This is a genomic window from Streptomyces sp. 4F14, from assembly GCF_048159485.1.
Classification (GTDB): Bacteria; Actinomycetota; Actinomycetes; order Streptomycetales; family Streptomycetaceae; genus Streptomyces.
The window spans coordinates 56,969-112,201 of the sequence record NZ_JBLRVY010000006.1 but is presented as its reverse complement, the minus strand read 5'-3'; the positions used below and the strand labels follow the sequence as shown (position 1 = coordinate 112,201).

The window sequence follows — 55,233 nt, the reverse complement described above, 5'->3', positions numbered from 1 at the left end:
TGCCTACCCCGACCAGTTGTCCGGCGGTATGCAGCAACGCATGGGTCTCGCACGGGCGTTGGCGGGTGACCCCGAGGTGCTGTTCCTCGACGAACCGTTCTCCGCGCTCGACCCGCTGATCCGCCGTGACATGCAGAGCGAGGTGATCCGCCTGCACCGCGAGGTCGGCAAGACCATGGTGTTGGTCACCCACGACCTCTCCGAGGCCCTCAAACTCGGTGACCGCATCCTCATCATGCGCGACGGCAAGACGGTCCAGTGCGGGACCGGCGACGAACTCGTCGGCGCCCCGGCGGACGACTACGTCCGCGAGTTCGTGCGGGACGTACCGCGCGGCGACGTCCTCACCCTGCGCTGGATCATGCGCCCCGCGCAGGACGGCGACGCCCTCGACGGCCCCGAACTCGGGCCCGACGTCGTCGTCCGCGAGGCCACCCGGGCCGTGCTCGCCGCCGAGAAGCCCGTGAAGGTCGTCGAGAACGGGAAGCTGCTCGGGATCGTCGGGGACGAGGAGATCCTCGCGGTGGTGGCCGGTCGATGACGACGACTCTGGAGAAACCCGCAACACCCCCACAGGCGCCGGAGGTTGACGCCCCGTCACCCTTGAGGTTCACCCGGCCCCGGGCCGTCGCGGCCGTTCTCGTGGGGTGGCTGCTGCTGTTCGCCGTGTTCAAGGGCGAGCAGACGCTGTCCCTCGCGGCGGCCGAACTCACCGACCTGCACCGGTGGTTCAACGACGTCAACGACTCCGTCGGCGCGAACCGCGACTCCAACCCCCTGTTCCTCTACTTCTTCAACGACATCCGCTCGGCGATCTCCCATCTCGTGCTCTTCGTCCAGGAGTTGATCTCCCAGCCGGCGGACGGCCGTCCCGTCCCGCAGATCGGCTGGTTCGGGGTCGTCGGGATCGTCACCCTCGTCTCCTGGGCCGTCGGCAACTGGCGGGTCGCGCTGCTCGCGGCGGCCGGCTTCACCTTCCTCGGGCTCCAGGGCCTGTGGCAGGAGAGCATGGACACCTTCGCCCTCACCCTCTCCGCGGTGCTCCTCGCGCTGCTGGTCGGGATACCGCTCGGGGTGTGGGCCGGGCTGTCGGACCGGGTCGACCGGATCATGACGCCGTTCCTCGACTTCATGCAGACGATGCCGACCTTCGTCTACCTCGCCCCGCTGACCCTGTTCTTCCTGATCGGCCCGGCCTCCGCGACCATCGCCACCGTCATCTACGCCGCGCCCCCCGCGATCCGCATCACCGCGCACGCCATCCGCACCGTCCCGTCGGTGAGCGTCGAGGCCGCCGAGTCCCTGGGCGCGACCCGGGGCCAGGCGCTGCGCAAGGTGCTGCTGCCGATGTCGCGCCGGACCGTCGTGGTGGGCGTCAACCAGACCATCATGGCCGCGCTCGCCATGGTCACCATCGCCGCCTTCATCGATGCGCCCGGTCTCGGCAGGACCGTCGTCACGGCACTCCAGTCCCTCGACGTGGGGACGGCGTTCAACGCCGGGCTCGCCATCGTCGTCCTCGCGATCGTCCTGGACCGGGTCACCACGGCCGCCGCCGAGCGCGAGCGGACCGGGTTCCGGTGGCGCCGCCACCTGATCGCGGCCGGCGCGGCGGGTGTCGCCTTCATGGTCTACGTGTCCCACACCTACGTCTGGGCCGCGCGGTTCCCCGGCAGCGGGCAGACCGGCGGGCGGATCGCGAGCGCCGCCGACTCCGCGGCGACCTGGGCGCAGGACCACCTTTCCGGCCTGACCAACGGTTTCCGGGACGCCGTCACCACCGGCCTCCTCAACCCCTTCCAGGCGCTGCTCACCGACTCCCCGTGGTGGCTCGTCGGCGCGGCCCTCGTCGCCGCCGGCGCGGTCCTCGGCGGCCTGCGCGCCGGCATCACGACGGCGGTCTGCGTGGGGCTGCTGGTCGGCACGGGCCTGTGGTCGGACACGATGACGACGCTGGCGTCCACGGCCGTCGCGACCGTCATGGTGATGCTCCTCGGTGTCGTCCTCGGCGTCTGGATGGGCGGCAGCCGCACCGCCGACCGGGTGCTGCGCCCCTCCCTCGACGCGGCGCAGGTGATGCCCGCGTTCGTGTACCTGGTGCCGTTCCTCGCGCTGTTCGGCGCGACCCGGTTCACGGCGATCGTCGCCGCCGTGGTGTACGCGGCCCCCGTCGCCATCAAGATCATCGCGGACGGCGTGCGGAACGTCCCGGAGGCGACCGTCGAGGCGGCCACCTCGGCAGGCGCCGGGACCTGGCAGCTCGTCACCAAGGTCCAACTCCCCATGGCGCGCGGCGCGTTGACCCTCGCCGTCAACCAGGGCCTGATCTACGTCCTGTCGATGGTCGTCATCGGCGGGCTGGTCGGCGCGGGCGCCCTCGGCTACGACGTCGTCGCCGGGTTCTCACAGGGCCGGCTGTACGGCAAGGGGCTCGCCGCCGGGCTCGCGATCGTGCTGCTCGGCATCATGTTCGACCGGATCACGCAGGCCGCCGCGCGGAGGGCTACCCGATGACACGACTGAGGCGAGCTGTACTGGGCGCTGCCGCGCTGTCTCTGACCCTCACGGGGTGCGTGGGGGCGAAGGTCAGCGACATGGCCCCCGCCGCGGGCGCCCACGGAAAGTGCGGCACCTTCAACCTCGCGGTCGGCCCCTGGGTGGGCATCCAGGCGAACGCGGCGGTCGTCGCGTACGTCGCGCGCGAGGATCTCGGCTGCGAGGTCGTCGAGAAAGACCTCAAGGAGGAGATCGCCTGGCAGGGCTTCGGAACCGGCGAGGTGGACGCGGTGCTGGAGAACTGGGCGCACGACGACCTGAAGAAGAAGTACATCACCGACCAGAAGACCGCCGTCCGGGCGGGCTCCACCGGCAACAAGGGCGTCATCGGCTGGTACGTGCCCCCGTGGCTCGCCAAGGCCCACCCCGACATCACGAACTGGGAGAACCTCGACAAGTACGCCGCGAACTTCAGGACCTCGGAGTCCGGCGGCAAGGGCCAGCTCCTCGACGGGGACCCTTCCTACGTCACCAACGACGAAGCGCTCGTCAAGAACCTGAAGCTGGACTTCAAGGTGGTGTACGCGGGCAGCGAGACCGCGCTCATCCAGGCGTACCGCAAGGCCGAGAAGAACAAGGAATGGGTGATCGGCTACTTCTACGAGCCGCAGTGGTTCCTGACGGAAGTCCCCCTGGTGAAGGTCGACCTGCCCGCCCACAAGGCCGGTTGTGATGCGAACGCCGAGAACGTCGCCTGCGACTACCCCCTGTACGACCTCGACAAGATCGTCAGCACCCGGTTCGCGAAGTCCGGGTCTCCCGCCTACGACCTCGTGAAGAACTTCCACTGGACCAACGACGACCAGAACCTCGTCGCCAAGTACATCGCGGTGGACCGGATGACACCGGAGGCGGCGGCGGAGAAATGGGTCGGGGCGAACCGGCGGAAGGTGGCCGCCTGGCTCAAGTAGCCCTGCTGGAGGGCCCGGTGGGCGGAGCGCTCAAATGCGCTTCGCCCACCGGGCGTTGCTGTTTCCAGGAGGGCGTTCTCCGGCGTCACCGGCCCTCTTGACACCCCCTTGCCCGCCGGGCACATTGAGTTGCGCAACCTGAAGTGCGTTGCGTACGAAGCAACTCAATCGGAGGTGCGGCGATGACGGGACCCCGAGTGGTCATCATCGGAGCAGGCGTCGTCGGCGCCGCGCTCGCGGACGAGATCGCGCAGCGCGGCTGGACCGATGTGACGGTGGTCGACCAGGGTCCGTTGCCGGCCACCGGAGGCTCCAGCTCGCACGCCCCGGGACTGGTCTTCCAGACCAACTCCTCCAAGGCGATGACCGAGCTGGCGCGCTACACGGTGGAGAAGTTCTGCTCCCTGGACGTGGACGGCAAGCCCTGCTTCCTCCAGGTCGGCGGCCTCGAAGTCGCCACCACCCCCGAGCGCCTCACCGAACTGAAGCGCCGGCACGGCTGGATCACCGCCTGGGGCGTCGAGGCCGAGCTGATCGACGCGGACGCGTGTGTGGCCAAGCACCCCCTGCTGGACCGTGCAAGGGTCCTCGGCGGCCTCTACGTCCCCACCGACGGCCTCGCCAAGGCCGTCCTCGCCGTCGAGGCCCAGATCCGCCGCGCCACCGGGAACGGCGTCCGCTTCCTCGCCCGGCACGAGGTCCTCGACATCCTCCAGGACGCCGGCCGCGTCACCGGCGTCCGCACCGACCACGGCGACCTCGACGCCGACATCGTCGTGTGCTGCGCCGGCGTCTGGGGCCCGAAGATCGCCCGCATGGCCGGCATGAACCTGCCGCTGACCCCGCTCGCCCACCAGCTCGCCTGGACCGGCCCGGTCCCCGCCCTCGCCGGCCAGACCGAGGAGGCCGTCCGCCCGATCCTGCGCCACCAGGACGCCGACCTCTACTACCGCGACCGCTACGACGGCATCGGCATCGGCTCCTACGGCCACCGCCCCATGCCGGTCTCCGCCGACGACATCCTCACCTTCGGCGACGACCGACCCATGCCGTCCGTCCTGGAGTTCACCGAGGACGACTTCGCCGACGCCTGGACCGAGACGCAGTCCCTGCTGCCCGCCACGAAGGACGCCAAGGTCGACGAGGGCATCAACGGCCTGTTCTCCTTCACCACCGACAACTTCCCGTTGCTGGGCGAGTCGAGGGACGTCAAGGGGTTCTGGGTCGCCGAGGCGGTGTGGGTGACGCACTCGGCGGGCGTCGGCCGCGCGATGGCCGAGTGGCTCGTCGACGGCCACTGTTCGTCGTTCGACCTCCACGAGTGCGACGTCAACCGCTTCGAGCCGCACCAGCTCACCCCGGAGTACGTCCTCGCCCGCGACTGCCAGAACTTCGTCGAGGTCTACGACATCCTCCACCCGCTCCAGCCCTCCGGCGACCCCCGCCCGATCCGCACCAGCCCGTTCTACGAGCGGCAGCAGGCGCACGGCGCGTTCTTCCTGGAGGCCAACGGCTGGGAGCGCCCGCACTGGTACGAGGCCAACTCGGCGCTCCTGGACGGCCGTTCCATCCCCGTCCCCAACGACTGGGCCGCCCAGTACTGGTCCCCGATCGTCGGCGCCGAGGCCCAGGCGACCCGCGAGACCGTCGCCATGTACGACATGACGGCCCTCAAACGCCTGGAGGTCACCGGCCCCGGCGCGGGCGCCTTCCTGGAGACCCTGACCACCAGCAAGGTCGCCAAGTCGGTCGGCTCGGTGACGTACACGCTGCTGTTGGACCACGGCGGCGGCATCCGCAGCGACGTCACCGTCGCCCGCCTCGCCACCGACCGCTTCCAGATCGGCGCCAACGGCAACCTCGACCTCGACTGGCTCACCCGCCACCTCCCCGCCGACGGCACCGTCCAGGTCCGCGACATCACCGCCGGGACCTGCTGCATCGGCCTGTGGGGACCGCTCGCCCGCAAGGTCCTCCAGCCCCTCACCGACGACGACTTCAGCAACGACGGCCTCAAGTACTTCCGCGCTGAACAGGCCCACATCGGCAGCGTCCCGGTCACCGCGATGCGCCTGTCCTACGTCGGCGAACTCGGCTGGGAGATCTACACCACCGCCGACCTCGGCCCGAAACTCTGGGACACCCTCCGCACGGCCGCCGAACCCCTGGGCGGCGTCATCGCCGGCCGCGGCGCCTTCAACAGCCTCCGCCTGGAGAAGGGTTACCGCTCCTTCGGCACCGACATGACCTACGAGCACGACCCCTACGAGGCGGGCGTCGCCTTCGCCGTGAAGCTCGACAAGGGCGATTTCATCGGCAAGGCCGCCCTGGAACGCCGAAAGACCTCCGTCCAGCGGAAGTTGACCTGCCTGACGATCGACGACCCGTACGACGTCGTCCTCGGCAAGGAGCCCGTGTACGACGGGGAGCGCGCCGTCGGGTACGTCACCAGCGCCGCGTACGGCTACACGATCGGCAAGGGCATCGCGTACGCCTGGCTCCCCGCCGAACTCGCCGTGCCCGGAACGGCGTTGCGGATCGGCTACTTCGACCGGCGCGTCGAGGCCGTCGTCGCCGAGGAGCCCTTGTTCGACCCGACCATGTCCCGGCTGCGTGGGTGAGAGGGGGGACGTGATGACAGCGCGACTGCTCGACGGCAAGGCCACCGCCGCCGCACTGCGTACCGAACTCGCCGACCGGGTCGCCAAGTTGACCGCCACCGGCGCCCCGCCGCCCGGTCTCGGCACGGTCCTCGTCGGCGGCGACCCCGGCAGTCGCGCCTACGTCGCCGGCAAGCACCGGGACTGCGCCCAGGTCGGGATCGCCTCGATCCGCGTCGACCTCCCTGCGGACGCGACGCAGGCACAGGTCGAGGAGGCGGTGGACCGCCTCAACGCGGACCCCGCCTGTACCGGCTACATCGTCCAACTCCCGCTCCCCGCGCACCTGGACGCGAACGCCGTCCTCGAACGCATGGACCCGGCGAAGGACGCGGACGGGCTCCACCCCGTCAACCTCGGCCGCCTGGTCCTGGGCGTCGAAGCGCCCCTGCCGTGCACCCCGCGCGGTGTGGTCGAACTCCTCCGTCGCCACGAAGTGCCCCTCGCGGGCGCCCGGGTCTGCGTCATCGGCCGAGGCGTCACCGTGGGCCGCCCCATCGGCCTCCTCCTCACCCGCCGCTCCGAGAACGCCACCGTCACCCTCTGCCACACCGGCACCAAGGGCATGGCCTGGCACGTCCGCGAGGCCGACATCGTCGTGGCCGCCGCCGGCGTCCCCGGCCTCGTCACCCCCGACATGCTCCGCCCCGGCGCGGCCGTCCTCGACGTCGGCACCACCCGCACGGACTCGGGCCTCGTCGGCGACGTCGCCCCGGACTGCGCCCGCACGGCGGGGTGGCTCGCGCCGATGTCCGGGGGAGTGGGGCCGATGACACGGGCGATGCTGCTGGCGAACGTGGTGGAGGCAGCGGAACGCAACGCGGCGTGAGCCGTCAACTGCCGGGTTCCCGGGCCCCGTTCAGCGGAACCCGGCGGGCCGACACCCGACGGCGACTGATCCGCCGGCCGTCCGGGGTGCGGACCACGACGTCGTCATAGGTGACGGACCCGCAGGAGCCGTCGACCGTCACGCCCAGGCCCTTCGAACGGACCTGGGCGCTGTCGGCGTCCGAGGCGGTCACGACGACGTTGGTGACATGGTGCGCGACGGGATTCGCCGGCCCCAGCGCGAGCGCGGCGTCCCGGAAGGCGGCGATGCCGATCAGGGGAGAACGGCCGAAGTCGTCGAGGTCGTAGACGATGTCGGGGGTGAGCAGCTCGTCGAGGCGGTGGAGGTCGCCGTCGTCGACCAGGTGACCGTGCAGCGCGATCAACTCGTGGATGGCCAGGCGGTCTTCGAGGGGGAGAGGCACAGGACTCCGGGGCGGGTGCGGGGCGCTGTCAGGGCTAGGGCGCTTCTGATGGATCTCCGCGGCGTCGCGGCGTTCGGCACTCCCCCAAGCTCTCCGAGCAGGGGGGACCCCCACTCGCCGCACCGCGCGAAAGCCCCCGTAGCGCCTCCCCCACTCGCGACTTCGCTTGAGCGGGGGGACCCCCATCGAGGACTTCCCCGCGGCCCCCCGAGAGCACGCACCGAACGCCGCTCCTTCTCCCACGGAGATCCATCAGAAGCGCCCTAGACCCGGGACAGCACGGCGATGTCGTCGCCGAAGCCTACGAGGAGTCGGCCGGTCGGGGTGAGGGCCGCCGCGCCGACGGGGTGGGGGAAGGCGAGGTCGGCCAGGAGGGTTTTCCTCGTGGAGTCCCAGAGGCGGACCTGCCGTTGGGCGACGTCCACCGTGGACGGTTCGGGCGTGTGCGGGGGCGGGACAGCCGCTTCCTCGCCGGTCGTCAGGTCCCACGCGCGGTCGTACTCGGCATAACCGCTGTCGTGCCGGGTCACGGCGTGGGGGCGGCCCTCGACGAGGGTCGTCCGTACGTGTGTCATGCCGTCGTAGTCGTTCGTGTCGGCGGACAGGGGGGAGCCGACGGGGGTGCCGGTGGCGAGGTCCCACAGGCGGAGGGTCTCGTCGGAGCTGACGGTGACGGCCACGGGGCGGCCGTCCAGGGTCGTCGTCGCGACTCCGGTCACCGCGGCGGCGTGCCCCGGGCGCCGGTCGCCCACAGGGCCCGCAGGGTTGAGTTCCCACAACTCGGCGTCGTCCAGGACGAGATGGCAGCGGTCACCCAGGTCGGCCGTACCGATCGTCTCCGCGCCGACCGGCAGACGGTCGATCTGCCGGAGCGGGTCCAGGCTCCATACGGCGGTGGTGCGCAGCGGCGTCCCCACGTACGGATCGCAGCCGACGGCGAGGACGTACGGCCGCCCGCCGACCGTCGCCGAGGCCATCACCCGAAGCTCGGCGTCCTCGCCCCGAATCCCCTGCACCCGCCGGCGGTCGGCCAGATCCCACACCTCGACCTCGCCGAGGAAACTCCCGGTCACGACATGCGGCCGGCCGTCGATGCCGACGACGGCCCACGAGAGCAGATCGTCGTCCTCGGACTCCAGCTCGCCCACGAGTTCCCGGGTGCGGAGGTCCCACACGGCCACCCGCTTCTCGTCACCGCCGAGGACGTAGGGCCCATGGGAGTCGAGGTGGTAGAACGCGGGCCCGGCCTTGCCGGTGGCGGGAAGCACGCCGACCTGATCGCCGGGACCCAGAACCCGGGGCAGGGAGTCGGGGCTCGCACAACTCACCCTGACACCAAGCTCGTCGACGACGACCTCTTGGCCACGCACGGAGGAGACGAGAGACGCGGTGCCTTCGGGCGTCCCGAGGAACCCGGGATGCACCTGCGCCCCGGTGGCCCACTCCACCCGCCACCCCGCTCCCGGCACACCCGGAATCCCGACGGCGGCGATGCGCTCCGACAACCCCCGGTCCCCGTACCGGGCCGCGTCCACGGCCAGAACCTGCCGCCGCACCCCGGCCTCGGCGTCCCGGTGAACGCTCAGCGAAGCCCGGTACACAGCCGCCGCCAGCGACTCGGCGTCCCCCGAGGCGAGAGCCAGCAGCGCCATCACCCGCTCGGGTTCGGCGGTGACCAGGAACGCGGGGTCGGTGAGAGCGCCCTTCGGAAGATCGCCAGACATACCCGGAACGGTATCCACGCACACCGGCGTCACCCGTGCCCGGGGACGACATTGCGTAGGAAGGTCAGTAGTTCCACCTAGCGCTCCCTCGCATGATCGTCGCGACCCGGCAGCACCCCCGTCGAGGGGAAGTTTTTGCTTGTGGCCGGTTCTCGGTGGGTGGGGGCCTGGTGGAGACCGAGGGTGAAGGCATGGCGTCGGCAAAGTCGGGCCGAAAGGTGGTGGTTGCCCGAGGCTCCTTTGTTTCGGGCGGGTTGACCGGTGATGATCCGCGGCGCACGCTCGGAAGTGAGTGGTAGATGCAACTTGTTTCCTGGGCGGGTGTGCTTCCGGCGTGGAGACGCGCTGGTGAGACGGGGTGCCCGGCAGGGACGCGGAGTGGAGGACGTGTATGTGTGGCATCGCTGGCTGGGTCTCCTTCGACCGGGAACTGCGGGGCGAGGGCGCCGTATTGGATGCGATGACGGAGACGATGGAGTGCCGGGGACCGGACGACAGGGGCGTGTGGGCGGAAGGGCCCGCGGGGCTCGGCCACCGCAGGCTCGCCATCATCGATCTCCCCGGCGGACGGCAGCCGATGACCTTCCCGACGCCTCACGGGAACGTCGCGATGGTGTACTCCGGCGAGGCGTACAACTTCACCGAGCTGCGCCGTGAACTCACCGACAGGGGGCACCGGTTCACGACCACCTCCGACACCGAGGTCGTCCTGCACGGCTACCTGGAGTGGGGCGACGAGGTCGCCGAACGCCTCAACGGCATGTACGCGTTCGCCGTCTGGGACGCCCGCGAGAGCAAGCTCGTGATGATCAGGGACCGCATGGGCATCAAGCCCTTCTACTACTACCCCACCCCCGACGGCGTCCTGTTCGGCTCGGAACCCAAGGCGATCCTCGCCAACCCCCTGGCCCGCCCCCGCGTCACCCTCGACGGCATGCGCGAACTGCTGACGATGGTCAAGACGCCGGGCCACGCGGTGTGGGACGGCATGGCGGAGGTCGAGCCGGGCACCGTCGTCACCGTCGACCGCGAGGGCCTGCACCGGCGCGTGTACTGGGAGCTGGAGACGAGGGAGCACACCGACGACAAGGCCACGACGATCGCGACGGTGAGGGAACTCCTCGACGACATCGTCCGCCGCCAGCTCGTCGCCGACGTCCCCCGCTGCACCCTCCTGTCCGGCGGCCTCGACTCCTCCGCGATGACGGCGCTCGCGGCACGCCAACTCGGCGAGCACGGCGAGAAGGTACGCAGCTTCGCCGTCGACTTCGTGGGCCAGGCGGACCACTTCCTCGCCGACGACCTGCGCGGCACCCCCGACACCCCCTTCGTGCACGACGTCGCCCGCACCGCGCACACCGAGCACCAGGACATCGTCCTGGACTCACGGACCCTCGCCGACCCGGAGGTCCGCGCGAAGGTGATCAGGGCCCGCGACCTGCCCGCCGGCTTCGGCGACATGGACGCCTCGCTGTACCTGCTGTTCAAGGCGATCCGTGCCGAGTCGACGGTCGCCCTCTCCGGCGAGTCGGCGGACGAAGTCTTCGGCGGCTACCTCCAGTTCTTCGACGAGGAGGCCCGCAAGGGCACCACCTTCCCCTGGCTCGTCAGCTTCGGCCGCCACTTCGGCCAGGACACCGAGACCCTCGACCCGGCTCTGCGCACCGCCCTCGACCTCGACGGCTACGTCGCCGACAGCCACCGGGGCGCCGTGAAGAACATCCAACGCCTCGACGGCGAGAGCGACTTCGAGTACGGCATGCGCCGCATGTCCCACCTCCACCTCACCCGGTTCGTGCGCATCCTCCTCGACCGCAAGGACCGCGCGAGCATGGCCGTAGGACTGGAGGTCCGCGTCCCGTTCTGCGACCACCGCCTCGTCGAGTACGTCTACAACACCCCCTGGTCCCTCAAGTCCTTCGACGGCCGCGAGAAGAGCCTCCTGCGCGAGGCGACCGCCGACCTGCTGCCCAAGTCCGTGTACGACAGGGTCAAGAGCCCCTACCCCTCCACCCAGGACCCCGCGTACGCCACCGCCCTGCGCGCCCAGGCCAAGGACCTCCTCGCCACCCCCGCCCACCCGGTGTTCGACCTCGTCGACAGGTCCAGCCTGCGCGACCTCGCCCACCGCGACACGCCCGTCAGCGGCCAGGCCGAGCGGCGCGGCCTGGAACGCACCCTCGACCTGGCCCTGTGGCTGGAGATGTACCGCCCGGAGCTGAGCCTCGACTGACGGCCTGGGGCTCGGCCTCGACCAGCCGCCGGGAGCCGAGCCCCGGCCGATCCCCGACTCCCTGCGCGATCACCCCTGTTACCCCAACGCCCAGAACGAGATCGGCGAGTTCGCCCGGAACCCGATCCTCGGATACACCGGCGCCCCCGCCGCCGTCGCGTGCAGGGTGGCCCGGGTCAGCCCCGTGGCCCGGCCACCCTCGTACAAGGCTTTCCGCGTCACCGCCTCCCCGTACCCCCGCCGCTCCCACGCCGGATCCGTCGCGACGAGGACGACGAACAGCCGCCCGTCCGTCTCGACGGTCGCCGCGCACGTCACGGGGACCCCGTCGCGCAGCCCCAGGTACGCGTGCACGCCGCTCTTCCACAGCGCGGACCCGACCAGCCCGTCCCGGCCGTCGTCCGGATCGAAGCCGTACGCACGGGAGTTGAGGTCCGCGTACGCCGTCAGCTGCTCGTCGTCGGTGACGCGGGCGAACGTCAGCTCCGGGTGGGTCGGTTCGGGCAGCGGCAGCAGGTCGCCGGCCATCCCGGTGCCGGGGAACGCGTAGGTGAGGCCCGCCTGTCCGGCGGCCGGGGCGAGGGCGGCACGGGCGTCCTCACTCAACAACTCCTCGAAGACCCACAGGAACCCGCCCCGCTTCTTGGCCCGCATGACGTCCGCCGCCTCACCCAACCGGCGCTCCAGGAGCGCGGGTCGGACCCCGGTCTCGGTGAGCGTCAGGCAGTTCCAGAACAGGAACCGGCTCTCGGCCCACCGCACGGCGATCCCCGGCAGATCGCGGACGTCGGCGTCCGGATTCCGGTCGAGTGTCAACGTCCGCCAACCGGACGCGAGTTGCTCCATCGACTCGATCGACTCCGCAAGGTCGTGCACTCCAGCCCCTTTCACCTATTCGTAACCACCCCAGTCAAGCAACTACGGAGTCAACACCACGGTATTGAGAGAGAATTGACGTGATCTCAGGGGGTACTCCGCAGCGCGCATCTCAACGGGGGTATGGATGGCGCACCGTGCACTCCACGGATACGAGCAACTCGTCGACACGTTCGTCCCCGCGGCCGTGGGCCTGGGTCCGCGCGGCACGGGAACCGCCTCCGGGTACCCGCGCGGCGCCCCGGTGATCACCGTGCACGGCGGGCGCGGCACGGGCAGGACGGCTGTCTGCGAGCAGTTGCACGACGCCCATGTGGGCCGGCTGCACGTGGCGAAATGGCCGATGCCCGGCGCTCAGCCGGTCGGCATGGCCCCGCCCCCCGACCAGGCGAACCCGCTGACCTCCCGCCCGCTCGCGGCGCTCGGCTGGCTGGTGCACGAACTCAACGGGGACGTACCGAAGTTCGGCCGCGTCGAGTTCCCCCGCTTCACCTACGGCCTGATGGCCGCGACGACCCTGTACGAACCCCTCTCCGCCGAGCACGCGGACGGCCCCCCGCTGGCGGACCTCCAGCGTCTCGAACACCGGCTGCGGGACCTGGAGGTCGCGCTGTCGGACGGCGGACGCCCCCTGTGGGACACGCTCGCCGCCTGGGTGTCGGCGGCGATCCCGCTGGTGACGGCGTTCGCGCCGGGACTCGGCCCGGTCGAGGAACTCCTCCAGCGGATCATCCAGCAGGCCGGTGAGCGCGGCGGCGCGAAGCTGGACCAGCCGGCGCTGAAGTGGTGGGACGAGGAGCTGCACGGGATACAGGGCTCCGGCATCAGGAAACTTCTCGACTGGGTGTTCCTGAGCCTGCGTCTCCAGGTACCCGCCGAGGCCCGCCGCGTTCTGGAGGCCCGGCTCGCCGCCGCGTTCCTCGCCGACATCGACGCCCACTACCGCCGAAGACACTGGCGCGTCCGCCCCCTCCCGCTGATCCTCCTGGACAACACGCACACCCCCACCGGCAGTCGCCTCCTCGACGTCCTGCTCACCGCCTACGCGCGGGCGGCGGGCCCCGAGAACGCGAAGGGCGCCGAGGTCACCCGTCCCGTGATCGTCGCCACCCGGCTCGGCGCCGGCCCCCGGCCCGCCACCCCCAAGCACCCCCACCCGCTGGGCGTCCCCCAGTTCGGCACCCTCGTCTGGCACAGCCCCCGCAGCGACCGCCGGGAAGCCTGGCAGGTGTGGCTGCGGGCGCCCGCGCTCGGCGCGGACAACATCGCCACCGCCCTCGGCGCCCCCTGCCCGCGCGGACTGCCCAACCTCGTCGAGCAGATCAGCGCCGGCCGGGCGGGCTGCGCGCACCCGCTGATCGAGGCCGCCCGCGAGACCCTGCGCACCGGACGCCGTACGGTCCTGCTGACCGCCGAACCCCAGGAGCTGGGCCCCACCCTGCTGAGCCGGCCGCCGGCGGGCACCGACCAGGAGGGCACGGTCACCGCCGCGCTCCTGCGCTACCTCGTCCCCGACCGGGCCCTCATCGACGCCCTCTTGCCGTGGGCGGTGGCGCTGCGCGCGGAGGACGTGCCGCACCTGCCCGGGTACGACCCGGACCAGCACCACCGCATCCGCGAACTCCTCAAGGAGGACCACTGGTACCGCGCCTCCTGGCCGGACTCCGCGCACCCCGCGATCGGCGACCGCACCCTGCGTGAACTCCTCCTGCACCACCTGCGCACCGAGGCCGGCCCCGCGCGCTGGACGGCCCTGCACACCGCCGCCCGCGACCGCCACGCCCCCGGCAGCGCCGCGCACCTGCACCACACGCTCGCCCTCGGCCGCCGCGAGGAGGCGATCGCCGGCCTGCACACGGCGTTCAGGGACACCGGCCGGCTCGGCTGGCTGGCCACCGTCCAGACCGTGTGCGCGGCCCCGCACCCGCCGGCCGGCCACGACGGGCACCGCCCGCGGCCCGCCGCGCTGTGCGCCGCCTGCCAGGGCCCGCACCCCGACGACCGGCACCGCGCGATCGGCCGCCTCCTCGACCTGCTGTGGGGGGTGTCGACGCTCTCCTCCCTGTACACGGACGACCCGGAGAGCCCCGACAACCGGCTGCGGCAACTGCTCAACGGCTTCGACGTCGCCTACGACGACCAGGGCGGCCCGGGTGACCCGGGCGACCAGGAACTGGCCACCACCGACGCCGCCCGCCGCTGGCCCGTCCTGCTCGCCCGGGGCCGGCGGGTCCCCGAACTCCCCATCGCCAGAAGGGATCACTGACGTGGCACCCGAGTTCTGGCCGTCGCCGGTACTGATCGGCGGGCCGATCGTCCTGCTCCTCGCTCTCGGCGCCGGCGTCTGGCTGGTGCTGCGGACCCATTTCGTGGACATCGTCCGCAACGTCCTCCTCGGGCTGTGCGTGCTGCTGGGCGCGGGCGCGCTGACGGCTCTCGTCTGGGCCGCCGACCTGCCCGACTACTGCCAGAGCGGCAACGAACGGCTCGTGAAGGAGGGCGGGGAGTGCGTCGGCGTCAGCGACGGCGGCCACGTCTACATCTCCGAGCTGGACCAGGTGTCGAAGGCGATCAAGGACCTCAACGACGAGGTGACGGGCGGGAAGAAGCCGTACGCCACCGTCGCGCTGATGATCCCCATGACCCCGGCCGCCGACAGCAAGGCCGACCGGGACCAGATCCTGCGCGAGGTGCAGGGCGCCTACCTCGCGCAGTACCGGGCCAACAAGGTCGACGACCTGGACATCGGCGTCCGGCTCGTCCTCGCCAACCCGGGGCGCGCGATGGACCACGGGACGCGGGTCGCCGACTGGCTCGGCGAGATGACGGGGACGGAGGACCGGCTGCGGGTCGTCTTCGGCTTCAACCTGAGTGTCCGTCAGAACGCGGACACCATCGGCTACTTGACCAAGGACAAGGGCATCCCGGTGGTGGGCGGCCCGATCACCGCGACCAACCTCGCGAACGACGACAGCGGCACCTACCCCGGCCTCGTGAAGGTCGTCCCCTCCAACCGCGACCAGGCCCAGGCCCTCAGCCACTACCTCGGCGGCGACCGGTCCAAGACCTTTCTCATCCAGGACGAGAACAGCGACGACCTCTACTCCCGGTCCCTGCGCGACGCCTTCCAGGAGGTCACGAAGGGCGCGGCGGGCGGCCCCGAGACGTACGACGCGGAGAAGGTGCTCTACCGGGACTTCCGGCAGATGGTCGGCAACATCTGCGACTCGAAGGCCACCACCGTCTACTTCGCGGGCCGCCCGCCCGCCCTCGCCAACCTGATCAAGGCGCTCGGCGACCGGGGCTGCATGGACCGGCCGATCCGCGTCGTCACCGTCTCCGGCGCCTCGACGATCACCCTCGACCCGAAACTCGACTGGGGCGCCTTCACCCGGGGCGCCGGGCTGACCGTCGAGTACGCGACCATCACCCATCCGGACGCCTGGAAGGCCACCACCAAGAACCGCCCGGCGACCGGCGGCTCCCCCGACGACCTCGCGAAACTCACCGGCCTCATCGGCGGGCGGACCGGGATCGGCACCGTCGACCTCACCGACGGCCGCACGATCACCATGTTCGACGCGGCCACCACCGCGGTCACCGGCATCGCCGACCGGGTCGACGAGAAGGGCACGGTCCCGGCGCTCGCCGACATCAAGGAGACCTGGCGGCGGCTGCGCGGCCAGTCCAAGGTGGAGGGGGCGAGCGGCTGGATCTGCCTCAAGAGCGACGGCACGCCGTACGACAAGGCCGTCGCCGTCGTCCGGCTCGTCCCGCCGGCCGCGGGGAAGACCGGGAAGGGCACCCTCGCCTTCCAGACGATCGCCTGGCCGACCGGGCGTCCGCTGACCGAGGACATGTGCCGCAACGCGCGCGGTTGAGCAGCTCCATTGGTACATCGGTGGTGATTGCAACTAGTCTCTTCGGTACATCCCCCACGCCGAGGAGCACACCATGGCGAAGATCCTGTTCCTGATGACCGCGGCCGACCACTGGACCCTGGCCGACGGCAGCACCCACCCCACCGGCTTCTGGGCCGAGGAGGCGGTGGTCCCCTACGACGCGTTCAAGGCCGCCGGCCACGAGATCACCGTCGCCACCCCCGGCGGCGCCGTGTCCCCCGTCGACGCAGGCAGCCTCGACTCCGACGAGATCAAGGCGGCCCTGGACAAGGCGACCGGCCTGCGCGAGCCCATCGCCCTCACCGACGTGACGCTGGAGGACTACGACGCCGTGTACGTCCCCGGCGGGCACGGGCCGATGGAGGACCTCGCCGTCGACGCCGACTCCGGGGCGCTGCTCACCCGCGCGGTCGGCTCCGGCATGCCGGTCGCCGTCGTCTGCCACGGCCCGGCGGCGCTGCTCGCGGCCGTGAAGGACGACGGCACCAACGCCTTCGCCGGCTACCGGATCGCCGCCTTCACCAACGAGGAGGAGCGCATCGGGGGCTTCGCCGACAAGGCCAAGTGGCTGCTGGTTGACCGCCTCACCGAGGCGGGCCTGACCGTCGAGTCCGGGGCGCCCTGGGCGCCGTACACCGTGACCGACCGCAATGTCCTCACCGGGCAGAACCCGGCGTCGTCGGCGCCGCTGGCGGCGGAGCTGATCAAGGCGCTCGGCTGAGTCCGGGGATTCAGACGCCCAGCGCCGGGAGCAGCGCCGAGTCGACGTACTGGCGCAGGAACTCCACGTCGGCCGTCCTGCCCTCGATCAGCGGCCGGGTGACCAGAGCGCCCAGCATCAGGTGGGGGACGTAGGCGAGCGCGGGGGCGTCCGGGTGGACCTCCCCGCGCTCCACCGCCCGGGTCAACAGGGTCTGGAGGCCGCTGAGTTCGGGGGCGACGATGAGCCGGCGCAGGGCGTCGAGGAGGTCGGGGTGGGCGTGCGTCGCGTGCGCCAGGCCCCGGATCAGCGCGGTGTCCTCGGCCATCCGCCGGTCGTCGACCTGGTCGACGAAGGTCATGAAGTCGCCGCGCAGCGAGCCCGTGTCGATGTCCGCGAGGCTCACCGGCTTCTGGTGGCGCAGCGCCTTGGCGACCAGCTCCGGTTTACCCGCCCACTGGCGGTAGAGCGTCGCCTTGCTGCACCGGGTGCGGGTGGCGACCGCCTCCATCGTCAGCCCCTCGTACCCGACCTCGCGCAGCAGGGCGAGGACGGCGTCGTACAGTTCGGCCTCGCGCTCGGGGCCGAGCCGGCTGCGGCGTGCGCGTGGCGGTGCGGTCGTCGGGTGTCCGATCATGGCCACCGTCCCCTCACTTGGTGTCCCGGCCTCCACGCTATCGCGCACAACATTGAATACGAAACCGTTTCGGTCGAGAAATGTGTCACCTGCAAGACTGGAGCCGAGCACCGCCGGAAGGGGCACCCATGGCCACCACGTCACCGCCCGCCGCGAGACCGGGCCGCCCCCGTGACCCCGGCGCCGACGAACGCATCCTCCAGGCGGCCGTCGACGAACTCGCCGAAGCCGGTGTCGCGGGCTTCCGCACCAACTCCGTAGCCTCCCGCGCCAAGGTCGCCAAGCGCACCCTCTACTCCCGCTGGCCGGAACGCGACGCCCTGGTCCTCGCGGCGCTCAGCAGCCTCTCCGGCTGCGTCCACCCGCCCCGCACCGGCAGCCTCGAAGGGGACCTCGGGGTCCTCTACGACAAGATCGCCGAGACCCTGGAGAGCCCCCAGTGGCTCATCGTCCTGCGCTGCTCCTTCGAGTTCCCCGACTTCCCCGAGCTGTACGCCGACTTCCTGCGCGACTGCGTCGACCAGCCCCTCGCGGTCGTCGAGGACGTCCTGTACGACGCCGAGCGGCGCGGCGAGCTGCGGCCGGGGCTCGACCGCTCGGTCGCCGCCGAGTCCTTCGCCGCCGCGCTGGCCAACTTCAGCTCGCACATCTCGCTCAAGCGGGGCGTGAGCGCGGCGGGGACGCGGGACCGGTACCTGGACCTGTTCCTGAACGGCGTGCGGTCGACGGACGGCTGAAGCCCCGCACCCCGGGGTGGGGAGAAGTGTGCCTGGTGCATCGATACGGCGTACCGTACGATGACCCGTATGCCTCGGACCTCCCCCGCGCTGGACCGCGCGACCCCGGCCCGCATCGCCGAGACCGCCCTCCGGCTGGTCGACGAGGACGGCCCCGGGGCGCTCACCTTCCGGGCCCTCGCCGCCCGCCTCGACATCTCGCTCGCCTCCCTCCAGCGCCGCTGCACCGACCTCGCCGGGCTCCTCGACCTGTGCCTCGACCACCTCGCCGCCGGCCTCCCCGAAGCCGAAGCCGAACCCGACGGGGACTGGGCGAGCGCGACCGAGACCCGGTTCACCGCCCTCTACCGGCTCCTCGTCGCCCACCCCGGCCTCCTCGCCCTGCGCGGCACCCGCCCCTGGCTCGGCCCCAACCTCCTGGCCCGCCTCACCGAACCCCAGCTCGCCGACAGCCTCGCCGCCGGACTGACCCCCGCCGAGGCGATCACCGCCTACCGGGCGATGTACCTCCTCACCCTCGGCAGCGCCGGCTTCGTCGACCACCGCGACCCCGCCGCCGCCCGCGCCACCACCCGCCGCGCGCTCGCCGCCCTCGACCCCGCCGACTTCCCCGCCCTCACCGGCCACCTCGCCGAGATCCTCCCCGCCGTCACCGACCACGACGTCTACTACACCGCCCTGCGCCACCTCATCACCGCCCACACTGCCCAAGGAACCCCGTGATCTTCAGCAGCGACAACACCGCCCCCGCCTCCCCCGAGATAGCCGAGGCCGTCCTGCGCGCCTCCACAGGACCGGCCCTGCCCTACGGCGCCGACGACCACTCCGCCTCCGTACGGCGCCGGCTCGCCGACCTCTTCGAGCGCGACGTCGACGTCCTGTTCGTCTCCAGCGGCACCGCCGCCAACGCGCTGAGCCTCGCCACCCTCACCCCGCCCTGGGGCAGCGTCCTGTGCCACCGCGAGAGCCACATCAACAACGACGAGTGCGGGGCGCCCGAGTTCTACACGGCGGGCGCCAAACTCGTCCCCCTCGGCGGTGCCGACGCGAAGATCGACCCCGCCGAACTGCGCACCGCCGTCCGGCACAAGACGGGGGACGTGCACAGCGTCGAACCCTCCGTCGTCAGCGTCACCCAGGCCACCGAGACCGGCGCGGTCTACACCCCGGACGAACTCGCGGAGCTGGGGACGATCACCAAGGACGCCGGGCTGCGGCTGCACGTGGACGGCGCCCGGTTCGCCGGCGCCGTCGCCTCCCTCGGGCGCACCCCCGCCGAACTGACCTGGAAGGCCGGGGTCGACCTGCTGTCCTTCGGCGCGACCAAGAACGGCACCATGACCGCCGACGCGATCGTGGTCTTCGACCGCTCCCTCACCGCCGAACTCGCCTTCCGCGGCAAGCGCGCGGGCCAGCTCACCGCCAAGATGCGCTTCCAGGCCGCCCAGCTGGACGCCTACCTCGCCGACGGCCTCTGGCTGCGCAACGCGGCCCACGCCAACACGATGGCCGCCCGCCTCGAAGACGGCCTCAAGGCGATCCCCGGCGTCGAACTCCTCGGCGCGGCCGACGCGAACATCCTCTTCGTCCGCTTCCCCCAGGAGGTCATCGACGGACTCCTCGCGGAGGGCTTCGTCTTCTACCACGACCGCTGGGGCACGGGCGTGGTCCGCCTCGTCACGTCGTTCGCCACGACGGAGGGGGAGATCGACGCACTGCTGAAGGCGGCGGCGCGGCTCGCGGGGTAAACCTGGGGGCTGATTCGTGAAGGGCTGAGCCTCGGGGGGGCGCGGGCGTCGGGCCGGGGGCGACCCACCGGGGTGCAAGGGCCGACCCCGGCCCCTGCACCGTACGCAGCCGTACGACCCCGTCAGCCCGCCACCCGCAGCAGCAGCTTCCCCGTCGACGTCCGCCCGCCCATCAGCCGGTGCGCCTCCGCGGCCTCCTCCAGCGGGAACTCGGCGGTCACCGGCAGGCTCACCGTCCCGTCCGCCGCCTTCGCGAACGCCCGCCCGGTGAGCGCGCGCAGCTCGTCCGGCGCGGTTTGGGCGAGCCCGAGGATGGTGAACGCCGACACGGACCGCCCCCACGCGCCCAGCTCGGGCACCCCGGCCTGCCAGGGCGCGGCGCCGGACGCGTTGCCGAAGGAGACCAGGCGCCCGTACAGCGCGAGGGCGCCGAGCCCTTGGCGCAGGGTCTCGCCGCCGACCGGGTCGAGGATCAGGTCGACGCCCTTGCCGCCGGTGGCGCGGTGCACGCCGGCCGCGAAGTCGTCCGGCGTGAAGACCTCGTCGTACCCGTGCTTCAGCGCGTACCGCGCCTTCGCCGGGGTGGAGGCCACGCCGTACACGGTGCCCGCGCCCGCCGCGCGCGCGAGTTGTCCTGCGACCGTGCCGACGCCGCCCGCCGCGCCGTGGACGAGGACCGTCTCGCCGGTGCGCAGGCGGCCGACCTCGTGGAGGAGGGCGTGGGCGGTGGGCAGGACGGTCGGGAGCGCGGCGGCCGTGCGCAGGTCGAGGCCCCGGGGGAGGGGGACGGTGGCGGTGGCCTCGGCGCGGACGACCTCGGCGTAGCCGCCGCCGGGGAGGAACGCGGTGACCTCCTGGCCCGGGGTGAGGCCGGTGACGCCCTCGCCGAGGGCCCGGACGCGGCCGGAGACTTCGAGGCCGGGGCGGCAGGGGAGCGCCTCGACGCGGTAGCCGTCGGCGCGGGCCTTGAGGTCGGCGAAGTTCACGCCGGCGTAGGCGACGTCGACGGTGACCTGGCCGGGGCCCGGTTCGGGGGTTTCGACGTCGACGGCCTTGAGGACGTCGGGGGTGCCGTACTCGTGGAACTCGACTGCGCGCATGGCGGGACACGTCCTTCGGGGGTGCGGGCATGGCTCGGCCCGGCGGGCGGAGTGTTCAATCAGAAGCGAACACTCGGACTGTAAGATATCCATCGAACACTCGGCAACCCGCCGGGTCCCCGCCGACAGGAGGCGCATGCCCGACCAGACACCGGGCGCGAGCCACCGCGCCGCCCCCGTCCACACCCACCCCGACGACGTCTCCACCCTCACGGCCCTGTCCGCCGTGGCCGACCCCGTCCGCATCACCCTCCTCCGCGAACTCGCCGACTCCCCTGTCTGGACGCGCAGTTGCGGCAGCTTCGACGTCCCCGTCGGCAAGGCCGCCCTCAGCCACCACTTCGCCGTCCTGCGCGGCGCGGGCCTGGTCGAGCAGCGCGACGAGGGCCCCCGCCGGGTCAACCGGCTGCGCCGGGAGGAGTTCGAGGCACGCTTCCCGGGACTGCTGGATCTGGTACTGCGCGACGCGTGAACCCGTGGCCGCGCTCCACCTGTTCACCAGTTCCTCCACGCGCCTCGACGGGCGCTTCCGGACGACCGCCCGGGACGCGCCGCCGGGCCTCCGCCTCGATCTCGATCCTCATCCGCGGGTCGGCGAGACCGCAGACGAGCATCGTCGCGGCCGGGCGGACGTCACCGAAGCAGCGGCGCAGGACCGGCCAGCAGGGCTCGAAGTCCGCGCGGTCCGGCAGGAGATAGCGCACGCGGACCACGTCCGCGAAGGTGCACCCCGCCTCGGCCAGGGCGGCCCCGATGGTGCGCAGGCACTGCTCCGCCTGCTCCACCACGTCCTCGGAGATCGTCATCGTGGCGTAGTCGAAACCGGTCGTCCCGGACACATGCACCCGGTCGCCGTCGACGACGGCACGGGCGTAGCCGATCTGCTCCTCGAAGGCCGAACCGCCGAGGATCGCGTAGCGCTCTGTCATGCGCCGACGCTAGAAGACCAGCACCGATACGTCTAATACGGTCACCGGCACGACCTGATATCTCTAGGCGTATGGAGCGCCCCGAACTTCCCCTCCCGCAACTGCACGCCTTCGTCGTGCTCGCCGAGGAACTCCACTTCGGCCACGCGGCCGCCCGCCTGGGCATCGCCCAGCCGCCGCTGAGCCAGCAGATCCGCCGCCTGGAGGAGAAGGTCGGCCACGCGCTGTTCACCCGCACCCCGGGACGGATCACCCTGACCCCGGCCGGCGCCGAACTCCTGCCCACCGCACGGCGGGCCCTCACCGACCTCGCGGAGGGCCTCGCCGCAGCACGGGCCGTCGGCAGCGGTCAGGCGGGCCGGTTGCGGATCGGCTTCGCCGCCTCCGTCGCCCTGACGGTCCTGCCCGGTCTGCTGCGCACCTTCCGGGACCGCTACCCCGGCGTACACCTGGACATCCACGAGATGACCACCGCTCCCCAGCTGGCCGCCCTGCACGACCGGACCATCGACATCGGCCTCCTGCGCGAACCCCCGGCCGACGAGACGGGGCTCGGCTTCCGGACGGTCCTCACCGAACCCTTCGTGGCCGTACTCCCGTCCGCCCACCCCCTGGCCGCCCGACGGACCGTACAGCTCGCCCAGCTGGCGGACTCGCCCTTCGTCCTGCTGCCCCGCGCGGTCGGCCCGGCCCTGCACGACCAGATCATCGGCCTGTGCACCGAGGCAGGGTTCACCCCGCAGGTCGTCCAGCACGCGGTGGAGTGGCAGACCGTGTGCGCCCTCGTGGAAACCGGCCTCGGCGTCTCCCTGGCCCCGGCGAGCATCCGGCGCATCCGCCTCAAGGGCGTCGCCTTCCGCCGGATCTCACCCGGCACCGCCCGCACCCGCGTGGCCGTCGCCTGGCGCGAGAACGACCACAACCCCCTGGTCACCCACCTCCTGGCGACCGTCGGTTCAGACACGTGTTGAGACGAGCCGCCTGCCGGGTCAGGTGGTCGCGCTCCGCGAGGTCGGTCGCCCGGCGGGCGGCCTCCGCGTAGAGGCGGGCCGCTCTCGGCAGGTCGCCGTCGCGTTCGTGGAGGTAGGCCGCCACCGCCGTGTGGCGCGGCAGCGCGGTGTCCAGCTCCGCGAGGGCGGCCAGACCCGCACGGGGACCGTCGGCCTCGCCGACCGCCACCGCCCGGTTCAGCCGGACGACCGGACTGCCGGTGAGGCCCGCGAGTTCGTCGTACCACTCCACGATCTGCACCCAGTCCGTCTCCCCGGCGCTGCGGGCGTCGGCGTGCAGCGCCGCGATGGCCGCCTGCGCCTGGAACTCGCCCAACCGGTCCTCGGCCAGCGCTGCTTGCAGGATCCGCACCCCCTCCGCGATCAGGACGGTGTCCCAGCGGGAGCGGTCCTGCTCGGCCAGCGGCACCAGACCGCCGTCCGGGGCGGTACGGGCCGTACGCCGCGCGTGGTGCAGCAGCATCAGGGCGAGCAGGCCCGCCACCTCGGGGTGGTCGATCGACGCCGCGAGCTGCCGGGTCAGGCGTACGGCCTCGGCGGCCAGGTCGACGTCGCCGGAGTAGCCCTCGTTGAACACCAGGTACAGGACGCGCAGCACCGTCGCCACGTCCCCCGGCTGATCGAACCGGACGCCGGACACCGTCCGCTTGGCGCGGCTGATCCGCTGCGCCATGGTCGCCTCGGGCACCAGGTATGCCTGGGCGATCTGCCGGGTCGTGAGCCCGCCCACCGCGCGCAGCGTGAGGGCCACGGCGGAGGACGGGGTGAGCGAGGGGTGCGCGCACAGGAAGTACAGCTGGAGCGTGTCGTCCACGGCGGGCGCCGGGCCCGGCGCCGGTTCCTCCTCGACGCGGTCCTCACGGCGGCGGCGTGCCGTGTCCGCGCGGGTCTGGTCGAGGAACTTCCGCCACGCCACGGTGACCAGCCAGCCCTTCGGATCCCTCGGCGGCCCGGCCGGCCAGGCACGGACCGCCTCCACGAGGGCGTCCTGCACGGCGTCCTCGGCCGCCGCGAAATCCGCTCCGCGGCGGACCAGGACCGTCAGGACACCCGGCGTGAGGCTCCTCAGCAGCGCCTCATCCACCGGCGTGGCAGTCCGCGACCGTCGGGGCGGCGTGGAGGAAGGGACGCAGCTCCAGCCATTCGTGGATCGGCTTCCCGCCCGCGCCCGGGGCCGCCGACAGCTCACCGGCCAGCTCGACGGCCCGCTCGTGACTGTCCACGTCGATCACCATCCACCCGGCGATGAGGTCCTTCGTCTCCGCGAAGGGCCCGTCCGTCACCGGCGGGCGCCCCTCACCGTCGTACCGCACCCACGTCCCCTCCGGCGCGAGCGCCTGCCCCTCCACGTACTCCCCGCTCTCCACCAGCCGGTCCGCGAAGTCCCGCATGTATCCCACGTGCGCCGAGATCTCCTCCGGCGTCCACTGCTCCATCGGCACGTTGTTGACCGCGTCCGGGGCACCCCGGTAGTGCTTCAGCAACAGGTACTTGGCCATCGTCTTCTCCTTGCCTGGCACGGCCCGTCGTGGCCGCGTTCACTACGGGGACGGAGCGGGGTGACGGTTCTCGACATCGGCGCCGGAAGTATTTTGCGGGAGAGGGGACGGGGGCGGCCAGCCGGGGCGCGTGGGGACGTCTCGGTGCGCCTTAAGGTGGTCCGATGTTCGATCGACTGGAGATCAGGGTGCTGCCGCCAGGACCCCGGTGGGCTGCCGAGATACGGATCCGGGTCAACGGGGAGGACGTGATCGACGAGAGGGTCGGCGAGGGCGGACGGGGTCCGCTCGCGGCGCACGCCCTGCCCTTCGGCAGGCCCGGCTCCCTGTGGGCGACCGAAGAGGCCCACCGGGTGGAACTGGGGGAACCGATATGCACCGGCGGCTGCTGCGGTTTTCTGGCCGTGGTCGTCGAGCGGTACGGGGAGACCGTGCGGTGGTCGGACTGGGAGGTGCCGGTGGACGGCGCAGACGTGCCCTCCCCGCCGCCGGAGTTCTACTTCGACGCGAGGCAGTACGACGCCGAAGTGGGCCGGGCGGGGGCGGAGTTCGGCCGGCAGACGTACGGGGGGTCCGGTGGTGTCTGAGGGCGACTTCGAGGTGCGGGAGTTCCGCGATCAGGGGCGGGTCGAGATCCACAGCGCGGTGGATCCCGTCTCGCTCCAGACGAGCGCGGCTCGGAAAGCCGCGTTCATGGGGGCGCTCGGGTCGGCCGTCCGGAGCGGTACGACAGGGGTCTTCACCCACGATGTCGAAGTGACCCTGGTATGGCTCATCGAGGAGTCCCGGCGCTATCAGACCCATCTGGTGGCCGATCTCGACAACGTGCTGAAGCCGATCCTCGACGCGGTCACGGGGGCCGACGGCATCATGATCGACGACAACCAGGTCCAGTCGATCCGAGCCTCGTGGATGACACCCGGTGCGCGGGCGGGCTTCGAACTGCACTTCACGGCGTTGACGAGGGACGAGTACGTGACTCGTCGAGGGCTGTCCTTCGTGGAGTTCGGCCCGGACCGCTGCCTCCTGCTGCCGCAGGCCGACCGAGCGGTTCAGGCGGTGATCGTGCAGGCGCACCGCGAGGCCCTCACGAGCTACCGGGAGATGCTCGACGCGGGGATCCCCGACAGCGCCGCACGGGGTGTCCTTCCGTCCGCCCGGCCCTTTCCGCGCGCACGGCTCGGTGCCTTCGAGGTGCGCCACCACACCGAATTCTGAAGGCCGGGGAATCGCGATCATGCTCTAATCGCCGGATGACGAAGACCGCATCACCGTGGATACGACGCTGGCTGGACGGCTGGACCCTGGCCCGCTCCCTGCCCGAGGCCGAGCTGGCCGGATCCCCGGGGGACGGGCTGAGGTCCGTCTGCGGCCAGCCCGGCCGTGAGGTCGAGGTGTTCGCCCTGCGCGCGGACGACGACCCCGAGTCCGTGACCCGGCTGGCGAAAGCCGTCGCCGCCGAGACGCGGACCGCCTGGCTCACGGTCCCGACACTGCACGCCGACGCCGTCGAGACCGCCGTCACCGGCGCGGGACTGGAACTGCTGCTGCGGGCCGAGTGGCTCATGACGACCGACCTGACCGGGCATCCACGGCACGCGGCCCCCGCGCCGTACGAGCGGGAGATCCGTACGGAGGGGGCGGTCACGGTCGTCACTCTCCGCGCGCCCTCGGGTGAGGAGGCCGCGCGCGGCACCATCGCCGTCGTCGGCACCGACGCGATCGCCGACCGCATCGAGACGGACGCCGCGCATCGGCGGCGCGGACTGGGGCGCGCGGTGATGAGCGCGCTGGCGGAGACCGCCGTGGCCCAGGGCGCCCGTACCGGCCTCCTCGTCGCCAGCGAGGAGGGGCAACGGCTCTACTCCACGCTCGGATGGCGGCGCGAAACCGACGTCCTGATCGCCCGTGCCCGTTAGCACCGGTTCACGTTCCGCGCGCATGAGAGGGTCGACTGACCCTGCCCGTACCGCACTTGGGAGTCGTCATGCCGCTCGATCCCTTCCTCGCCGCGAAGATCCACCTGCTGGAGGGCGTCACCTGGGAGGACGCGGGGGCCGACCCGGAGGTCATGAACCGGTTGGCGGAGTTCTTCCGTGACCCGGGGGAGTGGACCGTCCCGGACTCGCGTATCCCTTCGCCCACTTCCCGACCCCGGCTCTGGACGACGAAACGGCCGCTGCCATGTGGGAGTTGCCGCCGCTCCTGCGTTTCACGACCGCGTCGATCGAGTACATGGTCCGCAACTACGTCGGCCGGCTGACCGCGCTTCCCGCGGAGGCGCTGCCGGGCGCGGCCGACCTCACCGGCCTGCCCGCCACGGCGGTTCTCCTCTCGGAGTACGACGACCTGCGGCCCTCCGGTGACCTCCTCGCGCTCCAGTTGGAGGAGACGGGTGTGCCGGTGCGGACGTATCGCGCCGCCGGGATGCTCCACAGGCACCTCAACCGGACCCCCAGTTTGAAGGAGGTCGACCGGTCGCTGGACTTCTTCGTGGAGGCGCTGGCCCGCTGAACGAGCCCGCCGTGGGCGGAACCGCCGTTCAGCGGGGGGATCCGCACCGCCTGGGGATGCCCGGCGATGTACGCCCGCACCACCGCCTCGAAGCTCGGGTCCGGCTCCAGGCCGAGTGCCGAGGAGCCGTCCCCTGCCCGTGCCGCGTTCGGCTTCCGCGACGCGGAGGATGCCCTCGACCGTGCGGCTCGGCGACGCGAGGGCCACGCGCAGGTCGGGGCGGACGGGGCAGATCGCCGGGAGGCCCGCGAGCGGTTCGCGCTCATGCCGAGGTCGAAGTCGGCCTTGCACTCGGCGGAGACGGCGGCGGCGAGGTGTACGACGAGGTTCACCGGCTCCGCGAACAACTCGCCCAGGCCGTGGGTGAGTTCACCGCGCACGAGCTCCACGGGGGCGGACTTCCCGGCTCCCGGTGGGACGTACCGGTCCGTCAGCACCAGGCGGTCGATCGGAGCGCCGCGGAACGTCCGAGCCCGGAGCAGGATCGGTGACCTCGCGGCCCAGGAATCCGAAAGCGCCCGTGATGACGATCCTCATGCGCTGTCCGGTTCGGGCGTGGCCGGCCACGCTCCCCGGTCCAGCAGGTCGAGGACGAGTGAGGCGATGTTCCACGCGTCGTCCTCGCCCCGGTGGTGGCGTCCCGTGAGGGGGAGACCGGCGAGTTGGAGGGCCTGGGCCATGCCGGGTTTCCTGTGCAGGCCGTAGGCCGTGGTGAAGACGGCCTTCGCGTTGGTGTGGGTGCGTTCCGTGGGATAGCCGAAGGGGTACGCCACCCCGTCGGCCTGGCTCTGCCGGGCGAACTGCCGGCGGTCGTACTCGCCCCAGCTCGCCCACGGGCGCTCCCCGGCGCCGTACTCCTCGACGAGGATCCGGCACGCCTCGGCGAAGCTGACGCCCCGGGCGACCTCGGCCTGGGTGAGGCCGGTGAGGTCGGTGCAGAAGGGGCTCACCGTCGAGCGGACGGGCCGGACCAGGAGACGGTGCCGGGACACCCGGTGGCGTGCCGCCACGTCCACGACGGTGAGGCCGATCTCGATGATCTCGTGCACGGCGCCGGGCGGCGGCTGTCCGTCCCAGCAGGTGGCTTCGACATCGATGACGTTGAGGAGGGCGGGGGAGTGGGGCATGGGGTGAGGGTAGGGAAGGGGGTGTGGGTCGGGCATCCTGATTTCGTCAGGCACTCACGTCCGTGGCCCCCGCCGCCCACAGAATCAGCGCGGCCTCGGCCTCCGCACGGCTCTGCGGGCCCCGGTCGACATGGAGTTGCTGGAGGTGCCGGATGGCTGCCCCCACTGCCCGCCCTTGCCGCAGGCCGAGCAGGGCGATGATCTCCTTGCCGTCGAGTGGCACCGGGATGCCGGACAGTCGTTCCCGGAGGGCCCGTTCGGCGGCGGCGCGCTCCTCGGCGGCGCGTTCGGCCTGCTCGCGGGTGTGCCAGGCGTCGTAGTCGGCCGAGCCGGCGGCCTTGAGCGCGGCCTCGTACCAGTCCTCCTCGTCCCGCCCCTGGCCGAGCCCCACTTCCACGAACAGGTCGCGGTGGTCCGGCGAACCGGGGCCGGCCGGTGTCACGCCGAGCCGGGCGAGCGCCGCGTTGATCGGCCACTCCTCGCGCGGGCCAGTGAAATCCGAGGCGTGCACCGGTCCCCATTCCCGCGCTCCGGCCCGCCACAGGGAGGCCGTCTGTTCCCCCTCGCCGCCCCAGAAATCGGCGTGGAGACGGGCGATGGGCCCGCCTCGTGAAAGCTCGCGGAGCGTTTCCGGCAGGCCCTCGCCGAGCGCGGGGGAGAGCGGCAGCAACCCCATCCGCTGCCGGAGCGGGGCGACCACGGCGCCCGGCACGCCGCGGGTATCCGTCCGCAGGCGGTCGAAGTCGCCCACGACGGCGTCGAGTCGGTAGGACATCCGCGCAGGGTATCCGCTCCCCGAGGAGGCCGGTCACGGAGTGCCCCACGCCCGCCGTGACGTGACAAGCACGGTCAGTCGGGGCGAAACGCCGGAAGGGGCCCTGGAGTTCGAGGCCCGGTGACCTGGCCGCTCGCGCCCGACCAGCGCGTGGGGACACCGCGAAGCGGTACGTCACGATCCGTGCCCACGGCACTGCCGTGAGCGGCGCCCGCTCCGTGAAATCATCGGTGAACAGGGGCATTTCACGCCTCGGCCGAGCGGAAGGTGAAGCGGTGACGCGAGTACTGGTCGTCGGTGGCGGGATCGCGGGCGCGGCCTCGGCGCTGGCCCTGGACCGGGCGGGGCTGGACGTCGAGGTGTACGAGGCGTATGCGGACGCGGCGCAGGACATCGGCGCGTTCCTGACCCTCGCCAGCAACGGCATGCGGGCCCTCAGGGAGATCGGCGCGACGGAGGCCGTGACCGCGATCGGGTTCCCGCTGCGGGCGATCCGGCTGCTGGAGGCCACGGGCGCGCAGGCGGCGCACGCGCCGATGGGGGAGGCGACGGACCCGACGCTGAGCTTCCGCTGCCTGCGGCGCGGCGAGTTCGCGGCCGCGCTGCGGCAGGAAGCCGTACGGCGGGGGATCCCGGTGCGGTACGGGGCCCGCCTGACGCGCGTCGAGCAGCAACGCGGCGCGGTCACGGCCCACTTCGCCGACGGCACCACGGCGACCGGCGACCTGCTGCTCGGCGCCGACGGCCTCAACTCGACGGTCCGCGGCGAGGTCGCCCCGGGCGCGGAACCGGCGTACGCGGGCCAGTCCGTCTTCTACGGCCTCACCACCGCCGTCGAACCGGCCGCCGAGACCGACTGCTTCACCATGGTCCGGGGCAGCGCGGCGGCGTTCGGGTTCGCGTGTTCGCCGGACGGCGAGACGTACTGGTTCGCCCGGGTCGGCGGCGACCCCCTGACCGCGCGCGCCATCGCCGAGGGCACGCCGAGCGGCTGGCGCGACCTCCTCGTACCGCTCCTGCGCAAGGACGACACCCCCGCCGCCGCCCTGGTCGAGGCGACCGCCGAGCACCTGATGGTCACCAACGCGACCGAACTCCCGGTCGGCATGGCGTGGCGCTCCGGCCGGGCCCTGGTCCTCGGCGACGCGGCCCACGCGGCGTCCCCCGCGACCGGGCAGGGCGCCTCGATGGCCCTGGAGGACGCGGTGGTCCTCGCGAAGTGCCTGCGCGACCTGCCGGACCTGGACGCGGCCCTCGACCGGTACGAGGCGCTGCGCCGCCCGCGCGTGGAGCACAACATCGTGACCAGCGGGGCCATGTCCCGGGGCACGTACAACGCGACCGACGCGAACGGCCGCCCGGTCGGCAAGACCCGGCCCGGTGACGACACCCTCGCGGGGCTCCTGGACTGGGCGGCGGACATCGCGGGGTTCCCGGTGGAGTGACCTCGGCGTCACCGGTCTGAGGCGGCACGGCGATTTCTCGCCGTGCCGTTCTTTTTGCGCCAGCTTTCCCTCGGGGTGCCCGCTGCCCGATTGACGTCACCGGTTAAACCGGTGACGATGGCGGTGTCGGTACACCACGAAGGGATCTCCACATGATCGGCAGGCGCATGTTCACCAAGGCGATGGGTACGGGGATCGCGGCGGCCTCGCTCGGTGGCGTCCCCGCGGCGTCGGCCGTATCGGCCGCGCCTTCTGGTTTCGCGCCGATCAAGCAGGTGCGGGCCGGTCTTCTCGACGTCGGCTACGCCGAGCTCGGCCCCGCGCACGGCCCCGCCGTCCTCTGCCTGCACGGCTGGCCCTACGACATCCACAGTTACGCCGACGCCGCCCCGCTGCTCGCGGCCCAGGGGTACCGCGTGATCGTCCCCTACCTGCGCGGTCACGGCACGACCCGGTTCCTGTCCGAGCGGACCGTCCGCAACGCCCAGCAGTCCGCGATCGCCCTCGACGTCCTCGCGCTGATGGACGCGCTGAAGATCGACCGCGCGGTGCTGGCCGGGTTCGACTGGGGCTCGCGGACCGCCGACATCGTCGCCGCGCTGTGGCCCGAGCGCGTCCGGGCGCTCGTCTCCGTGAGCGGCTACCTCGTCACCAACCGCGAGGCCAACCTCAAGCCCCTGTCCGCGCAGGCCGAACACGCCTGGTGGTACCAGTACTACTTCGCCACCGAACGCGGCAGAACCGCCCTGGAGACCCCTGACCTGCGCCGCGACCTGGCCCGCCTGGTGTGGCGGACCGCCTCCCCGACCTGGGACTTCGACGACGCCACCTTCGACCGCGCGGCGACGGCCTTCGACAACCCCGACTACCCCGCGATCGTCCTGCACAACTACCGCTGGCGCCTCAGCCTCGCCGACGGCGAACGCCGCTACGACGCCCTGGAGAAGCGCCTCGCCACCCGCCCCACCATCGGCGTGCCCACCATCACCCTCGACCCCGAGAAGGACCCCTTCACCGCACCGGGCGACGGCACGTCCTACCGCGACCGCTTCACCGGCCCCTACGAGCACCGCACCCTCCCCGGCATCGGCCACAACCTGCCCCAGGAGGCGCCCGCCGCCTTCGCGCGGGCCGTCGTCGACGCGACCCGCCTCCCCTCCCACCGGTGACCCGAAAGGAAACGACCATGGAAGACACCGCGGCCACGGCCCGCCGCACGAGGTTCGGCAAGCTGCCCGAGCGGATCCGCTACGACGAACTGGTCGAGGAGAAGCCCGCCGTACCGCTGGACCCGGCCCGCTACGACTACGCCGACGTCACCCGGCGCACCCTCGCCTGCCTCGCCCTCGACCTGGGCCTGTGAGCCTTGCCGACCGGGCCGGTCACCGTACAGAATGGTGACGTGAACCTCGATCACGTCTTCGTCTGCGGGAACCCGGCGCTGGACTTCGCCGCCACCCTCCGCGCCCGTCGCTCCGCGCGCTTCGAGATGTTCGTGACTCCCGACCGGCTCACCGCCTGGTACGTCGAGTCCGGCATCGTCGACGCGGTCTCGCCGGGCCAGGAGGGCGACGTCGAGGAGGCCAAGGCCGTCCGGGAGGCGATCTATCGGCTCGTCACCGCGCGCCGGCTCGGAGAGGCGTACGACGGCTCGGCGCTGACGGTCGTCAACAACGCGGCCCGCATGCCGTCGGCCGTACCGCAGCTCACGCCCTCCGGGCGGTGGACGCAGGCCACTCCGCGTGAGGCGTTGTCGTCTGTCGCGCGGCGGGCCGTCGAGTTGTTGAGCGGGCCCGACGTGCCGTTGCTCAAGGAGTGCGGGAATCCTGAGTGCACCCGGACCTACATCGACCGTTCGCGGGGGACTCGGCGGCAGTGGTGCGGGATGGAGTCCTGCGGGAACAAGATCAAGGCGGCGGCGTATCGGGCGCGGAAGAAGTCGGGGGCTGGGGCCGGGAGTTGATGCCGCCCTGCGACGACCGTATTCCCCGGGCCAGTAGAGCCTGCCCCTGAAGCGCCGGCTCCACGACGACCGCCCTTGTCACCAGCTCGACCAGTGACATCGGGCAGGGCATCGTCGGTGCGTCAGGGTGTGCGGAAGCCCTGGAACGTCACCTTCTTGCGGGTGGTGAAGCCGAGGCGTTCGTAGAGGGCTCGGGCCTGGGTGTTCGATTCGGCTACGTGGAGGAAAGGGCGTTCGCCGCGGGTGAGGATGTGGGTGGAGAGGGCGTTGACCAGGTGGGCGGCGTGGCCCTGGCCGCGGGATTCGGGGGCCGTGCAGACGGCGCTGATCTCGGTCCAGCCGGGTGGGTGGAGGCGTTCGCCGGCCATGGCGACGAGGTGGCCGTCCCTGCGGATGCCGAGGTACGTGCCGAGTTCGATGGTGCGCTTCCAGAAGGGGCCCGGGCGGGTCCGTTCGACGAGGTCGAGCATCTCGGGTACGTCGTCCGGGCCCAACTCGACGACGTCCGGCGCCGGTTCGGGACGCCTGTCCTCGGGCCAGATCAACTGGCGGCCCTCCAGGGAGAACACCGGCGCCCAGTCGGCCGGCGCCACCGCCGGGGAGCTGAACATGTCCGCGAACCCGTCCCGCCCGAGGAGTTCCGCGAGGTCGGCCCAGTCGGCGGCGTCCGGCGTGACGGACACCGCCGAGAACGTCGCGACGTCCGCCACGTACGTGGCCGCCCTGCCGACCCGGCGCGCGAGATGCGCGTGATGCCCGCGCAACGACTCCCCCACCGGGTCGTCGAGCACACCGACGTCACTGTTCCCCATCGTCCTCCGCCTTCCGGGTCGTACCGGGTCGTCCGGCGATCATCGTACGTACTGCCCGGACCGCGGAATCCGCCTGCCCACCGACGGCACCGCGATCCCCTCGATCACTCCGTCCCCTGCGCCGCCCCCGCCGTCACCCTCCGCAGCAGCGGCCTGCTTCCGAGGACCGCCGCGCACATCGCCAGGGCTCCTACGACCACGCAGATCACCAGCTGGACGGCCCCGGACGTGTTCATCGTCGTCCCCGCCGCCTTGTTGAGCTGCATCGCGCCGAAGACGCCCATCACGGTCGTCCCGCCGGCGAGGACCGTGAGGGGGATGACCGCCTCGCGGATCCGCGAGCGGTCCAGGACCGCGAGAGGTGCGCCCGAGAGGCGCAGCAGGCCGTAGACCCGGCGTCGGTCGAGGACGTTCGCGGCGGCGGTGAGACCGGCCGAGGCGGCGGCGACGACGAAGCTGAGGACGAGGGTCGCGGTGGAGACGGTGGCGACACGGGACGTGATCGTGTCGTCCGGGGCGGACACGTACTCCTGAGTGAAGGGGAACCGGCCCGCGCCGAGGGGCGTGAGCGCGGTGACGGCCGTGTCGACGCGGTCCTGGCCGCCGGAGACCTTCGCGATCACACCGGGGACGCCACTGAGGAGGCTGTCGAACGCGTCCTCGCTCGTGACGCTGACGGTCGCCTCGACGCCCGCCCGGTCCAGTGCTGTACGGGCCTCGGCCGCGACCCGGTTCGCGTCGGCGGCGTTCGCGGTGACGACGGCGACCTGGCCCTGGTGGCTGGGGCCGTCGACGCTGAGCGTGCTGATCGAGAAGAACCCGGCGACGAAACCGGCGAGGACCAGCCCGCTGACCGTGCGCCACGCCCCGCGCGGATCGTCGCTCAGCCTGCGCGCCGCCAACAGCGTCGCCGGGCGGACCGCGTACCGGCCCACGATCCGCCCCAGCCGGTCCACGACCCACGGGCCGAACAGCCAGAACGCGCCGTAGAAGAGGAACAGCAGGGCGATGAGCTGCCGGGACTTCAGCTGGCCGCCGCCCGTGGTCGACCAGATGTAGCCGAGGACCCCGACGAACACCACCAGCCGGATCAGGCGCGTACGGCGCGGGTTGGACTGCTGGGCGACCCCCAGCGGGGACGTCGCCACCTGGCGCAGCATCGTCACCGCGCTGACCGTGATGAGCGCGGTCACCGCCAGCACGACCGCCGCGAACCACAGCGGGCCCACCCACAGCTGGCCGGTGTACCAGGCGCCGACCCCGTACGGGAGTCGGGCGAGGGCGGGCAGCAGCGCCGCGTAGGCGAGGGCACCGGACAGCGCGCCGGCCGCGCCGACCCCGGCCGACTCGACGGCGGTCATCGCGAGGATCTGGCGCGGTGTCGCGCCCGCCAGCCGCAGCGCGGCGAGCCGCTGCTCACGCCGGGCCGCGCCGAGCCGCCCGGCGGCCGAGGCCAGGACGATGACCGGCACCACGAGGAGCAGCACGCCCAGCAGGACCGTCGTCCGGTCGGCGCTGGTGAAGACGCTCGCCTTCGTGCTGGTGAACCCGGAGACCAGGGCGCGGTCGGTGAGGTTCTCGTCGTAGTAGTTCTGGTTGCCCGCCGCCGGGGAGACCGCGGGGTCGCCGGGGGCGCGGCCGATCACCGCGACCAGGTCGTCCGGGGAGGCGAGACCGGCGGCGCCGATCGTGCCGGCGGACCTCACCCCGGGGAAGCGGTCGGCGAGCCGGTCCTTCGGCAGCTCGGTGAGGAGGTCGGCGAGGGCGGGGGAGACGTACATCTCGCCCGCTTCGGGGAAGGCGGTCAGGCCCGGCGGGGCCGGGGTCGCCGCGCGGTCCGGCAGCTGGGCCAGGCTCACGACGGTCACCGGGTCGTGGCGTACGTACGTCGACGTCGTGACCTGGACCGCCGTCGCCCTGGACGCCGCCACGGCGTGCGGGGTGCGCCACGTCGTGTGGTCGGCGCGGGTGCCGGAGCCGATGGCGGCGGCGATCATCACCAGCAGCAGGAAGGCGCCGACGGCGGCGGCACCGGCCGCGAGCAGGTGGGACTGGAGGCCGCGGCGGCCTGAGGACCTGGCGAGATGCCAGGTCAGGGGGAGGACGGGGGAACGCATGAGGGCTCCGGGGAGGTGAGGTGGGGGAGAAGGAGAAGGGGCGCGGCCGGTGCTCAGCGGTCGAACGCCCAGGTGATGCTGTTCGCGTCGGCCTTGGTCACTCGTACGGGTATCTCCACGGTCCCGCCGCCGCTCTTCTCACCCCTGCACGTGATGCTCGCCCCGGCGACGGCCTTGAGGCCGCTCGGGCACGTCACGCCGCTCAGCTTGTCGCCGACCCAGGGCAGCGGGTGGTACTTGGCCTCGGTGCGGCCCGCGACGATGTTCGCCGACAGCGCCCGCTCGCCGTCCACCTTCACCGTCGTGTACTCGTCCAGGCCCGTCGTCGACTCCGTGCCCGACATGAGGTAGGTGACGAGGCCGCCCAGCACACCGACGGCCGCCACACCACCGAGGACACCGACGAGGAATCTGCTGCGCTGCATCGACCGCTCCTGAAGTGCGTGGTGAGAAGGTGCCTCCAGACTCGCCCTCCGCCACAGCCGCCCGCCTCGGCCGAATGGCCATTTCCCACGGCACCCCCATCGGCCGTTCGGCCGATCCGGACGGGTGGCGCGGCGCCGTACCGTGATCGGCATGAAGTCCGTCTCCTCCCGTGGCGCCGCCCGGGGCTTCGCCGTCGGCCTGCTGCTGTCGGCCTGTGTCGTCGATGTCCTGGTCGCGGGGTCCGACGGGACGAGCGTCCTGCCGACCGCGCCGCCGGTCCTGCCCGCGCTGGCCGTCCTGGCCATCGGCCTGGCCGCCGTGCTGTGGCCGGCCGGGCGCCGCCCCGACTGGCTCACCCCGCAGGTCCGCACCGCCGTACCCGCCCTCGCCTCGGCGCTCTACTCGGTGGCCTCGATCCTGTTCCTCGGCTCGAACGACTTCGGGCCCGGCGAGGTCGCCGTCCTGCTGTGCGTGCTGTTCCTCGCGGTGCGGCACTGCCCGCCGAGGTGGGCCGTGTGCTGCGGCGCCCTCGCGGCCGGCGCGCTCCTGCTGCTCCCGATGCGGAACACGGGACTGCTCGGCGACGACGAACTCTCGCTCGTGGTCGTCGAACTCGTCCTCATCGGCCTCTTCATCGGTCTCGCCGCGTACCTGCGGAGCATGGACTACCGGCGTACGGTCGCCATCAGCGACACCCGGCGCTCCGAGCGCGTCGCCATCGCCGCCGACCTCCACGACTTCGTGGCGCATCACGTGACCGGCATCCTCGTCCAGACGCAGATGGCCCGCATGATGGCCACGACCCGGCGGGACGAACTCGACCCGGTCCTCGCCGGGATGGAACACGCCGCGACGGAGGCGCTCGCCTCGATGCGCCGCACCCTCGGCGTCCTGCGGGACGGCGACAGCGACGCCGACGACGCCCCCGACCGGCGTCCCGTCGGCGACCTCGCCGCCATCGCCGACCTCACGGACGGCTTCGCCACCCCCATCCAGACGGTCACCCTCCACCGCGCCCCGACCCTCGCCGACGACCTGCCCCACGAGGTCCAGGCCGCCGCGTTCCGCGTCGTCCAAGAGGCCCTCACCAACATCCGCCGCCACGCGGGCGACGCCACCCACATCGACGTCCGCCTCCTCGACGACCCCGCCCACCTCACCGTCTCCGTCACCGACGACGGCCGGGGCGGCAGCCAGCTCCCCGCTGCGGCCCACGGCGGAGGCTTCGGACTCGTCGGCCTCAAGGAACGCGTGACCGCCCTCGGCGGCGACCTGACGACAGGGCCCCGAGGGGAGGTGGGATGGGAGGTACGCGCAGTATTCCCCCTGCGCGGATGAGACCCCGGCACCACACACCCCGGCGTCACACACCCCGGCAGCGCGCGGCCCTCACCAGCCCCTCGAAGATCCCCCGCTGCCCGGCGTCCTCGCCCGCCGTGTCCTCCGGATGCCACTGCACCCCCACGAACCACCCCGCCCCACCCGCCAGTTCGACCCCCTCCACCGTCCCGTCGGCGGCCCGGGCCACGACCGTGAGCCCCTCCCCGAGCCGGGCCACCCGCTGATGGTGGTAGCACGACGCCTCCGCCTTCTCCGCCCCAGCGAGCCCGCCCAGCACCGACCCGCCCGCCACGGCCACCGGGTGCCGGACATGCCGGTGCCCGTCGATGTCCTGGTCCAGGGTCCCGCCGAGCACGGTGTTGACGACGTGCAACCCCCGGCAGACAGCCAGCAGGGGTACCCCCGACCGCAGGGCGCACCGGGCGAGTTCGAGATCGAAGGCGTCCTGCTCGTCGTCGACGTCGTAGACGGAGTCGTGCGCCTCCACCGCCCCGTACCGGTACGGGGCGAGGTCACCCCCGCCCGGCAGCAGCAGCCCGTCGAAGCGCGCGAGCCGCCCGGCGACCTCGGAGGGCTCGGCCACCCCGCCCGGCGCGTGCGGATGCAGCGCGACCGGCTCCCCGCCCGCCCGCCACACCGCCTCGATCAGCGCGCGGGCGTTGACCTCGGCGGCGTACCGCAGCGCGGCGGCGGACACGGAGAAGCGGGCCGGGACCGCGATCAGCGGACGCGGGCTCACAGCTGGATCCACGTCGTCTTGAGGTCGGTGTACTTCTCCAGCGCGTGGACGGACTTGTCCCGCCCGTTCCCGGACTGCTTGACCCCGCCGAACGGCACGGTGAGGTCGCCCTCCTCGTAGCAGTTGACCCACACGGTCCCGGCCTTGAGGGCGCGCGAGACCCGGTGCGCGGTGGACAGGTCGGAGGTCCACAGTCCGGCGGCGAGGCCGTAGTCGGTGGCGTTCGCGAGGGCCACGGCCTCGTCGACGTCGTCGAAGGCGAGGACGGACAGCACGGGCCCGAAGACCTCCTCGCGGGCGAGCCGGCTGCCCGGGTCGACCCGGTCGAAGACGGTCGGTTCGAGATACGTACCGCCGCTGTCGGCCAGCACCCGCGCCCCACCGGTCCGCAGCCGCGCCCCGTCCTCCCGCGCGCCCCGGACATGGGCGAGGACCCGCTCCAGATGCCGTTCCCCGACGAGCGCCCCCATCTCGGTGGCCGGGTCGAGGGGGTCGCCGACGCTCAGTTCGCGGGCCCGGGCCACGATCGCCTCGGTGACCCGTTCGGCGACGGAGGAGTGCACGAGCAGCCGGGACGGTGCCGTGCACATCTCGCCCTGGTTGAAGAAGATGCCCCAGGCGGCGGTGGCGGCGGCCCGGTCGAGGTCGGGGGCGTCGGGCAGGACGATGTTGGGGGACTTGCCGCCGAGTTCGAGCCAGACGCGTTTGAGGTTGGAGTCGGCGGAGTAGCGCAGGAAGTGCCGGCCGACGTCGGTGGAGCCGGTGAAGGCGAGGACGTCCACGTCCGGGTGCAGGCCCAACGCCCGCCCGGCGACCGGCCCGTCGCCGGTCACGACGTTCAGCACCCCCGGAGGCAGCCCGGCGTCCAGCGCGAGCCGCCCCAGCAGCAGCGCCGACAGCGGCGCGTTCTCGGACGGTTTGAGGACGACCGTGCAGCCGGCCGCCAGCGCGGGCGCGAGCTTCCAGCCGGCCAGCGTGAGGGGGAAGTTCCACGGCACGACGGCGCCGACGACCCCGGCCGGTTCCCGGGTGACGAGCGCGAGGGCGTCCGGCGCGGTGTGCGGGACCTCGTCGGTGAGTTTGCCGGCGAGTTCGCCGTACCAGCGGAACGTGTTGACGACGGCGCGCAGTTCGATGCCGTGGGCGTCGGTGATCGGCTTGCCCATCTCCAGGGTGACGGCGAGCGCGAGGTCGTCGCGGTGCTCGTCGAGGAGGTCGGCGAGCCGGACGAGGATCCGGCCCCGGTCGGCGGGGGCGAGGCGGGGCCAGGGCCCGTGGTCGAAGGCCCGGCGGGCGGCGGCGACAGCGGCGTCCACCTCGGCGGGACCCGCGTCGGCGACCTCGGCCAGCACGCGCCCGTCGCGGGGCGAGACCACGGGGAAGACTGCGCCGCCGCCCGGCTCCTCGACGCCGTCGACGAGGTGATGACGGGGCGGCACGAACGCCTTGGCCCGACGGAGCCAGTCATCATGGGTGATGGTCATATGAACCTCCGGAAAGTCTTGGTCGTCACCGCGGACGTCTTGGTCCTCACTGCTTCCGCCCCCTGCGCACCCGCTCGTTCACGACCCCCACCCCCAGCACCACCGGCACGGAAACCCCCAGCCACACCGCCGTCCCCGCGTCCCCGCCGATCAGCGTCGTGAAGTTCGCCAGGATCAGCCAGATCGCCCCCGCGAGCCCCACCGCCCCCAGCACCGGCGCGATCACCGTGTTCCACGCCCGCCGGTCGACCCGCCGGCGCCGGAAGTACACGACGACGGACACCGACGTCAGCAGGTACAGCAGCATCATCGCGAGCACGGCCAGCCCGCTGAACCAGGAGAAGAGCGTCAGCACCGGATCCTTCCCGGCCACCGCGAACGGCACGACGAGCAGCACCGCCGCCGCGCTCTGCACACACCCGGCGGCCCACGGCGAACGCCGCGCGTTGAGCCGGCACAGCACGCCGGGAAGCTGCCCGTCCCGCCCGAGCGAGAACAGATAGCGGTTCGCGGAGTTGTGGAAGGTGAGGATCCCCGCGAACAGCGAGGTGGCGAGCAGCACCGGCAGCACGTCGTCCACCCACCCCCCGAACAGCTCGGCCATCGGCGCGAACACGAAGGCGGCGGAGTCCCCGCTCTCCAGCGCCGTCCCGGCGGCCCCGGGCGCGGCCGACGCGCCGTACGAGGAGATCAGCATCCAGGACGTCAGCGCGAAGAACCCGGTCACGACGACGACCGACAGGTACGTGGCCCGGGGCACCGTCCTCTTCGGCTCGCGTGCCTCCTCCCCGTAGATCGCGGTCGCCTCGAACCCGAACATGGACGCCACGGCGAACATCACGGCGACCCCCGGAGCCCCCTCCAGCGCGGCCGAGGCGGAGAAGCTGTCGGCGGCACCGAGCCCCTCGGGCCCGCCCCCCTTGAGGAGCGTGACCACCCCGAACACCAGCAGGACACCGAACTCGGCGAGCACGAACACCGCGAGGACCCGCGCGCCCATCTCGATCCCGGCCGCCCCGAGCGCCTGCACGACGGCCATCGTGACCAGCGTGTACACCCACCACGGCAGATCGACCCCGGCCCGGTCGGCGAGCAGCCCCGCGACGATCGAGCCGTACAGCCCGTACATCGCGGCCTGGATCACGCAGTACGCGAAGAGCGCGACGCCCGCACTGCCCGCCCCGGCGCTGCGCCCGAGGCCCGCGCCGATGTACGTGTAGAAGGCACCCGCGTCCACGACGTGCCGCCCCATGGCGACGAACCCGACGGAGAAGAGCAGGATCACGGCCCCGGCGAGGACGTACGCGGCCGGGGTGCCCGAGCCGTTGCCGAGGGCGATCGAGATCGGTGCCGCCCCGGCGATCCCCGTGAGCGGGGCCTGACCGGACAGCACGAAGAAGAGGATGCCCAGGACGCCCAGGGCGTTGGGTTTGAGGGTGGGGGCGTGACGGTCCACTCGGATCACCTGCCGGAGAGAGGAAGATTATCGTTTCAGGTCAAACGAGTTGCCCCATGGTGAGCCGCGACCATCCATGTGGCAAGGGATCGGGGCAGGGAGAACCCCGTGTACGTCGCACGGGCACGACGGATGCGGCCGGCCGGGAGCCGTCAGTCCTCGCCGAGCCGCTCCAGCAGCGCGCGCAGCTCCGCGAGCGCCTCCTCGGTGACCTCGCGCTCGCCGAACACGAGCTGATGCAGGACCAGCCCCTCCAGCGCGGCGAACACCAGCCGGGACATGCCCCGGCTCACCGGCTGCGGCAGGAACCGGGCCACCTCCCGCCCGCTCGCCTCGAAGTACTCCTCGTACAGGGCCCGCAGATGCGGCAGCAGCTCCGGCCGCCGCCGCGCCTCAAGCAGCAACTCGTACTGGAACGCCTGGAGTTCGGGCCCCGACTCGACCATGTCGACGAGCGCGCCGGTCAACCCGGCGGACTCCTCGGCCCCCGCCCCGAGCGCGCTGCGCTCCAGCGAGGAGCGGACCGCGTGCGTGACGGCCTCCTCGATCAGCGCGTCCCGCGAGCCGAAGTGGTGCACGACGAGCCCATGGGTGACCCCGGCCTCCTCGGCGACCGCCCGGTACGTCAGCTTCCGCAGCCCGCCCCGGGCGACGACGCGTACGGCCGCGTCCAGCAGCGCGATCCGGCCCGACCCGTAGTCGGTCACACGCTTGCGGGGGCGGCGGCCGTCGGCGGGGTCGGTCATGCGGCCGACCCTACCCGCGTCGTGGCGGGCGGATCCCGCGGAACTCCCAGTCGCCGCCCAGCGCTGTGGACAGGACTTCCTCCGACTCGGTGGGCTGGGCGCCGACGTCGGTACGGATGGGGGTGGGGCCCGTGACGATGTGGTTGGTGAGGCGGCCGAGCCCTTCGACCTCCACCTCGACCGTGTCGCCGGGCTTCACCGGGCGGGAGCCCGCGGGGGTGCCGGACAGCAGGACGTCGCCCGGATACAGCGTGATGGTGCGGGCGATGTCGGCGACGAGGTAGTGCATGTCCCACTCCATCTCGTCGGTCGAACCGTCCTGCACGACCTGTCCGTTGACGTACGTCCGCAGCCGCTTGCCGTGGAAGTCCCAGTCGGTGACCAGGCCCGGGCCGAGCGGGCAGAGGGTGTCGGAGCCCTTCACGCGGAGCATGGAGCCGGCGTCGGTGTCACGGAAGTCGTGCAGGCCGTAGTCGTTGGCGACCGTGTAGCCGGCGATGTACTCGCCCGCCTCCTCGGGGGAGATGTTGCGCGCGGTCCGGCCGATGACGATGGCGACCTCGCCCTCGTAGTTGAGCCACTGGCAGCCCTCGGGGCGGACGACGGCGCCCTGGTGGGCGTTGAGGGCCGAGGTGGGTTTGTGGAAGTAGGTAGGGGTCGGGGTCAGCTGGATCTGGAACTCGTCGACGCGGCTGCGGTGGTTGAGGTGGACGGCGATCACCTTCGACGGTACGACCGGCGGCAGGTGGTGGGCTTCGGCGGTCTTGACGCGGCGGCCGTCCGCGGCGACGAGTTCGTCCCCGTCGACGGTGACCTGGACGGTGGCGCCGTCGAGGAGGATGCGGCGGTACTCGGTCATGGCGTGTCCTTCCGGGAGGGGGTCCAGCCGTGGGCGGGGCGGTCGAACCAGAGGTGGGCCTGTCCGGTGCCTACGGAGTTCTCGTACTGCCCGTACTGGCGGGCGCGGGCGGTGCAGGCGTGTTCGCCGAGGGCGCCGGCCATCATCAGGTAGTGGAAGAACTTCGCCTCGGGCTTGTGCTTCCAGAAGGCGTCCATGGTGTCGAGGACCTTGTCGTGACGGCCCTCCTTGAACCAGGCGATGCGCTCCAGATCGGCGGCGCGGGCCTCGGGGGTGCGGATGTGCACCGGGTCGCTGGCCTCGTGGTCGCGGATCTCGCGCAGCGGCCAGAACGTGTGCGACAGCGCGCCGGAGGCGATGAGCAGGACGCGCCGTCCCGGGGTCGCGGCGATGCCGTCCGCCAGAGCCCGGCCGAGGCGCAGGTGGTCCTCCATGTCGCCGGTCTGGCAGACGCCGATGGTCACCCAGCGCTTGTCCGGGAGGCCCTCGCCGAGGAACTTCCAGAGGTTGATCGTCGCGTAGTAGACCGGCAGGTACGTGTCGTCGATCGGGGTGATCCACGTGCCGTGCTTGTCGGCGGACTCGGCGATGTTGTGGGCGAGTTCGGGGTCGCCGGGGTAGTCGTAGGGCATGCGGGACATGCCGCGGGGGAGTTCCTCGGAGGTGAACAGGCCGGCCCGGCGGGGCTGTGCGGTGACGACGAACTCGACGGTGGTGGCCCAGTGGGAGTCCAGGACGACGACCGTGTCGTAGTCGTCCTTCTCGAAAACGTCCCGGCGGAGCTGCCGGAGGCCGGTGACGAGGGTGATCTCCTTGCCCTCGTTGAGTTCGAGGCGGGTCTCCTCCGGGAGGACGATGGTGGGGACGTGGGCCAGGAGCCCGGCTCCGGTGATCTCACCCATGGTCGGTGAATCCGTTCGGTGCGGTGACGGTGTTCTTCAGGTCGCAGTAGAAGTCGAAGCTCCAGGTGCCGCCCTCGCGTCCGACGCCGGAGAGGCGGGAGCCGCCGAAGGGGGCCTGGAGGTCGCGGACGAAGAAGCAGTTCACCCACACCGTCCCCGCGACGAGGCGCGCGGTGACGCGCTCGGCACGCTCCGGGTCGCCGGTGGCGAGGGTGGCGGCGAGGCCGAAACGGGTGCCGTTGGCGAGGGCGACCGCTTCGTCCTCGGTGGTGAAGGTCTGGAGGGTCAGGACGGGGCCGAAGACCTCCTCCTGGACGATCTCCGAGTCCTGCGCGACGTCGGTCAGCAGAGTCGGCGCGTAGTACTGGCCGTCGCCCCGGTGTCCGCCGGTCACGGCACGCGCCCCGGCCTCCAGGGCTCGTTGCACGAAGCCGTCGATCTTCTCCAGCTGCCGGGCGTGGATGTTGGGGCCGATGTCGGTGGCCTCGTCCCGCGGGTCGCCCTGCCTGAGCGTGGTCGCCTTGTCGACGAAACGCCGCGTGAACTCCTCGGCGATCGTGTCCTCGACGAGGATGCGGGTCGCTGCCAGGCAGACCTGCCCGGCGTTGTCGTACTGCTCCACCGCGAGGTCCACGGCGAGGTCGAGATCGGCGTCCGCGAACACCAACAGGGGGGACTTGCCGCCGAGTTCGAGGCTGAGCGGCGTCAGGTTGGCCGCTGCCGAGGCGGCGATGTGCTTCGCGGTGGGCACGGAACCGGTGAAGCTGATCCGGCGTACGTCCGGGTGGGAGGTGAGGGCGTCGCCGATCTCCGCGCCGTATCCCTGGACGACATTGAGCACTCCGGCGGGCAGGCCCGCCGCTGCGGCGATGTCCGCGAGGAGGGACGCGGTCAGGGGGGACCACTCGGCGGGCTTCAGGACGACCGTGTTCCCGGCGGCCAGGGCCGGGGCGACCTTCCACGTGGCCAGCATCAGCGGCGCGTTCCACGGAGTGATCAGGACGCAGGGCCCTGCCGGGTCCCAGGAGACGTGGTTGCGGTGTCCCCGGGTGTCGAAGTCCTCGTGTTCCAGGGAGAGGAGCCAGTCGGCGAAGAAACGGAAGTTGTGCGCGACCCGGGGCATCACGCCCCGGCGGTGGGAGCGCAGCAACGCCCCGTTGTCGGTGGTCTCGACGATCGCGAGATCCTCGATCCGCTTCTCGACGCCGTCGGCGATGGCGTGGAGGATGCGGGCGCGCTCGGCACGGGGGGTGGCGGCCCAGGCGGGGAAGGCGTCTCGCGCGGCGGCAACAGCGGCGTCGGCCTCGGCGGGTCCGCCCCGGGCGATCTCGCCGAGCGTGCCGCCGTCGATGGGTGAGGAATCGCTGAACGTCTCGGCGGAGGCGACGCGTTGACCGCCGATCCAATGCCGGGTATCGACGGAAACACCGCCGATGGTGATTTTGTCAGGCATGAGAAGGGCTCCTTCTGAGAGAAAGGGAAGGCGACTTACCTAGGGGCGCGGGGAACTGCGCGACCAGCCACAACGAACCCGCACCGACCCACCAGCGTTACTCGGCAGACGCTCCGGACTCCAGCAAGCGCCCCCCGTCCCAAACCACCCCCACCTGCCGGTAGTACGCGGCGATCGGCTCCCGCACCTCCAGCCGAGCCAACTCCTCGGTAGGCGCCTCGAACAGCTCCAACTCAGCGTCCCCGACCCATGGTTGCCCGCCCTCGAAGGAAGCCGCCCCCGACTCGACGAGCTCATCCAGCGCGAGCCCCTTGCCCTTCTCGATCGACGGCAGCCACCGGTGATGGGCCATCGGATGCCCGTTGACGAACCCGTTGGTCTCAGACGGCGCCCGCAACGTCACCACGGTCTGCGCAAGCCGCCGATCCGCAGCCGCCAACGTCGCCCCGAACCGCGCCCCCGCCTCAATACGCGGCGCAGGCCCATACGGATGCGGACGCGTCTGATGAATGGACCCGAGCTTCTTCGGATACCCCTGGTGCAGCCCCCGCGCGATAGCGAAGTCCTTGTCCACCCAGATGTAGACGCACCGCGAGTACGTCCGCCCCCGGTACGAGCACCGCACCACGGCGAACGCCTCCTTGTACTGAGCCCGCACCGGATCGAGCAACTCCGCGCCCGCATCCGAGCAGGACTGCCAGTCGGCCCAGATCAGCGCGACGGCCCCCGGATCCTCCTCGGCCAACTCCAAAGGCTCGGGCAGCAGTTCCCGCACCCGCGAGGGATCCGTCCGGTACTCGACGGTCAGCAGATCCCCGGAGTACCGCCACGGCGGAGCCGGAACCAACGACGACGACCCCGTCGCCGTCCTCGGCGGAAAGAACCCACGAACACCACTCATGACAGAGAACTCCTCAAGGGACGGACGCGCTGCGTCAGTTCGGCACGGAACCGCGCGACCCGCGCGGCGACTTCGGCCCCGCCGAGCCCGACGACCCCGACGAGCCGCTCCTCGCGGTGGTAGCCCACGAGGACGTCACCGTCGGGATCACCGTCGAGGACCCGGACGTCACCGAGCCCGAGGGAGGGCGCCCCGAAGGACTGGAGCCGGAAGTCGTGCTGGTCGCTCCAGAAGGTGGGCAGCGGCGAGAAGGGCTCCAACTCGGCGCCGGTTCCGGAGAGTTGCCCGGCGAGAACGCGGGCCGCGTGCCGCGCCGTGTCCGCCGGCATCGACCAGTGCTCGACGCGGCGCGGTACGTCGTCGTAGCGGGCGTTGGGAAAGCGGGCGACGTCGCCCACCGCGACCACCTCGGCCCGGCCCCCCACCCGCAACTGCCCGTCGGTGAGCACCCCGTCGGACAGGTCGAGCCCGTTGCCGTCGAGCCACTCGGTGTTGGCGACGGACCCGACGGCCTCCACGACGACGTCGGCGGCCAGCACCGTGCCGTCGGCGAGCGCGACCCCGGTGACCCGTTCGTCGCCCTCGAACCCGGCGACACCGGCCCCGAGGGCGAACCGCACCCCCCGCCGCTCGTGCCGCTTGAGCAGCGCCCCGGCGAGGAGCGGGCCCAGCGGCCCGACCATGGGCAGCGGCAGCGGATCGACGACGGTCACGGAGGCCGCGCCGAGCGCGAGGGCCGTCGCGGCGACCTCGCACCCGATGAACCCGCCGCCGACCACGACGACGTGGGCGCCAGGCCGGGTCAACTCCCGTTGCAGGGCTCGCGCGTCGTCGACCGTACGGACCGTGTGGCGTCCGGCGAGCGGTCCGGGGCAGCGCAGGCGCCGGGGCCGGGTGCCGGTGGCGACGACCAGTGCGTCGTACGACAGCCGTGCCCCGTCGGCGAGTTCGACGGTGCGCCGGTCGAGGTCGGCGGCGGTGAGCGGGGTGCCCAGGCGCCAGTGGACGTCGGCGACGCTCGCGCGGGGGCGGAAGGCCAGCGACTCGAAGGACGCCTTGCCCGCGAGGGCCTCCTTGGACAACGGGGGCCGGTTGTACGGCATATGGGGCTCGGCGCCGATCACGGTGACCGGGCCGGTCCAGCCGGCGGCGCGGAGCTGTTCGGCGGCGCGCAGGCCGGCCAGGGAGGCGCCGGCCACGAGGACGCTCGTGTGCACGGCGTCAGTCCTCGATCCGGATGGCCTGGAGGGGGCACACGTCGGCGGCCTCCTCGACGTCCTCGCGCAGTGCGTCGTCGGGGTCGGTGACGTGGGCGAGGTGTCCGGCGTCGTCGAAGCGGAAGACGTCGGGGGCCGCGAAGACGCACTGGCCGTGGTCCTGGCACTTGTTCATGTCGACGACGACCTTCATGGCCGGTCCTCCCAGGGTGTCGCCCAGCTCGTTTGATGCCAAACAACATAGGGAGGGCCGTACCTCTGGTCAAGGGCTATCCAGATGGATAAATATCTGCGGCAGGGCCCTTGCGAGGCCCGGGACCCGTCCCTACTGTTTGAGGCCAAACGAACGGTGTGGCGCAGGACGCGCCCCTTCCCCTCCGAGGAGACACCGGTGAGCGCATCCGACACCGCAGCCGTCCAACGCCACCTGGAGCGCCTCGCCGCCCAGGGCATCGACGTGGTCCGGGTGACCTATCCCGACCTCATCGGCACCGAACGCGCCAGGGACGTCCTCCTCGACCACCTCCCGGCCGCCGCCGGCCACGGCCTCGCCTTCTGCCGCGCCGTCTACCACACCAGCCCCCGGGGCGACGTCGTCCCGGTGACCGGCGGACTGGACGCCGGACTCCCCGACATCCGCGTACGCCCCGACCTCGACACCCTCACCCCGCTGCCCTGGGAACCCGGGGTCGCCGCCTGTCTCGGCGAGGTCACCGACCCCGTCACCGGGCAGCCCGCCCCCGAGTCGCCCCGCGACCTGCTGCGGACCGTCGTCGACCGCTGCCGCGCCCACGGACTGCACCCGGTCGTCGGGCCCGAGCTGGAGTACTTCCTCTGCGACCCCGACCCGGACACCCCCGGCGGCTGGCGCCGCTACAGCGAGGCCACCGGCGCCGTCTACACCGCCGGACTGCGCGCCGACCCCGGCAACCACCTCCTGCGCACCCTGCGCCTGCTGCGCGACCTCGGTATCGGCGCCAGCGGCGGCAACCACGAGTTCGACGGCTCGCAGTTCGAGATCAACCTCACCCACGGGGACGCCCTCGCCGCCGCCGACCGCGCCTTCCGCTTCAAGTCCGCCGTCAAGGAACTCGCCCGCAAGGAGGGCCGCCTCGCCACCTTCATGGCGAAACCCTTCAACGAGGCGGGCGGCTCCGGCTTCCACCTCCATCTCTCCGCCACGGACGACACCGGCACCAACACCTTCGCCGACCCCTCGGCGCCGTACGGCCTGTCGGCCACCGCGCGGCACGCGGTCGCCGGAGTCCTCGCCCACGCCCCCGCCCTGGCCGCCCTCGCCAACCCGACCGTCAACTCCTACAAACGCTTCGGCCCCGACACCCTCGCCCCCTGGCTGATCGACTGGGGCCTCGACAACCGCAGCGCCATGGTCCGCATCCCCCCGGAGCGCGCTTCCGGCGCCCGCCTCGAACTGCGCCTCGGTGACGCGAGCGCCAACCCGTACCTGCTGATCGCGGGCACCATCGCCGCCGCCCTGCTCGGCATCCTCGCCGGCGAGGAACCGCCGACGCCACTGGAGGGGTACGGCTACGACACCGCCAGGTCGGCCCTGCTCCCGGCGACCCTGCCCGCCGCCCTCGACGCCCTCGAAGAGGACACCGAGCTGACCGGCGTCCTCGGCAAGGACTTCACCGCCTCCTACCTGACGTACAAGCGCGACGAGGTCGCCCGCTTCCGACGGCACGTCACCGACTGGGAGTTCACCGAGTACGCGTACCACCTGTGACACCGAGGAGACCTCGCCCCATGACCGGACACCGGCCCTTCCCGCTCGCCGACGTCGACCTCACGAACCTCGACCACTTCACCGACGGCGTCACCCCCTGGCGGATGTTCCACACCCTGCGCCACGAGGACCCCGTCCACTGGCAGCCCGAGGACGGACCGGGCTCCGGCTTCTGGGCGGTCACCCGGCACGCCGACATCGCCCGCGTCGACCGCGACCCCGACACCTTCACCTCCACCCGGTTCGTCAACCTCGAAGAGGTCGACGACGACCAGATCAAGAAACGCGCCTCCATCCTCGAACTCGACGGCGTCCGCCACCGCGCCCTGCGCTCCCTGCTGCAACGGCAGTTCGGCGCGAACGTCATCAACAGCTACACCGACTTCCTGCGCGGACTGACCGCCACCACCCTCGACACCGCCCTCGCCAAGGGCACCTTCGACTTCGTCGAGGAGATCTCCGCGGACTTCCCCATCAACGTCCTCGCCCGCCTCCTCGACGTACCCCCCGAGGACAACCGGCGCCTCATCGACTGGGGCAACCGCATCATCGGCAACACCGACCCCGACTACGCGGACGTCCTGCTGCACAGCGAGGAGAGCGAGAAGTACCGCGACCTGCCCTTCCGCTCCCCGGCCTCCCTCGAAGTCTTCGCGTACGGCCGCGAGCTGGCCCGGCGGCGGCGCGGCGGCGACGGCACCGACCTCGTCTCCCGGCTCGTCAACTCCACGCCCCGGGACGGGATCCCGCTCTCCGAACGGGACTTCGACAACTACTTCCTCCTCCTGGTCGTCGCCGGCAACGAGACCACCCGGCACACCATCACCCACTCCATGCTGGCCCTCCTCCAGCACCCCGACCAGCTCGCCCGCCTCCAGGAGGACCCCGCCCTCATCCCCGGCGCGGTCGAGGAGTTCCTCCGCTGGGCCTCGCCCGTCTACCACTTCCGGCGCACCGCCACCCGCGACACCGAACTCGGCGGCAAGCACGTCAAGGAGGGCGACAAGGTCGTCATGTGGTTCGCCTCCGGCAACCGCGACGAGGACGTCTTCCCCGACCCCTACGCCTTCGACGTCACCCGCACCGACAACGACCACGTCACCTTCGGCAAGGGCAGCCCCCACCTCTGCCTCGGCAACCTCCTCGCCCGCACCGAGATCCGCATCATGTTCGAGGAACTCATCCCGCGCCTCGCGGACATCCGCCTCGCCGGGGACGTCCCCCGCGTCCGCTCCAACTTCGTCAACGGCATCAAGCGGCTGCCCGTCGAGGTGACCGTACGCTGACCCCCGGCCCCTCCCCCTTCGCCGGAACCGCGCCATTCGTTCACGCATCACTCACAGCGGCAGGCGGGCGGCGCACGGAGCCGTCCCTAGAATCTGGTGAACACATCGGGGGAGAGCCGGCATGGAAACGATCATCGTCCAGCCGCCCGCGCCGACACGGCCGGACGGCGTCGGCGAGGGCAGGCCCGAACTGCTGCGCATGGGACCGGGGGACGTCGCCGAGTTCGGGCGCGGCGACGTCCCCATCGTCCTGCGCGACCCCGGGATCTCCCGGCGCGCGGGGCGCCTGGAGGCCGCCGACGACTACTGGCGGCTGTCCAACTTCAGCCGCGACACGGCGTACGTGGTGGAGAACCTGGAGGGCGCCGGCGAGTACCTGACCGTCGCGCCCGGACGGCTCGGGGCGCCGGTCCCCTTCGAGTTCTCGCGCGTCGTGCTGCCCGCGCTCAACGGCACCGTCGACTTCAAGGTGTTCGCACCGCAGCACGCCTACCTCGACGAACGGTCGGTGCCGGGGGCGGGGGAGCTGACCGTCCACCCGTACGCCCTCGACGCGACCTCCAAGTACTTCCTGGTGCTGGTGGCGCTCTGCGAACCGAGGCTGCGGGACCCCGGTGACAGCGCGCTGCCGGGGGTCGGAGACATCGTCGAGCGGCTGCGGTCGCTGGAGAGCTGCCGGGGGCTGACACGGTCCGCCGTCAACTACCACATCGACTACCTGGCGTTCGCGAAACTCCGGCTCGACGTGGGGGAGGAACCCGGCGGCGACGGGGGCCGCACGGGAGCCAAACGGGCCCGCCTCGCGTCGCTCGCCCTGCGGTTCGGGCTGGTCCGGGAGGAACACCTCGCGCTGCTGCCGTCCCGGAAGGGGGTCGGGGCGTGACACGCTCGCAGGAATCAAGGGATTCAGGGGACTTGGGCAGCCCGTCCGGTGCAGGCGACTCGGCCGACCCGGACACCCCCCGCGCCCCCCTCACACCCCCCACCCTCCCCACCGGCTTCCGCATCGCCGACTGGCAGCTCACCGGCGTCATCGGCTCCGGCGCCTGGGGCACCGTCTACGACGCCCGCGCCACCGCCGACGGCACCCCCGCCGCCGTCAAGGTCATGCGCGCCCTCGCCCCCGGCCAGCGCGCCGCCCTCGCCGAACTCGTCGACCGCGAGGTCCGCTTCAGCGCCGGGGCCGATCACCCGCACCTCGTCCGCACCCGCGCCGTGTGCACGGTCGACGCGCCGGACCTGCCCGCGCTGGACGGCGCGATCGCGCTCGTCATGGACCGCGCGGAGGAAAGCCTGTGCGCGGTGCTGGAGTCGGGCCGCCCGGTCCCCGACCCGGTCCGCGTCCTGCGCGGCGTCCTCGCCGGTCTCGCCCACATGCACGCCGAGGGCTGGGTGCACGGCGACCTCAAACCGGCCAACGTCCTGCTGGGCACGGCCGGCGAGGTCTGGCTCGCCGACTTCGGGCTCGCCACCGAACTCGACGGCACCCACGCCCACATGCCCCCGCTGGGCACCCTCGACCACCTGCCGCCCGAGTGGTGGTCCCAGCGCACCGGCGCGCAGGGCGCCGTCGTCCGCCCGACCGCCGACATCTGGGCCTTCGGCGTCCTCGCCCACCAGGTCCTCACCGGCGGCCTGCACCCCTTCCCCGGCGCCACCGCCCGCGCCCGCTCGCTCGCCGCCCAGGCGTACGCGCGCGGCACCGCGCCCCTGCGCCTGGACGCCGGGCTCGACGAGCACTGGCGCCCGATCGTCGCCGACTGCCTCGCCCCGGACCACGCGGCACGCCTGAAGCACACCGCCGCGAGCCTCGTGGAACGGGCCGGGGCGGTGCCCGGCCGGCGCGTCCGGCGCGCACTGCTGCCCGCCGTCGCGGTGACCGCGCTCGCCGCCGTCACCGCCGTAGCCGGCTTCACGCTCCTGGGCGGTGGCGGGAACGGTGACGACGGCGGGCGCACCACGCCCGCCGTCGTCACCGCCGCCCGCCTCCCGGCCGCCGGATCCATCCCGGAGGACTCCGACGTACCGAAGGCGCTGCGCCCGGTCATCGTCGACGCGGCGAAACGCTGCACCGACCCCGAGGTCACCCCCGCGCTGCTCGCCGCCATGCTGAAGGCGGAGAGCGGCTTCGACACCCGGGCCTCCCGCGGTGAGGAGTACGGGATCGCCATGTGGACGCCGTCGGTGTTCAACGCCTGGGCGGTGGACGGCGACGGGGACGGCGACAAGGACTACTGGTCGCCGCCCGACGCGATCGCCACGATGAGCCTGTACACGTGCTGGCTCGATCAGCAGTTCAAGAAGGCCCAGCTCCCCGTAGCGGACCTGCCCGCGCTGATCGCCGCCGGCTGGCGCACCAGCGACCGCACCGTCATCGAGGCCCGCGGAGTCCCCGCACGCGTCCAGCCGTACGTGGACAAGGTGCTCCGCAACCTCGCCGACTACCAGAAGGGGGTCAGCACTCCCTGACGTCCGGGATCCGGTTGTCGGGCGAACTGACGTAGATGTTCGAGATCCAGCCGCCGTACTGGGGCAGATACGCCCACCAGTCGTTCGTGTACGGCGGCACCTGGACCTCCTGGCCCCGCTTCTGGCAGCCGATCAACACCTCGACGCCGGCCGGGAGTTGTGTCATCGGGGCGTTGCCCGTCGACGGGTCCCGGCGGACGTTCACGTGCTCGCTCCAGGTGCCGTACCACCAGCCCGCCGGGCGCGTCGCCCCCGGCACGTCCAGCGAGCGCGTGAGGCGCCCGATGTCCGTGTACGCCTTGCCGTACGACGTGCCGGCCGGGTGCAGCGTGTACACGGCGACGATGGAACGGTCGCCCGCACCCACCGTTCCCGTGCTGTGCAGCGCGGGGCGGGTCAGGTCGACGGCCTTCGCCCGGACGGTGGTGCCGGCCGCCGAAGCGGCGCTGCCGCAGGTGCCCTCCGGGAACGACGAGCCCGACCAGCCCTGCTTCACCGCCCACGGCTTGTCGAACGCCCCGGCGACGCCGAAGTGCTGGTCGAAACCGTCGGAGGCGCAGCGGGTGGACTGGCGCAGATTGCCCATCACGAAGTCGCGCACGGGCGCGGGCGCCGAGTCCAGGAGGTACCGGTAGATCGTCACCGTGTCACGGGCGGAGATCGCCGAGTACCCCCAGTAGCCCTCGTACCCGGTGGGCGGCGGCGCCGTGTCGCTGAGACCGAGGCGGCTCACCATCCGCGTGATGATCGCCGAACCGCCGTACGTCGACCAGTAGTAGTTGGCCGCGTCGTCGTCGCTGCTGCGCAGCATCGGCTCCAGCCGGGCCCGGTCGGCGGCGGGCACGGTGTAGTCGGGACCCCGGTTCCACAGGAAGTCCAGGGTGAGGAGCAGCTTGACGACCGACGCGGAACGGAACTGGGCGCTCGCGTTGAGCTGTTCGGTGAAGGCGCCGGTCTGCCGGTCGAACACGGCGACACCGGCGGTGACGCCGCTCGGCACCTGGACGGACGCGACGGTGGCGGGTGCGGTGGCGGGTGCGGCCGTCGCCGTCCCCGCCGCGCCGCCGACCAGCAGCAGCGCGGCGACGACCGCGAGGAGACGGCGCCTCACTGGTAGTGCTCCCGCAGGTGGAGGGAGTTGATCGGCCCGAGGTCGACGAACCAGCCCGTCTGCTCGGGGATGGACTCGGTGCAGTCGTTGTTGATGGACTTGCACAGCTCCGCCACGGCGCCGTCGTACTGGTTGTTGTAGACCCAGTGGTTGCCGTACTGGTTGTAGATCGGGTGGAAGCCGTACGAGTAGAAGATGTACGTCGGGTACGGGCTGCTGGACGGGGTCACGTTCTCGGGGTAGATACAGACCGCGCCGTACGGGCAGCCGTCCCAGGTGCCCGCGGCCTGGGCCTGGGTGGTGCCGGTGAGGACGGCGGCGGTGGACAGGGCGAGCGCGGCGGCGCCGCGGAGGATTCTGCGCATGGTCATGCCTTTCGAGTAGGGGCGCAGGGGTGGGTGACTACCACCAGGCGGAGCAGCGGATCGCGCCGTCGGAGACCAGCGAACCGCACACCCGGAACTGGTAGTTGGGGTCGGTGCTGGTCCGCCTGAACGGCGTCGTCAGGCTCTGCCCGGCCGACCGGACGGTGAACGGCCCGCACTGGAGCCACGGCGACACGGCGTTCGTGTTGTCCCAGCCGTCCGCGCGCCAGTCCATCCACATGTTGTCGCCGGGCCGGGTCTCGCCGCTGATCTTGCCGAACGCGATCTGACCGCCGAACCAGCCCTTCTCCAGCGTGAACCGGACGTTCCCGAGGGAGAAGTCGCGCGGCTTGTCGGTGTCGCCCTCGGCGTTGTCCGGGTGGTCGCGGAAGCCCCGCGCCCCTCCCGTGCAGTCCGAGGCCGCCGCGCTCGCCGGCTGCGCGGGCTGAACGACGACGACACCGGCGGTGAGCGCGCCCACGGCGGCAGCCGCGGCGAGGGTGGAGCGGAACGGTCGCATGTGAGCCGTCTCTTCCTGGTCGGGGATGGGAGACGACTCGAACAGTAGGGAGGGGGAGGGGTGGTGCGGTCCTGACGGATGTCAGGGTGGGTTGGAGAAGTCCTGGATTGAATCAACTGGTTGATTTAAAATATGGGCGAAGGCCCGGAACCAGGTGGAGATGCTGTGACGACGAGCGGCGTCCGACGATCCGAACAGGTCGGTGCCACGCGGGACGCCCTGCTGACGGCGGCCGAGCGGCTGTTCGCCGAGCGTGGTGTGCACGCGGTGGCCAACCGCCAGATCAGCCGGGCCGCCGGGCAGGGCAACAACGCCGCGGTCACCTACCACTTCGGGACCAAGGCCGGGGGTGGTGGAGGCGCTGGTGCGCCGGCACGCGGAACGGATCGAGCGCGACCGGGCCCGGCTGGTGGCGCAGGCCGGTGAGTTCACCGACCTGCGGACCTGGGCCGCGTGCACGGTCCGCCCCGTCACCGGCCATCTGGACTCGCTGGGCAGCCCCAGCTGGTACGCGCGGTTCATGACCCAGGTGACCGTCGATCCCGCGCTCCGGACACTGGTGTCGCGGGTGCTGGACGCCGAGTCCCCGTCGCTGCTGCGCCTGCGGGACGAGCTGTACCGGCTGCTGCCGGAGCTGCCGCCCGAGGCATTCGCGGAACGGGGCGCCATGACACGCCACCTGATCACGCAGATGTGCGTGGAGCGGGAGCACGGCCTCGCGGAGGGCAGCGCCTCGCACCACCGGAGCTGGGACGAGGTCGCCGACGGTCTCGTCGACGCGATCGTCGCCCTGTGGCGGGCGCCTGTCACCACCGACGCCGGGGGATCGGCGAGCGGCGGACCGTGAGGACCGCGACGTCGCCGAGTCCTCACGGCGGCGAAGGACGGGGCGCCGGTCGCGCCCTGCCCTGGGTGCCCGCGTCAGTCGAGCACGATGGCGGCGGCCGGGCAGACGGCAGCCGCGTCACGTACCGCCGGGTGCT

Annotated in this window: 56 protein-coding genes and 1 pseudogene (2 of these 57 only partly in view); 29 read left to right on the top strand and 28 right to left on the bottom strand. The window is 72.2% G+C overall.

What is annotated here, in order from left to right; genetic code table 11:
* The 5 genes from ACLZOT_RS11920 to ACLZOT_RS11900 form a co-directional block, all read left to right on the top strand.
* Window positions 1–541 carry the 3' portion of a quaternary amine ABC transporter ATP-binding protein gene (locus ACLZOT_RS11920; RefSeq protein WP_416968788.1) on the top strand. Its footprint begins 530 nt before the window's first position, so the window shows 541 of its 1,071 coding nt (coding positions 531–1,071); the start codon falls outside the window, past its left edge; it ends in the stop codon at window positions 539–541.
* On the top strand, window positions 538–2,514 hold the full coding sequence (locus tag ACLZOT_RS11915; protein ID WP_416968787.1) for an ABC transporter permease: 1,977 nt from the start codon (window positions 538–540) through the stop codon (window positions 2,512–2,514). Before ACLZOT_RS11920 ends, ACLZOT_RS11915 begins: the two co-directional genes overlap by 4 nt.
* Window positions 2,511–3,467, top strand: coding sequence for an ABC transporter substrate-binding protein (locus ACLZOT_RS11910; RefSeq protein ID WP_416968786.1), 957 nt, complete (start codon window positions 2,511–2,513; stop codon window positions 3,465–3,467). Before ACLZOT_RS11915 ends, ACLZOT_RS11910 begins: the two co-directional genes overlap by 4 nt.
* Window positions 3,468–3,649: 182 nt before the next feature.
* Window positions 3,650–6,088: a GcvT family protein gene (locus ACLZOT_RS11905; protein ID WP_416968785.1), complete on the top strand. Its 2,439-nt coding sequence runs from the start codon at window positions 3,650–3,652 to the stop codon at window positions 6,086–6,088.
* Between the two features lie 13 nt (window positions 6,089–6,101).
* Window positions 6,102–6,956 (top strand): bifunctional methylenetetrahydrofolate dehydrogenase/methenyltetrahydrofolate cyclohydrolase, encoded by an 855-nt coding sequence (locus ACLZOT_RS11900; protein WP_416968784.1) that lies wholly within the window; start codon window positions 6,102–6,104, stop codon window positions 6,954–6,956.
* A gap of 4 nt (window positions 6,957–6,960) precedes the next feature.
* Here the strand turns inward: ACLZOT_RS11900 and ACLZOT_RS11895 are convergent, their stop codons facing one another.
* Window positions 6,961–7,380 carry a nuclear transport factor 2 family protein gene (locus ACLZOT_RS11895; protein WP_416968783.1) on the bottom strand — a complete coding sequence of 140 codons (420 nt, stop codon included), beginning with the start codon at window positions 7,378–7,380 and terminating at the stop codon, window positions 6,961–6,963.
* A 263-nt stretch (window positions 7,381–7,643) separates the two neighbouring features.
* Complete coding sequence (locus tag ACLZOT_RS11890) at window positions 7,644–9,104, bottom strand: WD40 repeat domain-containing protein (protein WP_416968782.1); 1,461 nt, start codon at window positions 9,102–9,104, stop codon at window positions 7,644–7,646.
* Window positions 9,105–9,495: 391 nt separating this feature from the next.
* Here ACLZOT_RS11890 and asnB point away from each other — a divergent pair, with 391 nt between their 5' ends.
* The gene (gene asnB / locus ACLZOT_RS11885; protein WP_416968781.1) at window positions 9,496–11,337 is read left to right on the top strand and encodes an asparagine synthase (glutamine-hydrolyzing); all 1,842 of its coding nucleotides are present in this window, start codon (window positions 9,496–9,498) and stop codon (window positions 11,335–11,337) included.
* A 78-nt stretch (window positions 11,338–11,415) separates the two neighbouring features.
* On the opposite strand, the gene ACLZOT_RS11880 is transcribed toward asnB, so the two are convergent.
* A complete protein-coding gene (locus ACLZOT_RS11880; protein WP_416968780.1) occupies window positions 11,416–12,213 on the bottom strand; it encodes a GNAT family N-acetyltransferase in 798 nt (265 codons plus the stop codon).
* A 127-nt stretch (window positions 12,214–12,340) separates the two neighbouring features.
* On the opposite strand from ACLZOT_RS11880, the gene ACLZOT_RS11875 reads away from it, so the two are divergent.
* From ACLZOT_RS11875 to ACLZOT_RS11865, 3 genes are all read left to right on the top strand, one after another.
* Complete coding sequence (locus ACLZOT_RS11875; RefSeq protein WP_416968779.1) at window positions 12,341–14,479, top strand: hypothetical protein; 2,139 nt, start codon at window positions 12,341–12,343, stop codon at window positions 14,477–14,479.
* A 1-nt stretch (window position 14,480) separates the two neighbouring features.
* Complete coding sequence (locus ACLZOT_RS11870; RefSeq protein WP_416968778.1) at window positions 14,481–16,094, top strand: ABC transporter substrate-binding protein; 1,614 nt, start codon at window positions 14,481–14,483, stop codon at window positions 16,092–16,094.
* Window positions 16,095–16,167: 73 nt separating this feature from the next.
* Window positions 16,168–16,836 carry a type 1 glutamine amidotransferase domain-containing protein gene (locus tag ACLZOT_RS11865; protein WP_416968777.1) on the top strand — a complete coding sequence of 223 codons (669 nt, stop codon included), beginning with the start codon at window positions 16,168–16,170 and terminating at the stop codon, window positions 16,834–16,836.
* Between the two features lie 10 nt (window positions 16,837–16,846).
* On the opposite strand, the gene ACLZOT_RS11860 is transcribed toward ACLZOT_RS11865, so the two are convergent.
* On the bottom strand, window positions 16,847–17,452 hold the full coding sequence (locus ACLZOT_RS11860) for a TetR/AcrR family transcriptional regulator (RefSeq protein WP_416968776.1): 606 nt from the start codon (window positions 17,450–17,452) through the stop codon (window positions 16,847–16,849).
* A 128-nt stretch (window positions 17,453–17,580) separates the two neighbouring features.
* Between ACLZOT_RS11860 and ACLZOT_RS11855 the strand changes: the two genes are divergently transcribed.
* The 3 genes from ACLZOT_RS11855 (at window position 17,581) to ACLZOT_RS11845 (ending at window position 19,937) form a co-directional block, all read left to right on the top strand.
* The gene (locus ACLZOT_RS11855) at window positions 17,581–18,189 is read left to right on the top strand and encodes a TetR/AcrR family transcriptional regulator (protein WP_416968775.1); all 609 of its coding nucleotides are present in this window, start codon (window positions 17,581–17,583) and stop codon (window positions 18,187–18,189) included.
* A gap of 69 nt (window positions 18,190–18,258) precedes the next feature.
* The gene (locus tag ACLZOT_RS11850) at window positions 18,259–18,912 is read left to right on the top strand and encodes a TetR/AcrR family transcriptional regulator (protein WP_416968774.1); all 654 of its coding nucleotides are present in this window, start codon (window positions 18,259–18,261) and stop codon (window positions 18,910–18,912) included.
* On the top strand, window positions 18,909–19,937 hold the full coding sequence (locus tag ACLZOT_RS11845; RefSeq protein WP_416968773.1) for a threonine aldolase family protein: 1,029 nt from the start codon (window positions 18,909–18,911) through the stop codon (window positions 19,935–19,937). The genes ACLZOT_RS11850 and ACLZOT_RS11845 overlap by 4 nt, the downstream gene beginning before the upstream one ends.
* 122 nt (window positions 19,938–20,059) lie before the next feature.
* Here ACLZOT_RS11845 and ACLZOT_RS11840 read toward each other — a convergent pair whose 3' ends face one another.
* Window positions 20,060–21,037 (bottom strand): quinone oxidoreductase family protein, encoded by a 978-nt coding sequence (locus tag ACLZOT_RS11840; RefSeq protein WP_416968772.1) that lies wholly within the window; start codon window positions 21,035–21,037, stop codon window positions 20,060–20,062.
* A 136-nt stretch (window positions 21,038–21,173) separates the two neighbouring features.
* Between ACLZOT_RS11840 and ACLZOT_RS11835 the strand changes: the two genes are divergently transcribed.
* Window positions 21,174–21,509, top strand: a complete 336-nt coding sequence (locus ACLZOT_RS11835; protein WP_416968771.1) for an ArsR/SmtB family transcription factor — start codon at window positions 21,174–21,176, stop codon at window positions 21,507–21,509.
* 79 nt (window positions 21,510–21,588) lie between these two features.
* On the opposite strand, the pseudogene ACLZOT_RS11830 reads toward ACLZOT_RS11835, so the two are convergent.
* Window positions 21,589–21,966 (bottom strand): annotated as a pseudogene (locus ACLZOT_RS11830) (RidA family protein); the annotation flags it as partial.
* 71 nt (window positions 21,967–22,037) lie between these two features.
* On the opposite strand from ACLZOT_RS11830, the gene ACLZOT_RS11825 reads away from it, so the two are divergent.
* The gene (locus ACLZOT_RS11825; RefSeq protein WP_416968770.1) at window positions 22,038–22,937 is read left to right on the top strand and encodes a LysR family transcriptional regulator; all 900 of its coding nucleotides are present in this window, start codon (window positions 22,038–22,040) and stop codon (window positions 22,935–22,937) included.
* Here ACLZOT_RS11825 and ACLZOT_RS11820 read toward each other — a convergent pair.
* On the bottom strand, window positions 22,897–24,060 hold the full coding sequence (locus ACLZOT_RS11820; protein WP_416968769.1) for an RNA polymerase sigma factor: 1,164 nt from the start codon (window positions 24,058–24,060) through the stop codon (window positions 22,897–22,899). The two genes, ACLZOT_RS11825 and ACLZOT_RS11820, sit on opposite strands and share 41 nt — an antisense overlap.
* Window positions 24,053–24,475, bottom strand: coding sequence for a YciI family protein (locus tag ACLZOT_RS11815; RefSeq protein ID WP_416968768.1), 423 nt, complete (start codon window positions 24,473–24,475; stop codon window positions 24,053–24,055). Before ACLZOT_RS11815 ends, ACLZOT_RS11820 begins: the two co-directional genes overlap by 8 nt.
* 164 nt (window positions 24,476–24,639) lie before the next feature.
* Here ACLZOT_RS11815 and ACLZOT_RS11810 point away from each other — a divergent pair, with 164 nt between their 5' ends.
* The 4 genes from ACLZOT_RS11810 (at window position 24,640) to ACLZOT_RS11795 (ending at window position 26,989) form a co-directional block, all read left to right on the top strand.
* Window positions 24,640–25,062 carry a hypothetical protein gene (locus tag ACLZOT_RS11810; protein ID WP_416968767.1) on the top strand — a complete coding sequence of 141 codons (423 nt, stop codon included), beginning with the start codon at window positions 24,640–24,642 and terminating at the stop codon, window positions 25,060–25,062.
* Window positions 25,055–25,693, top strand: coding sequence for a RusA family crossover junction endodeoxyribonuclease (locus ACLZOT_RS11805; RefSeq protein WP_416968766.1), 639 nt, complete (start codon window positions 25,055–25,057; stop codon window positions 25,691–25,693). The genes ACLZOT_RS11810 and ACLZOT_RS11805 overlap by 8 nt, the downstream gene beginning before the upstream one ends.
* A 35-nt stretch (window positions 25,694–25,728) precedes the next feature.
* Entirely contained in the window at window positions 25,729–26,394 is a 666-nt protein-coding gene (locus tag ACLZOT_RS11800) for a GNAT family N-acetyltransferase (protein WP_416968765.1), read from the top strand.
* A gap of 190 nt (window positions 26,395–26,584) precedes the next feature.
* Window positions 26,585–26,989, top strand: coding sequence for an alpha/beta hydrolase fold domain-containing protein (locus ACLZOT_RS11795; RefSeq protein ID WP_416968764.1), 405 nt, complete (start codon window positions 26,585–26,587; stop codon window positions 26,987–26,989).
* A gap of 533 nt (window positions 26,990–27,522) precedes the next feature.
* Here the strand turns inward: ACLZOT_RS11795 and ACLZOT_RS11790 are convergent.
* Together ACLZOT_RS11790 and ACLZOT_RS11785 are read right to left on the bottom strand one after the other, a co-directional pair.
* On the bottom strand, window positions 27,523–28,116 hold the full coding sequence (locus ACLZOT_RS11790) for an exonuclease domain-containing protein (protein ID WP_416968763.1): 594 nt from the start codon (window positions 28,114–28,116) through the stop codon (window positions 27,523–27,525).
* A gap of 46 nt (window positions 28,117–28,162) precedes the next feature.
* A complete protein-coding gene (locus ACLZOT_RS11785) occupies window positions 28,163–28,891 on the bottom strand; it encodes a hypothetical protein (RefSeq protein ID WP_416968762.1) in 729 nt (242 codons plus the stop codon).
* A 275-nt stretch (window positions 28,892–29,166) separates the two neighbouring features.
* On the opposite strand from ACLZOT_RS11785, the gene ACLZOT_RS11780 reads away from it, so the two are divergent.
* From ACLZOT_RS11780 to ACLZOT_RS11765, 4 genes are all read left to right on the top strand, one after another.
* Window positions 29,167–30,336, top strand: a complete 1,170-nt coding sequence (locus ACLZOT_RS11780) for an FAD-dependent oxidoreductase (RefSeq protein ID WP_416968761.1) — start codon at window positions 29,167–29,169, stop codon at window positions 30,334–30,336.
* A gap of 152 nt (window positions 30,337–30,488) precedes the next feature.
* Window positions 30,489–31,505 (top strand): alpha/beta fold hydrolase, encoded by a 1,017-nt coding sequence (locus ACLZOT_RS11775; protein ID WP_416968760.1) that lies wholly within the window; start codon window positions 30,489–30,491, stop codon window positions 31,503–31,505.
* Window positions 31,506–31,522: 17 nt separating this feature from the next.
* Window positions 31,523–31,699 (top strand): hypothetical protein, encoded by a 177-nt coding sequence (locus ACLZOT_RS11770; protein ID WP_416968759.1) that lies wholly within the window; start codon window positions 31,523–31,525, stop codon window positions 31,697–31,699.
* Between the two features lie 39 nt (window positions 31,700–31,738).
* Window positions 31,739–32,299 carry a CGNR zinc finger domain-containing protein gene (locus ACLZOT_RS11765; RefSeq protein ID WP_416968758.1) on the top strand — a complete coding sequence of 187 codons (561 nt, stop codon included), beginning with the start codon at window positions 31,739–31,741 and terminating at the stop codon, window positions 32,297–32,299.
* Between the two features lie 122 nt (window positions 32,300–32,421).
* Here ACLZOT_RS11765 and ACLZOT_RS11760 read toward each other — a convergent pair whose 3' ends face one another.
* From ACLZOT_RS11760 to ACLZOT_RS11750, 3 genes are all read right to left on the bottom strand, one after another.
* On the bottom strand, window positions 32,422–33,111 hold the full coding sequence (locus ACLZOT_RS11760; RefSeq protein WP_416968757.1) for a GNAT family N-acetyltransferase: 690 nt from the start codon (window positions 33,109–33,111) through the stop codon (window positions 32,422–32,424).
* Window positions 33,112–33,215: 104 nt separating this feature from the next.
* A complete protein-coding gene (locus ACLZOT_RS11755) occupies window positions 33,216–35,228 on the bottom strand; it encodes an ABC transporter permease (protein WP_416968756.1) in 2,013 nt (670 codons plus the stop codon).
* 53 nt (window positions 35,229–35,281) lie between these two features.
* Window positions 35,282–35,653: a DUF4333 domain-containing protein gene (locus ACLZOT_RS11750; protein WP_416968755.1), complete on the bottom strand. Its 372-nt coding sequence runs from the start codon at window positions 35,651–35,653 to the stop codon at window positions 35,282–35,284.
* A 151-nt stretch (window positions 35,654–35,804) separates the two neighbouring features.
* On the opposite strand from ACLZOT_RS11750, the gene ACLZOT_RS11745 reads away from it, so the two are divergent.
* Window positions 35,805–36,992, top strand: a complete 1,188-nt coding sequence (locus ACLZOT_RS11745) for a sensor histidine kinase (protein ID WP_416968754.1) — start codon at window positions 35,805–35,807, stop codon at window positions 36,990–36,992.
* Between the two features lie 25 nt (window positions 36,993–37,017).
* Here the strand turns inward: ACLZOT_RS11745 and ACLZOT_RS11740 are convergent, their stop codons facing one another.
* The 10 genes from ACLZOT_RS11740 to ACLZOT_RS11695 all read right to left on the bottom strand — a co-directional run bounded on the left by ACLZOT_RS11740 (window position 37,018) and on the right by ACLZOT_RS11695 (window position 46,945).
* Window positions 37,018–37,734: a gamma-glutamyl-gamma-aminobutyrate hydrolase family protein gene (locus tag ACLZOT_RS11740; protein ID WP_416968753.1), complete on the bottom strand. Its 717-nt coding sequence runs from the start codon at window positions 37,732–37,734 to the stop codon at window positions 37,018–37,020.
* Entirely contained in the window at window positions 37,731–39,218 is a 1,488-nt protein-coding gene (locus tag ACLZOT_RS11735) for an aldehyde dehydrogenase (RefSeq protein ID WP_416968752.1), read from the bottom strand. Before ACLZOT_RS11735 ends, ACLZOT_RS11740 begins: the two co-directional genes overlap by 4 nt.
* Window positions 39,219–39,264: 46 nt before the next feature.
* Window positions 39,265–40,680 carry an APC family permease gene (locus ACLZOT_RS11730; protein ID WP_416969056.1) on the bottom strand — a complete coding sequence of 472 codons (1,416 nt, stop codon included), beginning with the start codon at window positions 40,678–40,680 and terminating at the stop codon, window positions 39,265–39,267.
* Between the two features lie 146 nt (window positions 40,681–40,826).
* A complete protein-coding gene (locus ACLZOT_RS11725) occupies window positions 40,827–41,420 on the bottom strand; it encodes a TetR/AcrR family transcriptional regulator (RefSeq protein WP_416968751.1) in 594 nt (197 codons plus the stop codon).
* Between the two features lie 10 nt (window positions 41,421–41,430).
* Window positions 41,431–42,279 carry a fumarylacetoacetate hydrolase family protein gene (locus tag ACLZOT_RS11720; protein WP_416968750.1) on the bottom strand — a complete coding sequence of 283 codons (849 nt, stop codon included), beginning with the start codon at window positions 42,277–42,279 and terminating at the stop codon, window positions 41,431–41,433.
* Window positions 42,276–43,181, bottom strand: coding sequence for a 3,4-dihydroxyphenylacetate 2,3-dioxygenase (locus tag ACLZOT_RS11715; RefSeq protein WP_416968749.1), 906 nt, complete (start codon window positions 43,179–43,181; stop codon window positions 42,276–42,278). The genes ACLZOT_RS11720 and ACLZOT_RS11715 overlap by 4 nt, the downstream gene beginning before the upstream one ends.
* Window positions 43,174–44,634 carry an aldehyde dehydrogenase gene (locus ACLZOT_RS11710; protein ID WP_416968748.1) on the bottom strand — a complete coding sequence of 487 codons (1,461 nt, stop codon included), beginning with the start codon at window positions 44,632–44,634 and terminating at the stop codon, window positions 43,174–43,176. The genes ACLZOT_RS11715 and ACLZOT_RS11710 overlap by 8 nt, the downstream gene beginning before the upstream one ends.
* 97 nt (window positions 44,635–44,731) lie before the next feature.
* Window positions 44,732–45,535, bottom strand: a complete 804-nt coding sequence (locus tag ACLZOT_RS11705; protein WP_416968747.1) for an acetoacetate decarboxylase family protein — start codon at window positions 45,533–45,535, stop codon at window positions 44,732–44,734.
* Window positions 45,532–46,752, bottom strand: a complete 1,221-nt coding sequence (locus ACLZOT_RS11700; protein WP_416968746.1) for an NAD(P)/FAD-dependent oxidoreductase — start codon at window positions 46,750–46,752, stop codon at window positions 45,532–45,534. Before ACLZOT_RS11700 ends, ACLZOT_RS11705 begins: the two co-directional genes overlap by 4 nt.
* Window positions 46,753–46,756: 4 nt before the next feature.
* Complete coding sequence (locus ACLZOT_RS11695) at window positions 46,757–46,945, bottom strand: ferredoxin (RefSeq protein WP_416969055.1); 189 nt, start codon at window positions 46,943–46,945, stop codon at window positions 46,757–46,759.
* 198 nt (window positions 46,946–47,143) lie between these two features.
* Between ACLZOT_RS11695 and ACLZOT_RS11690 the strand changes: the two genes are divergently transcribed.
* The 4 genes from ACLZOT_RS11690 (at window position 47,144) to ACLZOT_RS11675 (ending at window position 52,254) form a co-directional block, all read left to right on the top strand.
* A complete protein-coding gene (locus ACLZOT_RS11690) occupies window positions 47,144–48,499 on the top strand; it encodes a glutamine synthetase family protein (RefSeq protein WP_416968745.1) in 1,356 nt (451 codons plus the stop codon).
* Between the two features lie 20 nt (window positions 48,500–48,519).
* Complete coding sequence (locus ACLZOT_RS11685; RefSeq protein ID WP_416968744.1) at window positions 48,520–49,785, top strand: cytochrome P450; 1,266 nt, start codon at window positions 48,520–48,522, stop codon at window positions 49,783–49,785.
* 121 nt (window positions 49,786–49,906) lie between these two features.
* Entirely contained in the window at window positions 49,907–50,668 is a 762-nt protein-coding gene (locus ACLZOT_RS11680) for a serine/threonine protein kinase (protein WP_416968743.1), read from the top strand.
* A gap of 32 nt (window positions 50,669–50,700) precedes the next feature.
* Window positions 50,701–52,254, top strand: a complete 1,554-nt coding sequence (locus ACLZOT_RS11675) for a serine/threonine-protein kinase (RefSeq protein WP_416968742.1) — start codon at window positions 50,701–50,703, stop codon at window positions 52,252–52,254.
* On the opposite strand, the gene ACLZOT_RS11670 is transcribed toward ACLZOT_RS11675, so the two are convergent.
* The 4 genes from ACLZOT_RS11670 to ACLZOT_RS11655 all read right to left on the bottom strand — a co-directional run bounded on the left by ACLZOT_RS11670 (window position 52,241) and on the right by ACLZOT_RS11655 (window position 54,514).
* On the bottom strand, window positions 52,241–53,365 hold the full coding sequence (locus ACLZOT_RS11670; protein ID WP_416968741.1) for a hypothetical protein: 1,125 nt from the start codon (window positions 53,363–53,365) through the stop codon (window positions 52,241–52,243). The genes ACLZOT_RS11675 and ACLZOT_RS11670 overlap by 14 nt on opposite strands.
* Window positions 53,362–53,736 carry a hypothetical protein gene (locus ACLZOT_RS11665; protein ID WP_416968740.1) on the bottom strand — a complete coding sequence of 125 codons (375 nt, stop codon included), beginning with the start codon at window positions 53,734–53,736 and terminating at the stop codon, window positions 53,362–53,364. The genes ACLZOT_RS11670 and ACLZOT_RS11665 overlap by 4 nt, the downstream gene beginning before the upstream one ends.
* A gap of 31 nt (window positions 53,737–53,767) precedes the next feature.
* Window positions 53,768–54,250, bottom strand: a complete 483-nt coding sequence (locus ACLZOT_RS11660) for a hypothetical protein (protein ID WP_416968739.1) — start codon at window positions 54,248–54,250, stop codon at window positions 53,768–53,770.
* 81 nt (window positions 54,251–54,331) lie between these two features.
* A complete protein-coding gene (locus tag ACLZOT_RS11655; protein ID WP_416969076.1) occupies window positions 54,332–54,514 on the bottom strand; it encodes a hypothetical protein in 183 nt (60 codons plus the stop codon).
* On the opposite strand from ACLZOT_RS11655, the gene ACLZOT_RS11650 reads away from it, so the two are divergent.
* Together ACLZOT_RS11650 and ACLZOT_RS11645 are read left to right on the top strand one after the other, a co-directional pair.
* Window positions 54,509–54,676, top strand: coding sequence for a hypothetical protein (locus ACLZOT_RS11650; protein WP_416969054.1), 168 nt, complete (start codon window positions 54,509–54,511; stop codon window positions 54,674–54,676). The genes ACLZOT_RS11655 and ACLZOT_RS11650 overlap by 6 nt on opposite strands.
* The gene (locus tag ACLZOT_RS11645) at window positions 54,615–55,097 is read left to right on the top strand and encodes a TetR/AcrR family transcriptional regulator (protein WP_416968738.1); all 483 of its coding nucleotides are present in this window, start codon (window positions 54,615–54,617) and stop codon (window positions 55,095–55,097) included. Before ACLZOT_RS11650 ends, ACLZOT_RS11645 begins: the two co-directional genes overlap by 62 nt.
* A 74-nt stretch (window positions 55,098–55,171) precedes the next feature.
* Here the strand turns inward: ACLZOT_RS11645 and ACLZOT_RS11640 are convergent, their stop codons facing one another.
* Window positions 55,172–55,233: the final stretch of a ferredoxin gene (locus ACLZOT_RS11640; RefSeq protein WP_416968737.1), read on the bottom strand. It continues 130 nt past the right edge of the window; 62 of the gene's 192 nt are visible here — the last part of the coding sequence; the start codon falls outside the window, past its right edge; the stop codon is at window positions 55,172–55,174.

Bases quoted from the DNA above. Each gene is read 5' to 3' on its own strand.
- ACLZOT_RS11790 (WP_416968763.1), bottom strand. From the start codon at position 28,116: ATGCCCCACTCCCCCGCCCTCCTCAACGTCATCGATGTCGAAGCCACC.
- ACLZOT_RS11710 (WP_416968748.1), bottom strand. From the start codon at position 44,634: ATGCCTGACAAAATCACCATCGGCGGTGTTTCCGTCGATACCCGGCAT.
- ACLZOT_RS11835 (WP_416968771.1), top strand. From the start codon at position 21,174: ATGCCCGACCAGACACCGGGCGCGAGCCACCGCGCCGCCCCCGTCCAC.
- ACLZOT_RS11860 (WP_416968776.1), bottom strand. From the start codon at position 17,452: ATGATCGGACACCCGACGACCGCACCGCCACGCGCACGCCGCAGCCGG.
- ACLZOT_RS11815 (WP_416968768.1), bottom strand. From the start codon at position 24,475: ATGGCCAAGTACCTGTTGCTGAAGCACTACCGGGGTGCCCCGGACGCG.
- ACLZOT_RS11745 (WP_416968754.1), top strand. From the start codon at position 35,805: ATGAAGTCCGTCTCCTCCCGTGGCGCCGCCCGGGGCTTCGCCGTCGGC.
- ACLZOT_RS11825 (WP_416968770.1), top strand. From the start codon at position 22,038: ATGGAGCGCCCCGAACTTCCCCTCCCGCAACTGCACGCCTTCGTCGTG.
- ACLZOT_RS11850 (WP_416968774.1), top strand. From the start codon at position 18,259: ATGCCTCGGACCTCCCCCGCGCTGGACCGCGCGACCCCGGCCCGCATC.
- ACLZOT_RS11785 (WP_416968762.1), bottom strand. From the start codon at position 28,891: ATGTCCTACCGACTCGACGCCGTCGTGGGCGACTTCGACCGCCTGCGG.
- asnB (WP_416968781.1), top strand. From the start codon at position 9,496: ATGTGTGGCATCGCTGGCTGGGTCTCCTTCGACCGGGAACTGCGGGGC.
- ACLZOT_RS11810 (WP_416968767.1), top strand. From the start codon at position 24,640: ATGTTCGATCGACTGGAGATCAGGGTGCTGCCGCCAGGACCCCGGTGG.
- ACLZOT_RS11680 (WP_416968743.1), top strand. From the start codon at position 49,907: ATGGAAACGATCATCGTCCAGCCGCCCGCGCCGACACGGCCGGACGGC.
- ACLZOT_RS11760 (WP_416968757.1), bottom strand. From the start codon at position 33,111: ATGGGGAACAGTGACGTCGGTGTGCTCGACGACCCGGTGGGGGAGTCG.
- ACLZOT_RS11840 (WP_416968772.1), bottom strand. From the start codon at position 21,037: ATGCGCGCAGTCGAGTTCCACGAGTACGGCACCCCCGACGTCCTCAAG.
- ACLZOT_RS11865 (WP_416968777.1), top strand. From the start codon at position 16,168: ATGGCGAAGATCCTGTTCCTGATGACCGCGGCCGACCACTGGACCCTG.
- ACLZOT_RS11665 (WP_416968740.1), bottom strand. From the start codon at position 53,736: ATGACCATGCGCAGAATCCTCCGCGGCGCCGCCGCGCTCGCCCTGTCC.
- ACLZOT_RS11735 (WP_416968752.1), bottom strand. From the start codon at position 39,218: ATGACCATCACCCATGATGACTGGCTCCGTCGGGCCAAGGCGTTCGTG.
- ACLZOT_RS11855 (WP_416968775.1), top strand. From the start codon at position 17,581: ATGGCCACCACGTCACCGCCCGCCGCGAGACCGGGCCGCCCCCGTGAC.
- ACLZOT_RS11775 (WP_416968760.1), top strand. From the start codon at position 30,489: ATGATCGGCAGGCGCATGTTCACCAAGGCGATGGGTACGGGGATCGCG.
- ACLZOT_RS11800 (WP_416968765.1), top strand. From the start codon at position 25,729: ATGACGAAGACCGCATCACCGTGGATACGACGCTGGCTGGACGGCTGG.
- ACLZOT_RS11910 (WP_416968786.1), top strand. From the start codon at position 2,511: ATGACACGACTGAGGCGAGCTGTACTGGGCGCTGCCGCGCTGTCTCTG.
- ACLZOT_RS11750 (WP_416968755.1), bottom strand. From the start codon at position 35,653: ATGCAGCGCAGCAGATTCCTCGTCGGTGTCCTCGGTGGTGTGGCGGCC.
- ACLZOT_RS11755 (WP_416968756.1), bottom strand. From the start codon at position 35,228: ATGCGTTCCCCCGTCCTCCCCCTGACCTGGCATCTCGCCAGGTCCTCA.
- ACLZOT_RS11660 (WP_416968739.1), bottom strand. From the start codon at position 54,250: ATGCGACCGTTCCGCTCCACCCTCGCCGCGGCTGCCGCCGTGGGCGCG.
- ACLZOT_RS11890 (WP_416968782.1), bottom strand. From the start codon at position 9,104: ATGTCTGGCGATCTTCCGAAGGGCGCTCTCACCGACCCCGCGTTCCTG.
- ACLZOT_RS11705 (WP_416968747.1), bottom strand. From the start codon at position 45,535: ATGAGTGGTGTTCGTGGGTTCTTTCCGCCGAGGACGGCGACGGGGTCG.
- ACLZOT_RS11715 (WP_416968749.1), bottom strand. From the start codon at position 43,181: ATGGGTGAGATCACCGGAGCCGGGCTCCTGGCCCACGTCCCCACCATC.
- ACLZOT_RS11720 (WP_416968750.1), bottom strand. From the start codon at position 42,279: ATGACCGAGTACCGCCGCATCCTCCTCGACGGCGCCACCGTCCAGGTC.
- ACLZOT_RS11905 (WP_416968785.1), top strand. From the start codon at position 3,650: ATGACGGGACCCCGAGTGGTCATCATCGGAGCAGGCGTCGTCGGCGCC.
- ACLZOT_RS11915 (WP_416968787.1), top strand. From the start codon at position 538: ATGACGACGACTCTGGAGAAACCCGCAACACCCCCACAGGCGCCGGAG.
- ACLZOT_RS11770 (WP_416968759.1), top strand. From the start codon at position 31,523: ATGGAAGACACCGCGGCCACGGCCCGCCGCACGAGGTTCGGCAAGCTG.
- ACLZOT_RS11875 (WP_416968779.1), top strand. From the start codon at position 12,341: ATGGCGCACCGTGCACTCCACGGATACGAGCAACTCGTCGACACGTTC.
- ACLZOT_RS11685 (WP_416968744.1), top strand. From the start codon at position 48,520: ATGACCGGACACCGGCCCTTCCCGCTCGCCGACGTCGACCTCACGAAC.
- ACLZOT_RS11725 (WP_416968751.1), bottom strand. From the start codon at position 41,420: ATGACCGACCCCGCCGACGGCCGCCGCCCCCGCAAGCGTGTGACCGAC.
- ACLZOT_RS11695 (WP_416969055.1), bottom strand. From the start codon at position 46,945: ATGAAGGTCGTCGTCGACATGAACAAGTGCCAGGACCACGGCCAGTGC.
- ACLZOT_RS11900 (WP_416968784.1), top strand. From the start codon at position 6,102: ATGACAGCGCGACTGCTCGACGGCAAGGCCACCGCCGCCGCACTGCGT.